General features: G+C 64.5%; 48 protein-coding genes, 4 tRNA genes and 3 pseudogenes (1 of these 55 cut by a window edge). 20 read left to right on the top strand and 35 right to left on the bottom strand.

All coding sequences use genetic code 11. The features are described 5' to 3' along the window. From XI04_RS22025 to XI04_RS21960, 14 genes are all read right to left on the bottom strand, one after another. Window positions 1-503: the 5' portion of an NADH-quinone oxidoreductase subunit J gene (locus tag XI04_RS22025; protein ID WP_018320150.1), read on the bottom strand. 136 nt of this gene lie to the left of the window's left edge; 503 of the gene's 639 nt are visible here — the first part of the coding sequence; it begins with the start codon at window positions 501-503; its stop codon lies beyond the left edge, outside the window. Between the two features lie 9 nt (window positions 504-512). Continuing rightward, entirely contained in the window at window positions 513-1,007 is a 495-nt protein-coding gene (gene nuoI, locus XI04_RS22020) for an NADH-quinone oxidoreductase subunit NuoI (protein ID WP_191093171.1), read from the bottom strand. Window positions 1,008-1,015: 8 nt separating this feature from the next. Beyond that, a complete protein-coding gene (gene nuoH / locus XI04_RS22015) occupies window positions 1,016-2,083 on the bottom strand; it encodes an NADH-quinone oxidoreductase subunit NuoH (RefSeq protein ID WP_038948735.1) in 1,068 nt (355 codons plus the stop codon). A 10-nt stretch (window positions 2,084-2,093) separates the two neighbouring features. Next, complete coding sequence (nuoG, locus tag XI04_RS22010; protein WP_271608991.1) at window positions 2,094-4,169, bottom strand: NADH-quinone oxidoreductase subunit NuoG; 2,076 nt, start codon at window positions 4,167-4,169, stop codon at window positions 2,094-2,096. Window positions 4,170-4,174: 5 nt separating this feature from the next. Continuing rightward, the gene (nuoF, locus tag XI04_RS22005; RefSeq protein WP_028141460.1) at window positions 4,175-5,500 is read right to left on the bottom strand and encodes an NADH-quinone oxidoreductase subunit NuoF; all 1,326 of its coding nucleotides are present in this window, start codon (window positions 5,498-5,500) and stop codon (window positions 4,175-4,177) included. Between the two features lie 15 nt (window positions 5,501-5,515). After that, the gene (locus XI04_RS22000) at window positions 5,516-5,722 is read right to left on the bottom strand and encodes a hypothetical protein (RefSeq protein ID WP_028141459.1); all 207 of its coding nucleotides are present in this window, start codon (window positions 5,720-5,722) and stop codon (window positions 5,516-5,518) included. Then, complete coding sequence (gene nuoE / locus XI04_RS21995) at window positions 5,722-6,333, bottom strand: NADH-quinone oxidoreductase subunit NuoE (protein ID WP_018320144.1); 612 nt, start codon at window positions 6,331-6,333, stop codon at window positions 5,722-5,724. Before nuoE ends, XI04_RS22000 begins: the two co-directional genes overlap by 1 nt. A gap of 12 nt (window positions 6,334-6,345) precedes the next feature. Then, entirely contained in the window at window positions 6,346-7,311 is a 966-nt protein-coding gene (locus XI04_RS21990; RefSeq protein ID WP_271623765.1) for an FkbM family methyltransferase, read from the bottom strand. Beyond that, window positions 7,311-8,507, bottom strand: a complete 1,197-nt coding sequence (locus XI04_RS21985) for an NADH-quinone oxidoreductase subunit D (protein ID WP_028141457.1) — start codon at window positions 8,505-8,507, stop codon at window positions 7,311-7,313. The genes XI04_RS21990 and XI04_RS21985 overlap by 1 nt, the downstream gene beginning before the upstream one ends. A gap of 2 nt (window positions 8,508-8,509) precedes the next feature. Beyond that, window positions 8,510-9,124, bottom strand: coding sequence for an NADH-quinone oxidoreductase subunit C (locus XI04_RS21980; protein WP_028141456.1), 615 nt, complete (start codon window positions 9,122-9,124; stop codon window positions 8,510-8,512). 11 nt (window positions 9,125-9,135) lie between these two features. Further along, on the bottom strand, window positions 9,136-9,723 hold the full coding sequence (locus XI04_RS21975; protein WP_026202310.1) for a NuoB/complex I 20 kDa subunit family protein: 588 nt from the start codon (window positions 9,721-9,723) through the stop codon (window positions 9,136-9,138). Beyond that, window positions 9,714-10,079, bottom strand: a complete 366-nt coding sequence (locus XI04_RS21970) for an NADH-quinone oxidoreductase subunit A (protein WP_018320139.1) — start codon at window positions 10,077-10,079, stop codon at window positions 9,714-9,716. Before XI04_RS21970 ends, XI04_RS21975 begins: the two co-directional genes overlap by 10 nt. A 635-nt stretch (window positions 10,080-10,714) precedes the next feature. Then, window positions 10,715-12,970: a TonB-dependent siderophore receptor gene (locus XI04_RS21965; protein WP_028141455.1), complete on the bottom strand. Its 2,256-nt coding sequence runs from the start codon at window positions 12,968-12,970 to the stop codon at window positions 10,715-10,717. A gap of 177 nt (window positions 12,971-13,147) precedes the next feature. Then, complete coding sequence (locus tag XI04_RS21960; protein ID WP_038948739.1) at window positions 13,148-13,660, bottom strand: MarR family winged helix-turn-helix transcriptional regulator; 513 nt, start codon at window positions 13,658-13,660, stop codon at window positions 13,148-13,150. 183 nt (window positions 13,661-13,843) lie between these two features. Between XI04_RS21960 and XI04_RS21955 the strand changes: the two genes are divergently transcribed. The 6 genes from XI04_RS21955 to pepT all read left to right on the top strand — a co-directional run bounded on the left by XI04_RS21955 (window position 13,844) and on the right by pepT (window position 18,859). Beyond that, window positions 13,844-15,034, top strand: a complete 1,191-nt coding sequence (locus XI04_RS21955) for an aromatic ring-hydroxylating dioxygenase subunit alpha (RefSeq protein ID WP_028141453.1) — start codon at window positions 13,844-13,846, stop codon at window positions 15,032-15,034. 60 nt (window positions 15,035-15,094) lie between these two features. Next, entirely contained in the window at window positions 15,095-16,390 is a 1,296-nt protein-coding gene (locus XI04_RS21950) for a spinster family MFS transporter (RefSeq protein ID WP_028141452.1), read from the top strand. A gap of 143 nt (window positions 16,391-16,533) precedes the next feature. Further along, window positions 16,534-16,737: a hypothetical protein gene (locus tag XI04_RS21945; protein WP_018320134.1), complete on the top strand. Its 204-nt coding sequence runs from the start codon at window positions 16,534-16,536 to the stop codon at window positions 16,735-16,737. 159 nt (window positions 16,738-16,896) lie between these two features. Next, a tRNA-Asp gene (locus XI04_RS21940) sits at window positions 16,897-16,973 on the top strand. Between the two features lie 203 nt (window positions 16,974-17,176). Beyond that, entirely contained in the window at window positions 17,177-17,506 is a 330-nt protein-coding gene (locus XI04_RS21935) for an HU family DNA-binding protein (RefSeq protein ID WP_038948742.1), read from the top strand. Between the two features lie 102 nt (window positions 17,507-17,608). Further along, entirely contained in the window at window positions 17,609-18,859 is a 1,251-nt protein-coding gene (gene pepT / locus XI04_RS21930) for a peptidase T (protein ID WP_028141449.1), read from the top strand. A gap of 57 nt (window positions 18,860-18,916) precedes the next feature. Here the strand turns inward: pepT and XI04_RS21925 are convergent, their stop codons facing one another. Continuing rightward, the gene (locus XI04_RS21925; RefSeq protein ID WP_271608992.1) at window positions 18,917-19,804 is read right to left on the bottom strand and encodes a hypothetical protein; all 888 of its coding nucleotides are present in this window, start codon (window positions 19,802-19,804) and stop codon (window positions 18,917-18,919) included. 350 nt (window positions 19,805-20,154) lie between these two features. On the opposite strand from XI04_RS21925, the gene XI04_RS21920 reads away from it, so the two are divergent. From XI04_RS21920 to XI04_RS21895, 6 genes are all read left to right on the top strand, one after another. Beyond that, on the top strand, window positions 20,155-20,373 hold the full coding sequence (locus XI04_RS21920; RefSeq protein WP_244429127.1) for a hypothetical protein: 219 nt from the start codon (window positions 20,155-20,157) through the stop codon (window positions 20,371-20,373). A gap of 137 nt (window positions 20,374-20,510) precedes the next feature. After that, window positions 20,511-20,873, top strand: coding sequence for a hypothetical protein (locus XI04_RS21915; protein ID WP_038948747.1), 363 nt, complete (start codon window positions 20,511-20,513; stop codon window positions 20,871-20,873). A gap of 54 nt (window positions 20,874-20,927) precedes the next feature. Next, entirely contained in the window at window positions 20,928-22,202 is a 1,275-nt protein-coding gene (gene ihpA / locus XI04_RS21910; protein WP_028141445.1) for a divalent metal ion exporter subunit IhpA, read from the top strand. Then, entirely contained in the window at window positions 22,199-23,173 is a 975-nt protein-coding gene (gene ihpB, locus XI04_RS21905; protein ID WP_028141444.1) for a divalent metal ion exporter adaptor subunit IhpB, read from the top strand. The genes ihpA and ihpB overlap by 4 nt, the downstream gene beginning before the upstream one ends. Then, a complete protein-coding gene (locus tag XI04_RS21900) occupies window positions 23,166-26,384 on the top strand; it encodes an efflux RND transporter permease subunit (RefSeq protein WP_271608993.1) in 3,219 nt (1,072 codons plus the stop codon). Before ihpB ends, XI04_RS21900 begins: the two co-directional genes overlap by 8 nt. A gap of 2 nt (window positions 26,385-26,386) precedes the next feature. Next, a complete protein-coding gene (locus XI04_RS21895) occupies window positions 26,387-27,355 on the top strand; it encodes a cation diffusion facilitator family transporter (RefSeq protein WP_271608994.1) in 969 nt (322 codons plus the stop codon). Window positions 27,356-27,361: 6 nt separating this feature from the next. On the opposite strand, the gene XI04_RS21890 is transcribed toward XI04_RS21895, so the two are convergent. Beyond that, a complete protein-coding gene (locus XI04_RS21890) occupies window positions 27,362-29,011 on the bottom strand; it encodes a hypothetical protein (protein WP_271608995.1) in 1,650 nt (549 codons plus the stop codon). A gap of 32 nt (window positions 29,012-29,043) precedes the next feature. Continuing rightward, a complete protein-coding gene (locus XI04_RS21885) occupies window positions 29,044-29,904 on the bottom strand; it encodes a class I SAM-dependent methyltransferase (protein ID WP_028141440.1) in 861 nt (286 codons plus the stop codon). A gap of 371 nt (window positions 29,905-30,275) precedes the next feature. Here XI04_RS21885 and XI04_RS21880 point away from each other — a divergent pair, with 371 nt between their 5' ends. Beyond that, entirely contained in the window at window positions 30,276-32,051 is a 1,776-nt protein-coding gene (locus tag XI04_RS21880) for a caspase family protein (RefSeq protein WP_271608996.1), read from the top strand. 8 nt (window positions 32,052-32,059) lie between these two features. On the opposite strand, the gene XI04_RS21875 is transcribed toward XI04_RS21880, so the two are convergent. Continuing rightward, window positions 32,060-32,133, bottom strand: a tRNA-Phe gene (locus tag XI04_RS21875). A gap of 121 nt (window positions 32,134-32,254) precedes the next feature. Between XI04_RS21875 and XI04_RS21870 the strand changes: the two genes are divergently transcribed. From XI04_RS21870 to XI04_RS21860, 3 genes are all read left to right on the top strand, one after another. Beyond that, window positions 32,255-34,096, top strand: coding sequence for a caspase family protein (locus XI04_RS21870; RefSeq protein WP_049806572.1), 1,842 nt, complete (start codon window positions 32,255-32,257; stop codon window positions 34,094-34,096). Between the two features lie 282 nt (window positions 34,097-34,378). Further along, a complete protein-coding gene (locus tag XI04_RS21865) occupies window positions 34,379-34,741 on the top strand; it encodes a hypothetical protein (RefSeq protein ID WP_018320121.1) in 363 nt (120 codons plus the stop codon). A gap of 118 nt (window positions 34,742-34,859) precedes the next feature. After that, window positions 34,860-34,936: transfer RNA gene (locus XI04_RS21860), tRNA-Val, on the top strand. Window positions 34,937-35,091: 155 nt separating this feature from the next. Here XI04_RS21860 and XI04_RS21855 read toward each other — a convergent pair. The 6 genes from XI04_RS21855 to XI04_RS21830 form a co-directional block, all read right to left on the bottom strand. Beyond that, the gene (locus tag XI04_RS21855) at window positions 35,092-35,496 is read right to left on the bottom strand and encodes a GFA family protein (protein ID WP_038948754.1); all 405 of its coding nucleotides are present in this window, start codon (window positions 35,494-35,496) and stop codon (window positions 35,092-35,094) included. A 72-nt stretch (window positions 35,497-35,568) separates the two neighbouring features. Beyond that, window positions 35,569-37,992: an endopeptidase La gene (lon, locus tag XI04_RS21850; RefSeq protein ID WP_152102871.1), complete on the bottom strand. Its 2,424-nt coding sequence runs from the start codon at window positions 37,990-37,992 to the stop codon at window positions 35,569-35,571. A gap of 326 nt (window positions 37,993-38,318) precedes the next feature. Further along, window positions 38,319-39,590 (bottom strand): ATP-dependent Clp protease ATP-binding subunit ClpX, encoded by a 1,272-nt coding sequence (gene clpX, locus XI04_RS21845; protein WP_018320118.1) that lies wholly within the window; start codon window positions 39,588-39,590, stop codon window positions 38,319-38,321. A 457-nt stretch (window positions 39,591-40,047) separates the two neighbouring features. Next, on the bottom strand, window positions 40,048-40,683 hold the full coding sequence (locus XI04_RS21840) for an ATP-dependent Clp protease proteolytic subunit (RefSeq protein WP_028141438.1): 636 nt from the start codon (window positions 40,681-40,683) through the stop codon (window positions 40,048-40,050). Between the two features lie 305 nt (window positions 40,684-40,988). Further along, window positions 40,989-42,350, bottom strand: a complete 1,362-nt coding sequence (tig, locus tag XI04_RS21835) for a trigger factor (RefSeq protein WP_028141437.1) — start codon at window positions 42,348-42,350, stop codon at window positions 40,989-40,991. 173 nt (window positions 42,351-42,523) lie between these two features. Further along, window positions 42,524-42,608 (bottom strand) — tRNA-Leu (locus tag XI04_RS21830). 154 nt (window positions 42,609-42,762) lie between these two features. Here XI04_RS21830 and XI04_RS21825 point away from each other — a divergent pair. Then, window positions 42,763-44,091, top strand: a complete 1,329-nt coding sequence (locus tag XI04_RS21825) for a multicopper oxidase family protein (RefSeq protein WP_271608997.1) — start codon at window positions 42,763-42,765, stop codon at window positions 44,089-44,091. Window positions 44,092-44,149: 58 nt separating this feature from the next. Here the strand turns inward: XI04_RS21825 and XI04_RS21820 are convergent. Both XI04_RS21820 and XI04_RS21815 read right to left on the bottom strand, forming a co-directional pair. After that, a pseudogene (locus XI04_RS21820) lies at window positions 44,150-44,506 on the bottom strand (ADP-dependent NAD(P)H-hydrate dehydratase); the annotation flags it as partial. A gap of 181 nt (window positions 44,507-44,687) precedes the next feature. Then, window positions 44,688-45,651 (bottom strand): annotated as a pseudogene (locus XI04_RS21815) (NAD(P)H-hydrate epimerase); the annotation flags it as partial. A gap of 381 nt (window positions 45,652-46,032) precedes the next feature. On the opposite strand from XI04_RS21815, the gene XI04_RS21810 reads away from it, so the two are divergent. Then, on the top strand, window positions 46,033-46,371 hold the full coding sequence (locus XI04_RS21810) for a P-II family nitrogen regulator (protein WP_007603495.1): 339 nt from the start codon (window positions 46,033-46,035) through the stop codon (window positions 46,369-46,371). A gap of 151 nt (window positions 46,372-46,522) precedes the next feature. Next, window positions 46,523-47,932, top strand: a complete 1,410-nt coding sequence (gene glnA, locus XI04_RS21805) for a type I glutamate--ammonia ligase (protein ID WP_018320110.1) — start codon at window positions 46,523-46,525, stop codon at window positions 47,930-47,932. 84 nt (window positions 47,933-48,016) lie between these two features. On the opposite strand, the gene XI04_RS21800 is transcribed toward glnA, so the two are convergent. The 4 genes from XI04_RS21800 to XI04_RS21785 form a co-directional block, all read right to left on the bottom strand. After that, entirely contained in the window at window positions 48,017-49,153 is a 1,137-nt protein-coding gene (locus tag XI04_RS21800) for an asparaginase (protein WP_152102869.1), read from the bottom strand. A gap of 81 nt (window positions 49,154-49,234) precedes the next feature. Beyond that, window positions 49,235-49,996 carry a slipin family protein gene (locus XI04_RS21795; protein WP_018320108.1) on the bottom strand — a complete coding sequence of 254 codons (762 nt, stop codon included), beginning with the start codon at window positions 49,994-49,996 and terminating at the stop codon, window positions 49,235-49,237. Then, on the bottom strand, window positions 49,993-51,411 hold the full coding sequence (locus tag XI04_RS21790; RefSeq protein ID WP_038948759.1) for an NfeD family protein: 1,419 nt from the start codon (window positions 51,409-51,411) through the stop codon (window positions 49,993-49,995). The genes XI04_RS21795 and XI04_RS21790 overlap by 4 nt, the downstream gene beginning before the upstream one ends. Window positions 51,412-51,592: 181 nt before the next feature. Beyond that, the gene (locus XI04_RS21785; RefSeq protein WP_271608998.1) at window positions 51,593-51,850 is read right to left on the bottom strand and encodes a tautomerase family protein; all 258 of its coding nucleotides are present in this window, start codon (window positions 51,848-51,850) and stop codon (window positions 51,593-51,595) included. 153 nt (window positions 51,851-52,003) lie between these two features. On the opposite strand from XI04_RS21785, the gene XI04_RS21780 reads away from it, so the two are divergent. After that, the gene (locus XI04_RS21780; RefSeq protein WP_271608999.1) at window positions 52,004-52,981 is read left to right on the top strand and encodes a GlxA family transcriptional regulator; all 978 of its coding nucleotides are present in this window, start codon (window positions 52,004-52,006) and stop codon (window positions 52,979-52,981) included. Between the two features lie 157 nt (window positions 52,982-53,138). Here the strand turns inward: XI04_RS21780 and XI04_RS21775 are convergent. From XI04_RS21775 to XI04_RS21755, 5 genes and pseudogenes are all read right to left on the bottom strand, one after another. Further along, a pseudogene (locus XI04_RS21775) lies at window positions 53,139-53,671 on the bottom strand (REP-associated tyrosine transposase). Window positions 53,672-53,804: 133 nt separating this feature from the next. Then, window positions 53,805-54,014, bottom strand: a complete 210-nt coding sequence (locus tag XI04_RS21770; protein ID WP_028141429.1) for a hypothetical protein — start codon at window positions 54,012-54,014, stop codon at window positions 53,805-53,807. Between the two features lie 188 nt (window positions 54,015-54,202). Next, the gene (locus tag XI04_RS21765; protein ID WP_038948762.1) at window positions 54,203-55,807 is read right to left on the bottom strand and encodes a TRAP transporter large permease; all 1,605 of its coding nucleotides are present in this window, start codon (window positions 55,805-55,807) and stop codon (window positions 54,203-54,205) included. Beyond that, window positions 55,804-56,343 carry a TRAP transporter small permease subunit gene (locus XI04_RS21760; RefSeq protein WP_028141427.1) on the bottom strand — a complete coding sequence of 180 codons (540 nt, stop codon included), beginning with the start codon at window positions 56,341-56,343 and terminating at the stop codon, window positions 55,804-55,806. The genes XI04_RS21765 and XI04_RS21760 overlap by 4 nt, the downstream gene beginning before the upstream one ends. A 300-nt stretch (window positions 56,344-56,643) precedes the next feature. Then, window positions 56,644-56,880, bottom strand: a complete 237-nt coding sequence (locus XI04_RS21755) for a hypothetical protein (RefSeq protein ID WP_028141426.1) — start codon at window positions 56,878-56,880, stop codon at window positions 56,644-56,646. Window positions 56,881-57,671 lie beyond the last annotated feature (791 nt).

Below are 57,671 nucleotides of genomic sequence, written 5' to 3'. Positions count from 1 at the left end.
AGCGTCAGCACGATGGCGCCGATCATGGCGACCAGCAGCACCATGCCCGAGAGCTGGAAGTAGTGGATGTACTTCGTATAGAGCACGAGCCCGAGCGCCTCGGTATTGGAGACGTTGGCCGGGATCGCCGCCGTGATCGTCTTGGCGACGCCGGGATTGATGACCCAGAAGCCGACGGTGAGCAGCAGCTCGAACAGGAAGATGCCGCCGATCACGAGGCCGACCGGCAGGTACTCGATGAAGCCCTCGCGCAGCTCGGTGAAGTCCACGTCGAGCATCATGATCACGAACAGGAACAGCACCGCGACCGCGCCGACATAGACGACGATCAGGATCATCGCCAGGAACTCGGCACCCATCAGCACGAACAGGCCGGAGGCGTTGACGAAGGCCAGGATCAGGTACAGCACGGAGTGCACGGGATTGCGCGAGACAATCACCATCACGGCCGAGGCGACACAGACGCCGGCAAAGAGATAGAAGAACAGCGCGGGAAGGATCATGCCCTCACCTCACCGGTACGGCGCGTCGAGCTCGATCGCTTTCGCGATCTCGCGTTCCCAGCGGTCGCCGTTGGCGAGCAGCTTGGCCTTGTCATAGAACAGTTCCTCGCGGGTCTCGGTCGCGAACTCGAAGTTCGGACCTTCGACGATGGCGTCGACCGGACAGGCCTCCTGGCAGAGGCCGCAGTAGATGCACTTCACCATGTCGATGTCGTAGCGCACGGTGCGGCGGGTGCCGTCGTTGCGACGCGGGCCGGCCTCGATGGTGATGGCCTGCGCCGGGCAAACCGCCTCGCAGAGCTTGCAGGCGATGCAACGCTCTTCGCCGTTCGGATAGCGGCGCAGCGCATGCTCGCCGCGGAAGCGCGGCGAGATCGGGCCCTTCTCGAACGGATAGTTCAGGGTCGGCTTCGGCTGGAAGAAATAGCGCATGGCGAGGAAGAACGCCGAGACGAATTCCGACAGCAGAAGCGAGCGTGCAGTGGCGTTGACGTTGATACCCATGACGGCCCTCACTTCGGCGCGATGCCGGCGAAATGCAGCACGCCGGCCACCACGACCACCATCGCCAGCGACAGCGGCAGGAACACCTTCCAGCCGAGGCGCATCAGTTGGTCGTAGCGGTAGCGCGGCACGATCGCCTTTGCCATCGCGAACAGGAAGAACATGAAGAAGACTTTGAGCGAGAACCAGATGATCCCCGGCACCCAGTTGAAGGGCGGCAGGTCGACCGGCGGCAGCCAGCCTCCGAGGAACAGGATCGTCGCCATCGCGCACATCGTGACGATCGCGACGTACTCGCCGAGCATGAACAGCAGATACGGGGTCGAGCCGTACTCGACCATGAAGCCGGCGACCAGCTCGGATTCGGCTTCCACGAGGTCGAACGGCGGGCGGTTGGTTTCCGCCAGCGCCGAAACGTAGAAGATCACGAACATCGGGAACAGCGGCCAGACGTACCAGTTCAGGATGGTGAGCTGCGGCAGCCCGATCAGGCTGGCAAGGCCGCGGACATGCTGGGCCTCGACAACGGCCGAAAGGTTCAGCGTGCCGGCGCAGAGCAGCACCGTGATGATGACGAAGCCGATCGAGACTTCATAAGACACCATCTGCGCCGCCGAGCGCAGCGCGGCCAGGAACGGGTACTTCGAGTTCGACGACCAGCCGGCCATGATGATGCCGTAGATCGACAGCGACGAGATCGCGAAGATGAAGAGGATGCCGACATTGATGTCGGAGATCACCCAGCCGAGATTGGTCGGGATCACCGCCCAGGCGGCGAGCGCGAGCACGCATGAGACCAGCGGCGCCAGCAGGAAGACGCCCTTGTTGGCGCCGGCCGGGATGATCGGCTCCTTCAGCACGAACTTCAGCAAGTCGGCGAAGGATTGCAGCAGGCCCCAGGGGCCGACCACGTTCGGGCCGCGCCGGATCTGCACCGCCGCCCAGATCTTGCGGTCGGCGAGCAGGATGTAGGCGATCGCGACCAGGAGGACGACGAGCACCAAGACGCTCTCCGCGACCATGATGATCAGCGGCCAGAGGAACCCGGTCCAGAATGCGCTTTCGAAGAATTCCATCAGATCACGCTCACTCCGCTGCGGTCAGCATGTGCCCGGAGGCGAGGCGCGAGCATTCCGCCATCACGGCGGACGCACGCGCGATTGGGTTGGTCAAATAGAAGTCCTCGACCAGCGGCTTGAACGGTGCCTTCTCGGGCGAACCGCCCTTCCCCGCCAGCTTCTTGATCTGGTCGGCCGAGCCGGCCTCGATCTGGTCAAGACGGATCAGGTGCGGCACGGCCTTGAAGATCGCCTGGCGCAGCGCCGAAAGCGAGTCATAGCCGAGCTTCTTGCCGAGCGCTTCCGACAGCGCCCGGACGATCGCCCAGTCCTCGCGGGCTTCACCCGGCGGGAACGCGGCGCGGCCCGTCATCTGAACGCGGCCTTCGGTGTTGACGTAGATCGCGGACTTCTCGGTGTAGGCGGCCGCCGGCAGGATCACGTCGGCGCGATGCGCGCCGCGGTCGCCATGGGTGCCGATATAAACGACGAAGGTACCGTCAGGCGCGTTGATCTCGTCGGCGCCGAGCAGGAACAGCAAGTCGAGCGTGCCGAACGTCGTCATCTGCGCGGCGTTCAGGCCGCCGCCGGTCGCGGAGAAGCCGATATCGAGCGCACCAACGCGCGAGGCGCTCTCGTGCAGCACGCCAAAGCCGTTCCAGCCGTCCTTGACCGCACCGACGTCGAGCGCGAGCTTGGCGGCGCTGGCGAGAATGGCGGCGCCGTCGTGACGCGAAGCCGCGCCCGCGCCGACCAGGATGATCGGGTGCTTGGCGTTCTTCAGCACGTCCATGAAGGAATGCTTGCCGGCCGCGAGATCACCGAGCGTCTCGGTGCCCGCGCCGAGGTGATCGTAGTCGTAGGTCAGATCGACCTTGGCCCCGATCAAGCCGACCTTGAAGCCGCCGGCACGCCAGCGCTTGCGGATGCGGGCGTTGAACACGGCCGCCTCTTTCCGCGGGTTCGCGCCGATGATGAGCAGCGCATCCGCCTGCTCCACCCCCACCAGCGTCGGGTTGAAGATGTAGGAGCTGCGGCCGAGCGCGGGGTCGAAGGCGTCGCCGCCCTGCACCGCCATATTGGTCGAGCCGAACTTGGCGAGCAGATCCTTCAGCGCGAACATCTCCTCGACGCCGGCGAGATCGCCCGCGATCGCGCCGATGCGCTTGCCGTCGGTGCGCGCCGCCTTGGCGGCGATCGCGGCGAAGGCTTCGGTCCAGCTCGCCGCGCGCAGCTTGCCGGCTTCACGGATATAGGGCCGGTCCAGGCGCTGGGTGCGCAGGCCGTCGACGACGTGGCGGGTCTTGTCGGAGATCCACTCCTCATTCACGGCCTCGTTGATGCGCGGCAGCACGCGCATCACCTCACGACCGCGGGTGTCGACGCGGATTGCCGAGCCGACGCCGTCCATCACGTCGATCGACTGGGTCTTGCCGAGCTCCCACGGGCGCGCCGCGAAGGCGTAGGGCTTCGAGGTCAGGGCGCCGACCGGGCAGATGTCGACGAGATTGCCCTGCAATTCGGAGGTCAGCGCGTGCTCAAGATAGGTCGTGATCTCCATGTCCTCGCCACGGCCCGTGGCGCCCATCTCGGGCGCGCCGGCGACTTCCGCCGAGAAGCGGACGCAGCGCGTGCACTGGATGCAGCGGTTCATCGAGGTCTTGACCAGCGCGCCGAGATATTTGTCCTCGACCGCGCGCTTGTTCTCGGCGAAGCGGCTGGTGTCGACACCATAGCCCATCGCCTGGTCCTGCAGGTCGCACTCGCCGCCCTGGTCGCAGATCGGGCAATCCAGCGGATGGTTGATCAGAAGGAATTCCATCACGCCTTCGCGCGCCTTCTTCACCATCGGCGAACGCGTCGAGATCTCCGGCGGCTCGCCCTTGGGGCCCGGACGGCAGTCGCGCACACCCCAGGCGCAGCTTGCGACCGGCTTGGGGCCGCCCTTCACTTCGACGAGGCACATCCGGCAATTGCCGGCGATCGACAGCCGCTCGTGATAGCAGAAGCGCGGAATCTCGGCGCCGGCCGCCTCGCACGCCTGAAGCAGCGTGTACTCGGCGGGCACATCGATCTCTTTGCCGTCGATGATGAGCTTGGTCATTCTTCTTACTCCGCCGCGACCATGTTCACGGGATCGCGGACGCCGATATCGTCGATGTCGGCCCTGTGCGAATATTGGTCGATGCGCGCTTCGATCTCGTGACGGAAATGCGCGATCAGCCCCTGGATCGGCCATGCCGCAGCATCGCCGAGCGCGCAGATGGTGTGGCCCTCGACCTGCTTGGTCACCTCGAGCAGCATGTCGATCTCGCGCTTGTGGGCGCGGCCCTCGGCCATGCGGGTGAGGACGCGCCACATCCAGCCCGTGCCCTCGCGGCACGGCGTGCACTGGCCACAGCTCTCGTGCTTGTAGAAATAGGAGATGCGGGCAATCGCGCGGATCAGGTCGGTGGACTTGTCCATCACGATCACAGCCGCGGTGCCGAGGCCCGAGCGCAGCTTGCTCAGACTGTCGAAATCCATCGGCGTGTCGATGATCTGCTCGGCCGGCACCATGCGCACCGACGAGCCGCCGGGGATCACGGCCTTGAGGTTGTCCCAGCCGCCGCGGATGCCGCCGCAATGCTTGTCGATCAGCTCACGGAACGGAATGCCCATGGCCTCTTCGACGTTGCAGGGCCGCTCGACATGGCCGGAGATGCAGAAGAGTTTCGTGCCGACATTGTTCGGACGGCCGATGCCGGCGAACCACGCCGCGCCGCGGCGCAGGATGTCCGGAGCAACGGCAATGGACTCGACGTTGTTGACGGTGGTCGGGCAGCCGAACAGGCCGACATTGGCCGGGAACGGCGGCTTCAGCCGCGGCTGGCCCTTCTTGCCCTCGAGGCTTTCGAGCAGCGCGGTCTCTTCGCCGCAAATGTAAGCGCCGGCGCCGTGCGCGACGTAGATGTCGAACGGCCAGCCGTTGACGTTGTCCTTGCCGACCAGCTTGGCCTCATAGGCCTGGTCGATCGCGGCCTGGAGATGCTCGCGCTCGCGGATGAATTCGCCGCGGACATAGATGTAGCAGGCATGCGCGTTCATCGCGCAGCTCGCGATCAGGCAGCCCTCGATCAGGAGATGCGGATCGTGCCGCATGATCTCGCGATCCTTGCAGGTGCCGGGCTCGGACTCGTCGGCGTTGACGACGAGATAGCTCGGCCGGCCGTCGGTCGATTCCTTCGGCATGAACGACCATTTCAGGCCGGTCGGGAAGCCGGCGCCGCCGCGGCCCCGCAGGCCCGACGCCTTCATCTCGTTGATGATCCAGTCGCGGCCCTTGTCGATGATGTTCTTGGTGCCATCCCAGGCGCCGCGGCGCCGCGCACCCTCGAGCCCCCAATCGTGGAGGCCGTAGAGGTTCTTGAAGATGCGGTCCTTGTCCTCGAGCATATCAGTGCTTTCCGATCAACGAATGGTCTGCTTGTAGGCAAGTCCGGCGGCGCAGACGGCGAAGGTCAGCGCCCAGAGCAGACTGGATTCCAGCGACGCGTTCAGGCTGAAACGCTGCAGCAGGAAAATGAAAGCGGCCGCCACGGCGGCGTGCAACGCGATGAAGCCCCACTTCTTCATGGCACCACTCCCCTGCACCGAAGGCTGCGAGAGACCACCCATCAGGTGCTCTCCTTCAGCGTGGTCGGCCCGGTGATCGGCGCCGAGAACTGGCGGCCGTTCTGCGGACCGGGCTTGGGCGGATTGCCCGAAGCGAAACCGTCGAGCACCTTGCCGAAGCTTTCCTTGGTGAGGTCCTCATAAGTGTCCTTGCCGATCAGCACCATCGGCGCATTCACGCAGGCACCGAGGCACTCGACCTCCTCCCAGCTGAAATTGCCGTCCTTGGACAGGTGGAAGGGCTCGTGATGGATGCGGTGTTCGCAGACGTGGATCAGATCCTCGGCGCCGCGCAGGCGGCACGGCGTGGTGCCGCAGACCTGGACGTGGGCCTTCTTGCCGACGGGGGCAAGCTGGAACATCGTGTAGAAGGTCGCGACTTCCAGCACGCGGATGTAGGGCATGTCGAGCATGTCGGCGATGACGCGGATCGCGGCTTCCGAGACCCAGCCGTCGTGCTGCTCCTGGGCACGCCAGAGGATGGCGATGACGGCGGAGGCCTGACGTCCCGCCGGATATTTCGCGATCTGCTGCTTGGCGAATGCGAGGTTCTCCTCCGTGAACGCAAAGCTCGCGGGCTGGACTTCCTTCGGTGCTAATCGGCGAACGGACATCTCTTCAATCTCTCACTGCATGCGGCGCGCTGTTTTCGCATTCAGGGCTTCGATCCTGTCCTGCCAAAATGCGCTTGCGGTGCCGAAAACGTTGTAGCCGACGTGGGTCGAGACCTTGATGCGGTCGAGGATCGACAGCTCGGTCACGGTCTCCATCCGGTTGCTGCGCGGATCGAACACGATCAGCTTCAGCGGGGTCTGCTCGAGGATGAAGCGCGACACCGCATGAGAGCGGTCGCTGCCGTGCTCCTCGCACATGATGACGCTGTCGGCCTGGAGCAGACGCGCGCCGCCCTTGATCGCCTCGATCTCGACGCCCTCGACGTCGAGCTTGATCAGGTACTTGCCGGTGCTTGCGACCTTGCCGTCCTGGATCAGATTGTCGAGTGCGATGACCGGCACCTCCTCACCGCCCGCGGAGGGATCGCCGGCGATGCTGAAGGCTTCGTGCTTGGTGCCTGACAGACGCGCGGTGCCGCGGCTGGCGCCGATCGCGCATTTCATGGTCTCGAAGCGATTACCGTTGACGCGGGCGTTGTTGGCGAGCTTCGGATAGTTCTGCCCCGACGGCTCGATCGCGATCGCCTTGTGCGAACCGAACGGCCTGCTCGACACCAGCACCGACCAATAACCGTAATTGGCGCCGCAATCGAGCAGCGTGTAGTCGACGTCGACGGAATCGGCGAACAAGAGCTCGAGCTCGTCCTCATAATTGTACGAGCGGTTGAGCAGCTTGCTCCAATAGCCGTCGCCGTAAGGGAATTCGAACACGGCGTCGGGATTGAGCCTGATCGCGATGTTGCGCTCGGGCAGCGTCTTCCGCAGCAAATTCGCGCAGGCGATGTAGCCCATATGCGAGAAGTGCGAGGAGATCTTCGATCCCGTCACCAGCGCCAAGGCAGCCGTCCGCTCCCACAGGTTGGCCCCTTCAAGGGCCCCCGAGGCGCGGTCAAACTGGATTGGCGCCTGCTGCCCCATCACCGATCGACCTCTCCGAACACGATGTCGAGCGAGCCGAGGATTGCCGAGACGTCGGCGAGCAGATGGCCGCGGCAGATGTGATCCATCGCCTGCAGATGCGCAAAGCCCGGCGCGCGGATCTTGCACTTATAGGGTTTGTTGGTGCCGTCGGAGATCAGATAGACGCCGAACTCGCCCTTCGGCGCCTCGACCGCGGCATAGACTTCGCCGGCCGGCACGTGGACGCCTTCGGTGTAGAGCTTGAAGTGATGGATCAGCGCTTCCATCGAGCGCTTCATCTCGCCACGGCGCGGCGGCGCGACCTTGTTGTCTTCGACGACGACCGGGCCCTTGCCTTCAGGCGCGTTCAGCTTCTGGATGCACTGCTTCATGATGCGGATGGACTGGCGCATCTCTTCCATGCGGATCAGATAGCGGTCGTAGCAGTCGCCGTTCTTGCCGATCGGAATGTCGAAATCCATCTCGGCGTAGCATTCATAGGGTTGCGACTTGCGCAGGTCCCAGGCCGCGCCCGAGCCGCGCACCATCACGCCGGAGAAGCCCCACTCCCAGGCTTCCTTCAGCGGGACCACGCCGATATCGACGTTGCGCTGCTTGAAGATGCGATTGGCGGTGAGCAACCGGTCGAGGTCGTCCACGACCTTCAGGAACGGATCGCACCAGGCCTCGATGTCGTCGACCAGCTTCTGCGGCAAATCCTGATGCACGCCGCCGACGCGGAAGAAGGCTGCGTGCATACGGCTGCCCGAGGCGCGCTCGTAGAACACCATCAGCTTTTCGCGCTCTTCGAAGCCCCACAGCGGCGGGGTCAGCGCGCCGACGTCCATCGCCTGCGTGGTGACGTTGAGCAGATGCGACAGGATGCGGCCGATCTCGCAATAGAGCACGCGGATGAGCTGACCGCGGCGCGGCACCTCGATGCCGAGCAGCTTTTCAGCCGCCATGCAGAAGGCGTGCTCCTGGTTCATCGGCGCGACGTAGTCGAGCCGATCGAAATACGGGATCGCCTGGAGGTAGGTCTTCTGCTCGATCAGCTTCTCGGTGCCGCGGTGAAGCAGGCCGATATGGGGATCGACGCGGGCGACGACTTCGCCGTCAAGTTCCAACACCAGACGCAGCACGCCGTGCGCCGCCGGATGCTGCGGACCGAAATTGATGGTGAAGTTGCGAAGCTGTTCGGGTTGCTCGTTCATGATCAGACCTTCGGTCCCGCTTTTTCATCCCCTGGAAGGACCGGATAATCGGCCCCCTCCCACGGAGACAAAAAGTCGAACTTGCGGAATTCCTGGTTGAGCCGGACGGGCTCGTACACAACCCGCTTCTCCTGGTCGTCGTAGCGGACCTCGACGAATCCCGTGGTCGGAAAGTCCTTGCGCAGCGGGTGGCCCTCGAACCCGTAATCGGTGAGGATGCGGCGCATGTCGGGATGGCCGACGAAGAACACGCCGTAGAGGTCGTAAGCCTCGCGCTCGAACCAGTCGGCGCCGGGGAACACCTCGATCAGCGACGGCACCTGCGTGGTCTCGTCGGCCTGGGCCTTGAGCCGGATCCGCGCGTTCAGGGTCGGGGACAGGAAGTGATAGATCACGTCGAAGCGCTTCTCGCGCGACGGATAGTCCGCGGCCGTGATGTCGGTGAAGTTGATGAAGCGGCAGTTCGGGTCGTCGCGGAGGTACTTGACCACCTCGACGATCTTGCTGGCTTCGACATCAACCGTCAGCTGGTTGAAGGCCACCGAATGACCGATGGCGGCGCCCGGAAGCGCGCTAACGATCGTCTGCCCCAGGGCGTCGAGCTTGGCGTCGTCCATGACGTAAAACCTTAGCGTTCGATGGTGCCGGTGCGCCGGATCTTCTTCTGCAGCAGCAGCACGCCGTAAAGCAGCGCTTCCGCCGTGGGCGGGCAGCCCGGCACATAGATGTCGATCGGCACGATGCGGTCGCAGCCGCGCACGACCGAGTAGGAATAGTGATAGTAGCCGCCGCCGTTGGCGCAGGAGCCCATCGAGATGACGTAGCGCGGCTCGGGCATCTGGTCGTAGACCTTGCGCAGCGCCGGCGCCATCTTGTTGGTCAGCGTGCCTGCGACGATCATCACGTCGGACTGGCGCGGCGAGGCACGCGGCGCGAAGCCGAAGCGCTCGACGTCGTAGCGCGGCATCGACACCTGCATCATCTCGACCGCACAGCAGGCGAGACCGAAGGTCATCCACATCAGGGAGCCGGTACGGGCCCAGGTGATGAGGTCGTCGGTCGCGGCCACGAAGAAGCCCTTGTCGGACAGCTCGGAGTTGACCTCGAGGAAGAACGGATCATTGGCCCCGACCGGCCGGCCGGTCGACGGATCCAGGATGCCCTTGGGGGCCGGCGCGATAGCCGGACCTGTGGACGACACGGGGTTCAATCCCATTCGAGTGCTCCCTTCTTCCATTCATAGGCGAACCCGACCGTCAGCACGGCGAGGAACACCACCATGGACCAGAAGCCGGTCGCGCCAAGCTTGCCGAACGCCACCGCCCAGGGAAACAGGAACGCCACCTCGAGATCGAAGATGATGAAGAGAATGGCGACCAGATAGAAGCGGACGTCGAACTTCATGCGCGCGTCGTCGAAGGCGTTGAAACCGCACTCATACGCCGACAGCTTTTCCGGGTCCGGCTGCTGGAACGCCACGACGAAGGGCGCAATCAGCAGCACGAGGCCAATGAGGCCCGCTACCCCTATAAAGACGACGAGTGGAAGATAGTTCTGCAGAATGCCGCTCATGGCGAGCCCTTTTTCCCGCAGCCTCGGGACAGCCACGGATTCGTCCGATTTGGAATTATTCTGAGCCTTAGCGCAGTGCACCAATGGGCGCAAGACACGCTCTTTTTAGGCCCTTTGCCGCCCCCAGAACGGTGAAAATCCCGGAATCACCCCGCGCTGGTATGGAGCAGATCGCCAAGGCCAGCAAGGGCGGCCACCGTTTTGCAGGGCAGCCGTTCTGAGATTGCGGCCGCGCGAGCCAAGGCAGCTTTTTGCCACGCATTGCACGAGAAAAGCACCTGGTTTTTTGGTGCGGCAGCGCACCCAAACCGAGCTGCGGCCGCCATTAGGCCCCGACTGACTGTCACCCCGGCGACATAATGCCGAGCGCCCCGGAGCAAAGACACCTATCCACAGGCGCAAGCGATCTGACGAGCCATGCATCGGGGCCGGACCGGGCCTGCCTGCTGCGAAGACAACTCGGGCTTGCGATATATTGCGGCCCGACCGGTCGCGAGCGCGGCGAGCGGCGACGTGGAGGGCCGTCGCGCGCGCCGCGCTCCGATGAGCTTCGGGCTGGGGGGCATAGCCCGGGTGCTCATCTATCTCGTGGTGGAGGACCGGCGGCACCAGATGTCAGCCGCCCTCACCTGTCCTCACCATTTGTAGGAAACGCTGGCGGTGACGCGCCTGCGGTCGCCGTAGAAGCAGGAGGTGGTCGACGCGCAACTCGCGACATACATCTTGTCGGTCACGTTGATCACGTTGAGCGCCGTCCGCCAGTTCTGCCATTCGTAATGGACCGCGAGATCGCCGAGCACCACCGCGGGAACCTCGAGGGTATTGGCAGTGTCGGCCCAGGACGCGCCGATGTAGCGAACGCCGCCGCCGAAACCAAATCCTTCCAGCGGTCCGTCCTTGAAGGTGTAGTCGGCCCAGCCCGAGACCAGGAGCTCAGGCGTGTTGGTCGGTGTCTTGCCGACGAGCGTCGGATCTAGATCCTTGCTGTTGAAGAGATGATAGGCCGTGAAGGAGCCGATGAACTTCAGCTCCTTCGTGGCATTGGCCACCGCTTCGAGCTCGATACCGCGCGAGGTCACCTCGCCCGTCTGGTTCTGCAGGACTGGAACGCTGCCCGGCAACGTCGTCGCGACGTTCTGACGGACCAGATCGAAAGCCGAGACCGTGAAATAACCGTCGAAGCCTTTTGGCGCGACCTTTACGCCGATTTCGGCCTGCTTGGCGGTCTCCGGCAGAAACAGCTGGTTCTGGGCGTTGAGCCCGATGATCGGATTGTAGCTCGTCGAATAGGAGACGTAGGGTGCGATGCCATTGTCGAAATTGTAGATCAGCCCGGCGCGGCCGCTGAACCTGCTGTCGTTGCGGCTCCCGACCGTGGCGCCGGTGTCACGCGTTTCCTGCGTCGTCTCGACCCAGTCATTGCGGCCACTCAGCACCAGCGTGAAGTTGCCGAGCTTCATCTGGTCCTGAAGATAAGTGCCGGCCTGCTTCTGAGTGATCAGGAAGTTCCGGAACGGAGCGGCCGGCAGTGCGACCTCGGCCGCCCCATAGGCGGGATTGAAGACGTTGATCGCGGGCACGCCACCCCCGAAGGCCTGGTAGTCGTCGATCTGGTATCCCTTCAGGTCGACGCCGAACAGCATCGTGTGCCTGACCGGGCCCGTATTGAAGCGATACTCGAGCTGGTTGTCGAGATTGGCCTGATTGGCAGTGTTCTTTGCATACCAATTGTACCGATTGAGCGTGGCCGTGTTGATATTGGCCCAATCGTTGCCGACATAGCCGCGGTAGGTAATGTCGACATGCGCAAAGCGGGCGTTCTGACGGAACGTCAGGTCCTCGGTGAGATTGCGCGCGAACTGATAGCCGAGCATCTCCTGCTCGCGCGTGAACTTGTCGACGCTGGGATCGCCGACGAAGAAGCTGGTCGGAATCTTGCCGAACGGTGCGTTGGTCACCGTGCCCTGGTAGGGCAGGAAGTTGATGCCGCGGGTGTCCTGCTTCGAGGCCGAGGCCAGCACCGTGAAGCTCGTGTCGGCGTCCGGCTTCCAGGTGAACGATGGCGCGATGAAGTAGTTGTTGTCGGGCGTGAAGTTGACCTGCGTGCCGCCGTTCTGGACCTGGCCGACCACGCGGGCGAACAGCTTGCCGTTCTCGGGGCTGGTCGCGACCGGCCCGCCGAAATCGAAGCTGACATAGGCGTTGCCGAAATTGTTGACGCCGGTCTCGACGTAGCGGATCGGCTCGGCGGGCGGCAACTTGCTGATGACGTTGACGATGCCGCTCGGGCTCGATCCACCGTAGAGCACCGCGGACGGACCGCGCAGCACCTCGACCCGCTCCATGTTCGGCGTCTGGAGCTTCCAGCTCGCATAGGAGGTGTAGAACAGCTGCATGCCGTCGAGGAACAGTCCGATGTCCTCGGACTTGAAGCCGCGGATCAGCCACCAATCGTTGCGGGTGTCCGTGCCAAACGTTCCCGCCCGCACACCGGCGGTGTAGCGCAGGACCTCATCGAGCTTGTTCGGCTTCTGGTCGCGGATCTGCTCGGCGCCGATGACGGACACCGACTGCGGCGTCTCGATGATCGGCGTGTTGGTCTTGGTGCCGGACGAGCTGCGACCCGCGACGTAGCCGTTCACCGGGCCGCGCGGCGTCTCGACGAAGCCGACGTTGCGCTGCAACTGCGGCCTGTTCCTGTTGGCAGTCTGCTCCGACGACCGCGGCGCTCGGCGCTGAGGGGTCGTGGCGGCGCGGCGGCGCGCTTCCGGCGCGGTGACGGTCACCGGCGGCAGGCTCGCTGCGCCACCCTGCGCGGACGATTGTGCAAGCGATGCCTGCGGCATCAAAACCCAAGCGGACGCGGTCGCCAACACGGCCGACCGCAGCATTCCCAGACTGTTCAACGCGCCACCCCGAAGCTGCATGTTCGATGCGTCATGCCGCCTGTCCCCGGACGGCATGCGCTCACCGGCGACGCTTATGGGAGGGCGCGAGAATTCCCTAATTGAAAGCTTCTTAGAAGGACTCTTAGAAGGGATCCAACATGTCGAGAGAACGCTGCGAGATCAGCGTGCGTTCTTCTCGCTCTCGAGCATCTCGGCGGCGATCGCCGTGAGCCGATCGACTTGACCCAGCAGCGTGTGGAACTCGGCTTCGCTAAGCTGTTCCAGCAGGCGCCGGTTGCGCTCCTGCGCGCCGTCGACGATCGCATCATGCGCGGCGAGGCCCGCCGCCGTCAGCGAGATCAGCACTTCGCGGCTATCTTTCGGATTAGCCGATTTCACGATCAGCTTGCGCGAGAGCAGATTTGCCAGCGCGCGGCTGATCTGTCCCTTGTCCTGGCCGACGGCCTCGGCAAGCCGCGCCACGCTCATCGGCGGCCGGCGGCCGAGCGAGGCGACGAGACCGAACTCGACCGAGGACAATCCGGTGAGGCGCTTGTAGCGCAGGATCGCACCGCGCTTGAGCAGATTGGCAAGCACCATCAGTCGCGACGACAGCATCACGGTGATCGGGGCCGACGGTTCGCTCTCGTCTGCGGGCGACGTCGCCCCGCCCCTGCTCTCGGTCTGGCTCATGATCCACCTCTGCCAAGAAAGCCCGAGCCTGCCAAGCCCGAGCCTGCCAAGCCCCGCCGCCCGCCTCATCAAATGCGACTAAGAGGCATTTGGAAGATCGTTGACATTGTCATCGAATTATCTTTCACTGGATCCAAGGCATCGAAAAGGCCCGGCCATCACGGCCAAAGCGGGAGGACCAGCATGACCATCACCCAGCGGGATCGTGATCTCGGCACGGCCTATGCGATGAAGCCGGCGCACACCCGCACCGAGCTGACCTCGGTCGTGCGCGGCACGCCGATGGGCGAACTGCTGCGCCGTTACTGGCACCCGGTCGGGCTCGTCGGTGACGCCACCGACACACCGAGGAAGGTCCGCGCACTGGGTGAGGATCTGGTGCTGTTCCGCGACAAGCATGGCCGCGCCGGCCTCTTGCACGCCCGCTGCTGCCACCGCGGCACTACGCTCTACTATGGCAAGGTCGAGGAGGACGGCATCCGTTGCTGCTATCACGGCTGGAAGTTCGACACCGAGGGCCACTGCCTGGAGCAGCCCTGCGAGCCCGACGGCGGCCAGTTCAAGGACAAGGTGCGCCAGCCCTGGTATCCGGTCGAGGAACGCTACGGACTGATCTTCGCCTATATGGGCCCGGCCGAGAAACGCCCGGTGCTGCCGGCTTACGAATGCCTGGAGACAATGGACGACGGCGAGCTGGTCGAGGCCGATGATTCCTCGATCGGCGGCGGTGGCCCCGCCATCATTCCGTGCAACTGGCTGCAGCATTTCGAGAACGTGGTCGATCCCTATCACGTGCCGGTGCTGCACGGCTCGTTCTCGGGCCCGCAATTCACCAACATGATGGCGTCGATCCCGGAGGTGACGTTCGAGAAATCGCCGCGCGGCGTCCTGGTCCGCTCCGAGCGCAAGCAGGACGACGGCAAGGTATTCTATCGCGTCAGCGAGGCTGCGCTGCCGACCTTACGCGTCGTGCCGAACCCGCGCGTCGCGCAGTTCGCGCGCGTCGAGTCGATCGGCTGGGTCCTTCCGATCGACGACGGCTCCTTCCGGATCTATGTCGCCGGCCGCGTCCAGGCTCCCGGCGACATCAGCCGCATGCGCTCGAAGTTCAACGGCAAGTTCTGGTGGGACATGACCGAGCAAGAGCACCAGCAATTTCCGGGCGATTACGAGGCCCAGGTCGGCCAGGGCGAGGTCACCGTTCATTCCGAGGAGCATTTCGGCCAGAGCGACCGCGGCATCCTGTTGATCCGGCGCATGCTGAGCGACCAGCTCGATGCGCTCGCCGCGGGCCGCGATCCGATCGGCGTCTCGTTCGATGCCGGCGCGCCTCCGGTCGCATTCGAAGCGGGGAATTACATCCGCGAAGGCTGATCTACCAGCTCCAAACGGAGCTGGACCGACAACGATAACAACGACAGATTGGGGGAAGCGATGGTCGATGTGACGTCACAGATGTCGGTGCAAACGGCTGCCGCGGCAAAGCCCCCGGCGCGGCGCTATTACGTGCTGGGGCTGCTCACCATCATCTACGCGCTGAACTTCCTCGACCGCACGATCTTCAACGTGCTGATCGAGCCGATCAAGAAGGAGTTCGCCCTCAGCGACACCATGATGGGCCTGCTCGCGGGCTTCGGCTTTGCGCTGTTCTATTCCCTGCTCGGCATTCCCATTGCGCGTGTTGCCGACCGGCTCAACCGCCGCAACATCGTGGCGTTGGCCTTTGCGTTCTGGAGCGCGATGACCGCGCTGTGCGGCGCGGCCACCAGCGTGACCTCGCTGGCGCTGGCGCGCATCGGCGTCGGCGTCGGCGAATCCGCGGGCTCGCCGGCCTCGCAATCGATCGTCGCCGACCTCTTCGCCAAGAATGAGCGCCCGCGCGCGCTCGGCATCTACGCCATCGGCACCTATCTCGGCGTCTTTCTCGGCTATTTCATCGGCGGCTACGTCAACCAGCACTATGGCTGGCGGATGGCCTTCTATGTCGCCGGCCTGCCCGGCATCCTGCTCGCACTGGTGCTGTGGCTGACGATCTCCGAGCCGAAGCGCGGCGCGATGCAGGAGAGTTTCGTGCCCGAGCCGCTCGGGCCGACGCTGCGCTTTCTCGCCTCGCAGCGCAGCTTCATCATCGTCCTGATCGGCTTCTGCCTCACCACCTACACGAACTACGCGACCGCGGCCTGGATCCCGCCGTTCCTGGCCCGCGTGCATCATCTGTCGAGCGCCGAGATCGGCACCTATGCCGGCACCTTCAAGGGCCTGGCCGGCATGGCCGGCACCCTGCTCGGCGGTTTCGTCGTGGCGCAGGTCAGCCGCCGCGACGACCGCTGGAAGTTGTGGGCGCCCGCGATCACCTCGGGACTCGCCGGGCCGGTGTTCGCGCTGTGCATGCTGACGCAGGATTTCGCGATGATGGTCGCCATGCTCGCGCTGACCTCGTTCCTGGTCGGCTTCCATCTCGGCCCGATCTTCGCGATCGCGCAGACGGTGGCCAAGCCCAGCATGCGCGCGCTCGCCTCCGCGCTGATTGCGCTCACCGCCACCTGCTTCGGCCAGGGTGTCGGCCCGCTCGCGGTCGGCATGGTCAATGACGCGCTGAAGGGCAGTTATGGCGCAGAGGCCGTGCGCTATTCCCTGCTCTCGGCGGCGGTCACGACCACGCTCGGCGCACTCCTGTTCATCTGGGCCGCCCGCGCGATCCGGGACGACATCGGCCGTGCCGCGGCCTGAGACCGGCCCGGTTGGGCCCGCCCGGCGAAACAGGCCGGGCGGCGAGATGAAACCATTTTGCGGAACCCGCGAAACCATCCGGAAACAGATGGTCCTTAAGACATGAGCCCATAGACGGCGGCAAAGCCCGTCGGGAGGCTCAGATGAACCACTCAATTCACTCTGCTGATCGTGCGACCCACCTGAAGATCGTGGTGGTGGCGCTGGTGGCTGGCATCACAGTGGCGGCCTTCGGGATCGCAGCCCGCACCAATGCCGATTACAGCCAGACCGCCCAGTCCACCCACGTGATCAAGGCCGGCAAGCCGGTGGTGGTGACGAGCGCCGGCACGTCCGAGATTCGCTGAAAGGTCCGCTTCCGGGCTGACCGATGGCCGCCTCCGGGCGGCCTTTTCGTTTTCCAGAGCAATGCTTAGCCGAGATACACCGTGCCAGCGCAACGTCCTTGACTTCACTCAGCCCCGCCTTTAATTCCCCCCTCGTTCCGCGCGCATCGAGCGAACCACGCGGGAGTAGCTCAGTTGGTTAGAGCGCCGGCCTGTCACGCCGGAGGTCGCGGGTTCGAGCCCCGTCTCTCGCGCCATTTTGGCAACCCCTTCATAGTCTTAGCTTGAACTTCTCGACTTCTGCCGCATCTGCGCCGGCGATTCCCTGCCGCTGGCGGGAACTCTCGGCATAGTCAGCCCGCGCCCGAATCGTCTACGTCTCAAAGGACTTAGAGGGATCCCCACGCATTCTCGGCTTTTCCAGGGATTCCCTGTCATTGGACAACCGGGGAGGCCAGTCATGGCTAAGAAGGATTCGGCCAAGAAGGATTCGGCGAAGAAGGTAGCCGCTCCCGCCACCATCACGCTCAAGCAGCTCGCCGCCGATATCGCCGAGAGCCAGGATCTGTCGAAAAAGCACGCCGAGGCGGTCCTGACCGACATGGTCGATTTGATCGCCAAGCACCTCAGGAAGGGCGACCGGGTCCGCATCGTCGGGCTCGGCATCCTCCAGGTCCGCAAGCGCGCCGCCCGGACCGGCCGTAATCCCGCCACCGGCGAGCCGATCCACATCAAGGCCAGCAAGAAGGTCACCTTCCGCCCGGTCAAGGAACTGAAAGAGGCGATCTGAGGCTACTCTTCGTTAAGCCTGATCCCACCTCCTTCCTGCCGCAACGCGGCCCGCTTTTCTGGTATACCGGCTGCTTCCCTGACCCCGGCGGTTTGACCAGAAATGTCCTCCCTCACCTTTTCGCATACCGTGACCGAGCGCTTCCTGCGCTACGTCACCATCGACACCCAGTCCGATCCGGAATCCCCTCACTCGCCCTCGACCGAGAAGCAGAAGGATCTCGGCCGCGTGCTCGCCGCCGAGCTGAAGGCCATGGGCGTCGCGGACGCCCATCTCGACGATTACGGCTACGTCTACGGAACGATCCCGGCCAACACCGACAAGAAGGTGCCGGTGATCTGCTTCTGCTCGCACATGGACACTTCGCCCGACGTCACCGGCAAGGACGTGAAGCCGCAAGTTCTGAGGAACTATCGCGGCGGCGACATCACCCTGCCGGGCGATGCCAGCCAAGTGATCCGCTTCAATGAGCATCCCGCGCTGAAGAACCAGATCGGCAACGACATCATCACCACCGACGGCACCACGCTGCTGGGCGCCGACAACAAGGCGGGGGTTGCCGAGATCATGGATGCAGCGCACTTCTTCATCAACAATCCCGATGTGAAGCACGGCACCATCAAGATCCTGTTCACGCCGGACGAGGAGATCGGCCGCGGCGTCGACAATGTCGACATCAACAAGCTGGGTGCCGATTTCGGCTACACCATGGACGGCGAAAGCGCCGGCTGCGTCGAGGACGAGACCTTCTCGGCCGACGGCGCCACCATCACCATCAACGGCGTCAGCGCCCATCCCGGCTACGCCAAGGGCAAGATGGAGCACGCGATCAAGATCGCGGCCGCCATCGTCGAGCGGCTGCCGAAGGAAGGCTGCTCGCCGGAGACGACCTCGGGCAAGCAGGGCTTTCTGCATCCGATCGGCATCGAGGGTGCGCTGGAACAGGCGAGGCTCTCGTTCATCGTCCGCGACTTCACCGAGGAAGGGCTGAAGGAGAAGGAGGTCCTGCTCGAGACCATCGTCAAGGACGTGATGAAGGACTATCCGCGCTCGACCTACACGTTCGAGGTGCGGGAGCAGTACCGCAACATGAAGCAGGTGATCGACCGTCACCCGCACGTGCTCGAATACGCTATCGAGGCGATCCGCCGCGCCGGCCTGCGCCCGATGCGCACCGCGATCCGCGGTGGCACCGACGGCTCGCGCCTGTCTTTCATGGGCCTGCCCTGCCCCAACATCTTTGCCGGCGAGCACGCGTTTCATTCGCGGCTCGAATGGGTCAGCCGGCAGGACATGGAAAAAGCCGTGCAGACCATCGTGCATCTCGCGATGATCTGGGAGGAGAAAGCCTGAAACTTCCTGCAGGCGTCCGTTATGGCCGGGCTTGCGCCCGGCCATTTGTTTTGGAACCTACGGCACCGGCATTGCGCGCGGGCTGCGGTGGAAGCGATTTGAGCTCGCCATCCAGTTCGGCAACGGCTCTCCGTCACGATGCCGTCCGCCAGCGACAGCCGCAGCCCAAGCCACCGCGGCGCCGATCAGGGTCGCGGCTGCGACCGAGAAGGCCACGATGATCGCGTTGCGCCGCGCGCGGTTGATGGCCGTCTTCGAGTCTGCGATCAGCACATCGACGCGCCGTTCGGCGTCAGGGGCCGCCAGTCCCGTTACTGCGGCAACCTGCTGCACGAGGTAGGTCCGGTCATCGGCGCTGACGCCGCTGTGGCTGGATGACGTCATGAGGACACGCCCCGCTTCGGCGCGGGCTTCCCTCAGATCCGTGTTTGGCGCGCGGCGGGGCGCGCGGAACAGCTTGTCGAGCTCATAGCTCAGCAGCGGCTCGGCTGCGGAGGTATTCCTCGCCGAGCTGCGCATCGGCGAACGGTCGATCGCAGCAGCGCCAAGAAGCGCCAGCAGAGCTGCGCCAGCCAGCACGGCCAATGCCCAGGCGGTCAGGCCATGCAGCCCGTCGCGCCGCTCGCCATCATCCTCGATCGTTGCAAGCGCAGGCGCCGGTCGCGTCGTCCGGCCAGCGATGTAGCCGCCGAAGCCGAAGCTGATGATCGCCTGGACGATCAGATAGAGCCCGGAGAGCAGCGCCAGCGCCGCCGAGGCATCGCGCCAAGTCGGCGAGGCCGAACTGACACCCAAGCCGACCGCGACACCGAAGCCGACCAGAATGAACGACATTGCGCCGGCGGCGAGAGCGCCTGCGAGCACCGAGCTCCACTGGATGGTCCGGCGGTCGTCGGCAGCCGTGGCACCGCGCTCCATCATGTTGTCGCGTACGAGGGTTTCCATTGCCGTTCTCTCAGCGCAGGCCGAAGAACGACAGGATCGCCATGACCACGACGATCAAGCCGATGAGATAAATCAGTCCGTCCATAGTCCCGTCCTCCTCAGTTTCTCCTGCTCGCTAAATCGCGAGATATGAGGAACGTTCCTAATTCGGCATCAATTGCGGAACGAACCGGCGAGACGGGCGTTGCCTGTTCGAGTCCCAAGGATGAAGATTGTGAGCACGAAGGCCTCAGCCGGTCAGCCCCGGGCTGGGGCCTTCCTTTTGCGCTTCCTGTCCTATGTTAGCGACGCCGGCTCTGCGATCATAAAGGATGCCACCGGGGCGGAACCTCCGGATCGGGGAGAGCCGCGTGGACCGCAGAACGGCGTGCCTTCATCAGGCAGATGCATTTCGGGAAAAGGCGATCGCCGATCCCGAGCAGCACGACAGATGGGTCAATGAAGCCATCAAATGGCTGGAGCGGCGATGGAAGCCGGCCGTTGCGCAATCGTCTCGGCCGAAGCCGGCGACACCGGCGATCTTCCAGAGGTGGCATGCGAAGCAGCAGCCGACGCTCAACTGGGCCTGATCACGCGCCAATGAGACGCGTGTTGGCGTTTGCGGCCAGCACTGCGGCAATTCTTCAAGGGACGTAACAATGTTGCAGGTCGACACTGTTCCCACCCCCATGCTAGGCCGGGCATAGACCGCAACCAGAGTGACGTCGTGCCCGCGAACCGCCAGCCCTCAGCAACTTGCCGCCGGCGCAACTGGCGCGGGCTGCTGTCTGTGCTGATCGCGGTTGCCTACCTGCTCGCGAGCGCGCTGCATGGCTCGCACGACATCGACGTCACCACGCCGGGCGGCGGCTCGGAGATCGCAGCGGTCCTTGATGGCCCCACGGGCCACAGCGACCACAAGGCCATCGGCGGACATCATTGCCATGGCTGCTTCTCGCTGACGGTGACACAGCCGCCGCCGGCGGCCGTTTCGGTCGCGCCTGCAGCCGCATCGAGCCCGCAGCCTGTACCCCGGCTCGCTGGAATTACCCCCGATACCGATTCCCCGCCTCCCAAACATATTGCCTGAACGGATTGGTCGGGCGTCCGCGCCCATTAGGTTCATCCTTCACAGGTCGGTTTTATGTTGCGCAGGAGAATGGCCGCGCGCCTGGCGTGCGCGGTGGCGTGTCTGATTGCTGGATCGGCGATTGCGCCGTCGCACGCCCAGACTTTGACGATGCGGAGCGCGCTGTCGCGCGCGCTGGCCGCGAGCCCACGGCTGACGGCGGCGGAGCGCGACGTCGGCATCGCCACGGGCCAGCGCATCCAGGCGGGCGCCCTGCTCAATCCGGAACTGTCCTACGAGCAGGACGATTCATTCGGCTCCGGCAAATATCGCGGGACCCGATCGGCCGAGACCACGCTCCAGATCAGCCAGGCCTTTGAGCTGTTCGGCAAGCGCGACGCGCGGATCGCGGCCGGCGCGGCCGGGATCGAGGTCGCCGCGATCCAGCGCAAGGCGGTCAGGCTGGAGGTGCTGTCGGAGACCGCGATCGCCTTCCTCAGCGTGCTCGGCGCGCAGCGACGCATCCAGATCCTCGACGAGCAGATTGCGGCGATCGACCGCTTGACGCCGCTCCTGCGCCGCCGCGTCGAGGCCGGCGCCTCCTCGCCGGCCGAGACTGGCCGCGCCGAAGTGGCCTCCGCCCTGGTGAAGGCCGACCGCGAACGCTTCAAGGCAACGCTGGCCAGCGCCCGGCGCGAGCTTGCCGTGCTGATGGGCGACGCATCCGCGAAATTCGGCGAGGTCTCCGGCCGTCTCGACACCATGGGCAAGCCGCCGACGTTCCAGTCGGTGGTCGCCGCCATCGATGCCAATCCGCAGTTGGTGCGCTGGACCGCCGTCTTCGCCCAGCGCAATGCCGAGCTGCTGCTGGCCCGGCTCAAGCCCTATCCGGACGTGCGGATCGCCGCCGGCTGGCGCCACTTCAACGAGACCAATGACGATGCGGTGCGGCTCTCCCTCTCGGTGCCGATCCCCGTGTTCGACCAGAACCAGGGCAATATCCTCTCGGCGCAGGAAAGCCTCGCCAAGACCAAGGCCGAGCGCGAGGCCAACCGCAACACCTTGATCGTGATTGCCGGCCGCGCCTACGACTCGTTGCAGGGCTCGCTGCGCGAGCTCGCCGTGCTGCGTGAGACCGCCATTCCCAAGGCCGTCGAGGCGTCCGAGGCGATTTCGCAAGGCTACGGCCAGGGCCGCTTCACCCTGCTCGAGGTACTCGACGCCGAGGCGAGCGTCACCCAGGCGCGGCTGCGCGAGCAGGAGGCGCTTCAGAATTTCCACGCAGGCGTTGCGACCATCGAAGGTCTCGTCGGCAATCCCTTCACGCTGGCGCGGGAGAGCGCACGATGAAGACGTCCTCCACCATTCTCGTCGCCATCGTTGCCGCCGCGCTCGGCGCTTACGGCTATTCCCTGCTCGCGCCGGCCACGCCCGCGCATACCGAGCACACTGAGCATTCCGAAAAGAAGCCGAACGACCATGTCGAGCAGGATGAGCACGGTGCCGACCGCATCCGCATCTCCGACGTCAAGCTGGCGGCCGCGGGCGTCACGCTCGCCGAGGCCGCGAGCGCGACCCTGACCGACACGCTCGCCTTCAATGGCATTCTGCGTGCCAACCAGGAAGCCGTGGTGCAGGTGACGCCGCGCTTTCCGGGCCTCGCCAAATCGATCCAGAAGCGCATCGGCGACAAGGTCGGCAAGGACGATCTGCTCGCCGCGATCGAGAGCAACCAGAGCCTCACCGTCTACGAGCTGAAAGCTCCCATTGCCGGAACCATCATCGAGCGACAAATCTCGCTCGGCGAATATGCCTCCGAACAGAAGCCGGCCTTCGTCGTCGCCGACCTCTCGACCATCTGGGTCGACCTGTCGATCTATCGGCAGGATCTCCGGCGCGTCCACCTCAACGACGAGGTGCTGATCGATCCCGACGATGGCCGCGGCGAGATCAAGGGCACGATCTCCTACATGGCGCCGATCGGCTCCAGCGAGACCCAGACAGCGCTTGCACGCGTGGTGCTGCAAAATCCGGATGGCCGCCTGCGGCCCGGCCTGTTCGTCACGGCGAGGCTGATCCTCGCCGCGCGCAACGTCGCGGTCGCCGTACGCCGCAGCGCGATCCAGACGCTGGAGAACCGGACCATCGTGTTCGTCCGCGAGGACGGCGACAAGATCGAGGCACGCCCGGTTGAAACAGGGGATTCCGATCCGCGCCATGTCGAGATCAAGGCCGGCCTGTCGGCCGGCGAGCACTACGTCGCCGAGAACAGCTTCGTCGTGAAGGCGGAGATGGGCAAGGGCGAGGCCGAACATGATTGAGCGCCTCATCGCCGTCTCGCTGCATCAGCGCTGGCTGGTCCTCCTGTTTGCGCTCGGCGCCATTGCTTTCGGGGCCTGGAATTTCCAGCGCCTTCCGATCGACGCGGTGCCTGACATCACCAACATCCAGGTTCAGATCAACACCCGCGCGCCCGGCTATTCGCCGCTCGAGACCGAGCAGCGCATCACCTTCCCCGTCGAGACCGCGATGGGCGGCCTGCCCAAGCTCGACTATACCCGCTCGCTGTCGCGCTACGGCCTCAGCCAGGTGACGGTCGTCTTCAAGGACGGCACCGACATCTTTTTCGCCCGCCAGCTCGTCGGCGAACGCATCCAGCAGGTGAAAGACCAGCTTCCGGCTGGCGTCGAGGTCGCGATGGGCCCGGTCTCGACCGGGCTCGGCGAGATCTTCATGTACACCGTGGAAGCCAAGACGGGCGCGAAGACGCAGGGCGGTCACGACTATTCGTTGACCGATTTGCGCACCGTGCAGGACTGGATCATCAAGCCGCAGCTTCGCAACGTGCCAGGGGTGATCGAGGTCAACACCATCGGCGGCTTCGAGCGGCAATTCCACGTGCTGCCGGACCCGGGCAAACTGATGGCCTACCGGCTCGGCTTTCGCGACGTCATGACGGCGCTCGCCGCCAACAACGCCAATGTCGGCGCCGGCTATATCGAGCGCAACGGCGAGCAATATCTGGTTCGCTCCCCCGGCCAGGTCGGCAATATCAGCGAGATCCAGGACATCGTCATCGGCTCGCGCGGCGGAAATCCCGTCAGGATCAGGGATGTCGCGACCGTCACGGAAGGCCGCGATCTGCGCACGGGCGCCGCGACGCGCGATGGCGAGGAGACCGTGCTCGGCACCGCCATGCTGCTGATCGGCGAGAACAGCCGCACGGTGGCCCGCCGCGTCGCGGCCCGGCTCGAGGACATCGCCAAATCGCTGCCCGATGGCGTCGTGACGCGAACCGTCTACGACCGCACCGATCTGGTCGAAGCCACCATCCGTACCGTCAGGAACAACCTCCTCGAAGGCGCCGCCCTGGTGGTGGCGGTGCTGTTCCTGATCCTCGGCAACATCCGCGCCGCCCTCGTGGTGGCCTGCGCCATTCCGCTGTCCATGTCGATGACGATCACCGGCATGGTCGAGACGAAAGTCAGCGCGAACCTGATGAGCCTCGGCGCGATCGACTTTGGCATCATCGTCGACGGTGCCGTGATCATCGTCGAGAATTGCCTGCGCATGCTGGCCGCGGCCCAGCGCGAGAAAGGCGGCCTGCTCACGACCTCTGAGCGGCTCCGTGCGATCCTGCGCGGGTCCAGCGAGGTGATCAAGCCGAGCCTGTTCGGAACGCTGATCATCGCCGTGGTCTATCTGCCCGTGCTGACGCTGACGGGCGTCGAGGGCAAGATGTTCACGCCGATGGCGCTGACCGTGCTGATGGCGCTGGGCGCCGCGGTGCTGTTCTCCATCACCTTCGTGCCGGCGGCCGTCGCCATCTTCGTCACCGGCAAGGTGTCCGAGCACGAAAACCTGTTCATGCGCATGGCCAAGCGCGCCTACCTCCCCCTGCTCCGCTTTGCCATCGACAACCGGCTCGCGGTCGCCGTCATGGCCGCATTCATCGTGGTCGCAAGCGGCATCGCCGCTTCGCGAATGGGCGGCGAGTTCATTCCGAGCCTGGACGAAGGCGACGTCGCGCTGGCCTCGATCCGGATTCCCGGCACCAGTCTGACGCAATCGCTGGACCTGCAGAAGGCGCTGGAAAAGCGCATCACGCAGATTCCGGAGGTGAAGGAGTTCTTCACCCGCATCGGCACCGCCGAGATCGCGACCGATCCGATGTCGCCGGCGCAGACGGATGGCTACATCATGCTGAAGCCGCGCGCCGAATGGCCCGACCCGGGCAAATCGAAATCGGAGGTGATCGAAGCGATCGACAAGGCCGCCGACGACATTCCCGGCAGCGCCTATGAGATCTCCCAGCCGATCCAGTTCCGCGTCAACGAGCTGATCTCGGGGGTGCGCAGCGACGTCGGCGTCAAGATCTTCGGCGATGACCTCGACATCCTGCAAGGCGCCGCCAAGCAGGTCGAGGCCGCGATCCGCGGCGTCCGCGGCGCCAGCGACGTCAAGATCGAGCAGGTCGCAGGGCTTCCGATCCTCACCGTCCGCCTCGATCGCCAGGCGCTCGCCCGCTACGGCCTGAGCGTCGGTGAGGTGCAGGGCATCGTCGAGATCGCGGTCGGCGGCAAGTCGGCCGGCAAGCTGTTCGAGGGCGACCGCCGCTTCGATATCGTGGTTCGCCTGCCGGAGCATCTACGCGGCAATCTCGAGGCGATCCGGGCGATCCCGATCCCTCTGCCGCCCGGCGAGGACGCCGCAACCGCCACGGCCGTTCGCACCGCGCTGTCCGCCTCCCCGCTCACCCAGATGCGCTACGTGCCGCTGTCGTCGGTTGCAACCGTGGATGCCACGCCCGGCCCGAACCAGATCAGCCGCGAGAACGGCAAGCGGCGCATCGTCGTCACGGCCAATGTCCGCGCGCGCGACCTCGGCTCCTTCGTGGCCGAAGCCGAGACGGCGGTCGCGGAGAAGGTCAAGCTGCCACCCGGCTACTGGATCGGCTGGGGCGGCCAGTTCGAGCAGTTGGTCTCCGCGACAAAACGGCTGATGATCGTGGTGCCGGTGGCGCTGCTGCTGGTGTTCCTGCTGCTGTTCATGGGCATGGGGTCGGCGGCGGACGCAGCGCTGGTGTTTTCCGGCGTGCCGCTGGCGCTGACCGGCGGCGTCGCCGCGCTCTTGCTGCGCGGTATTCCGCTTTCCATCAGCGCCGGCGTCGGCTTCATCGCGCTGTCGGGCGTCGCTGTCCTCAACGGCCTCGTCATCATCGCCTTCATCGAGCGCCTGCGCAGCGAGGGGCGGCCCATCGCGGACGCCGTGCGCGAGGGGGCGCTGACGCGGCTGCGCCCGGTGCTGATGACCGCGCTGGTCGCCTCGCTCGGCTTCGTGCCGATGGCGCTCGCGACCGGTGCCGGCGCCGAGGTGCAGCGGCCGCTGGCGACCGTGGTGATCGGCGGCATCATCTCCTCGACCGTGCTGACATTGCTGGTGCTGCCCGCGCTCTACGTGCTGTTCCGCCGTGACGTCGCAAACGAAACGCCTACAATGGCAGCTGATTTGGCGACGTCCGGGGAGCGCTAGAATTGGGCAGCCACGACCATCACGGTCATCATCACCATGATCACGCCGACCATGGTCCTGGTCATGGTCACGACCACGGTCACGGCCATGTCCATGCGCCCGCCAATTTCGGCAAGGCGTTCGCGATCGGCATTTCGCTCAACGCCGCCCTCGTCGTGGCCGAGGCGGTCTACGGCTATCTCGGCAATTCCACCGCCCTGCTCGCGGACGCCGGCCATAATTTGTCCGACGTGCTCGGACTGGTCGTGGCCTGGGGCGCCTCGATCGCGGCACGGCGCGCGCCGAGCGGACGCTTCACCTACGGTTTTCGCGCCTCCACCATTCTGGCGGCACTGGCCAATGCGGTGTTCCTGCTGGTCGCAACCGGCGCAATCGGCTGGGAGGCGATCCTGCGCCTGCGCGAGCCGGAGCCGGTCGCGGGCGTCACGGTGATGGTGGTCGCCGGCATCGGCATCCTCATCAACGGCTTCACGGCCATGCTGTTTGCGAGCGGCCGCAAGGACGACATCAACGTCGAAGGCGCCTATCTGCACATGGCCGCCGACGCAGCGGTCTCGCTTGGCGTCGTGGTCTCGGCGGCGCTGATCATCTGGACCGGCTGGCTCTGGCTCGACCCCCTCACCAGCCTCGTCATCTGCGCCACCATCCTGTGGAGCACGACCAGCCTGTTGCGCGGCTCCATCGACATGTCGATGGCGGCAGCGCCCAAGGGCACCGACCTCGCCGCGATCAGGTCGTTCTTGCTCGCGCGTCCCGGCGTGTCCGCGATCCACGATCTCCATGTCTGGCCGATCTCGACCACCGAGACGGCGCTGACCTGCCACCTCGTCATGCCCACTGGGGCTGGCGATACCTTCCTGATGGAGACGGCGCAGCTCCTGAAGACGACCCATCGCATCGGCCACACCACGCTTCAGGTCGAGACCCATCCGGACAATGGCTGCGCGCTGGCGCCGGATGATGTGGTGTGACCGCGTCTATGCCTCGCCGCGCTCGGCCCGCTCGGACTTGGCCCCGGCCCTGAGCCAATCGAACAGCACACTCCCCAGGATCGCGCTCGAGCCGGCGAGGAAGGGAATGACGTAGTACGCGTAGCGATTGAGCCCATAAACGAGGAAGGTCGGAAATGCGGCGCTGGCCAACGCCAGCAGGATCATCAAGCTACCGCCGGCAACAAGGCGGCCGGTCGGCCACCGCACCAAACCCGCATGGCTCGCAGGGACGCCAATCAGAAGCACGAGAGCGAGGCCGAGTGTCGCCGCGGACAGCCACCAGATCGGACCCGGGAAATCGTCGTATTCAGTCGAAACCTCCACCCCGCAGCACAGCGCGACCAGCTCCGAGTTGGGCGCGTAGCCACGCGCAAAAAGGCGGTTCAGGGTGAGCTGAAGCCGATCCGCGGAGAGCAGCCGCGACAGTGGCCACCAGGGTTTGTAGTAGTCGTGAACCAACTGTCCGGACTTCAACCCGGTCGGGCTGCCAAAGAACGGGAACCTGTCGCGGTCCATGAAATATTCGTAGCCCTGCGGATTGGGCGTCCGCCGCGCAACCGAATTTGCGTCGAACAGCAGGAAGTACATTTCCCGGAGAAAGTGCTTCGTGAGGTGTCGATAGAGCGTCGACGGCGTCGTCAGCGTTTCGATGAAGATGTCACGCACGACCCGCTCGATATCCACTTCGCTGTCGCCGGGCTTCGCCAGCCGGTGTATCGCGCCGAACGGCCACTGATAGACACCGGTGTCCGGCCATCCCTGAGGAGTGTCCGCAGCCCGCATCTGCTCGACGTATCCCCGCGCCTGCGCCTTCCGGTCGAGATGAACGCCGTGCTCGAAATCGCCGGAATAGCCGACCACGAAGGCCATCGCGGCCACGATCTCGTTGCCGGCGGGGCGTTTGCCGATCGCCAAGTTGATCGCCGCCGGCGTCAGGTAGACGGCCGAAGCGAAAACGCCTGCCAGTGCAAGCACGCCAAGCCGGCGCAGGAGCCCTGCGTCCAGCACCACCACCAGCCACAACAGAATGACCCCGGCCTGACCTATCGCCGCCGACCGGCATGTCATCACGGCGCCGAGCGTCAAGCCCACGGCCGCTGCGGCCGGCAACGCCGGCCATTTCCTCAATGCGACGCCCGCGGCGATGAAGGCCGCAAGACTGACCAGGAAGTTGGAGATCGTCTCCGCACCAATCGTGTTGTCGTAGTGGACGATGCGGCCGTGCAACGTCGCAAGACAAAAGGCCAACAGCGCGAAGAAACGCGGCGCGCCGGCAAAACGCACGATCCCTGCAACGAAAAGCGCAGTGCCGATGCTCATCAGGTGCTGCGCGATGACGAAGACGAGGATGTGCGGGCCGAACAGTTTTGACAGCAGCACAAGGAAGGCGGCCACGCCGTACGGCCGCTTCATCATATCCTCGAGATATTGTCCTCTCAGGATGGATTCGGCCTGTATGATATAGGCCGCGCTGTCCTCATGGATGAAGTGATCCGGCCAGTTCATCAGGAAAGCAAGATGAACCATCAAGGCCAGGCCGATTGCGCAAACCCAGACCCAGAACCACGCAATAGAGACTGCCCACCGGGGCAAGGCGGACCAAAGACCAGTGCGCTGGCTCAGTGCTGGATTCATCTTCAATGCTCGCAACCGGGAGTTGGGGGCGACTACGTCGCCTTCGCGGTCACGATCCAGATCGCGCCCTGCAACGCGACGCTCTGCTCCTTCTGGAACGGCGCGAGCATCTCGCGGATCGAGGCTTTTGCGGCCGCATACGTCTCCGGCGGGTGTCCCTGCAGCGCGCGGCTGGCGGGACCGATCTGCAGGGCACCGTCAACCGCGGCATCGAGGCCGCCACCGATCGCGACATCCATCTCCAGATTATGCGGCTCCATCGCCATGTCGACGAAACCCGCTCCCTTCAGGATGCGCATCACACGCTCCTCCGAGGCGAACGCGAACGGGCCCGGCTCCTCCGGCCCGACCGGCGGCATCTTCGGCACGTGCTTGTAGACCGCCATCAGCGGCGCCATCATCCACGGGTTTTCCTTTGGCTCGCGCCAGCAGGCGAAGGCGAGCCGCCCGGTCGGCTTCAACGCGCGCCGCAAGTTGCTGAAGGACGCAATGGGATCGGCAAAGAACATCACGCCGAAGCGCGAGGCCAAAAGATCGAAGCTCGCCGGCTCGAACGGATGCACCGTTGCATCCGCCAGCACGAAATCGAGCGGCAGGCCTTTTGGCGCGAACGCGCGCGCCTGGGACAGCATCGGCTCTGACACATCGAGGCCGAGCGCAAACCCATCGGGCGCCACCGCCTTGGCGAACGCGAACGTCGTCGCACCGGAGCCGCAGCCGACATCGAGGACGCGCTCCCCGGGCCTCGGCTTGGCGCGGTCGATCAGCGCCGCGGCAATCGGTCCGAGCAGGCTCTCCTGCGCCGCATGGCGATCGGCCCAGCGCTGGCCGCTCGGGCCGTTCCAATAGGCGATCTGGTCGGCGTTTTGCTCGTGTCCGCTCGGCTGCTGCATGGTGTTCCCGGTCATTCCCATTCGCGATGCCCATCCCGTCGGTTTTGCAACCGCACAGGGGCGATACCACGTCGGGATGGCGGGCGCACCCCTTCAAGGAGTCAAGGCGGGTCGCGCGCCGGGCCCGGAATTACGAGATTGCGATGGTCGAACGGCCTCGGCTCATGCGACGCGCTTCGCGCAGGCACGCCCGGCAGACATGTCGGTAGATGAGATCCAGCAGAGCACACATTGGCCAACCCTCCGTTGTGACTTGCGGGCGGACATTGGCCTATTGCCCGTACGGGCGCCTGTGATGTTCGTCACATTAGGTGTCTTTGCCTCCAGGGCATACTCCGACTACTCTGATCACATTGCGATTTGGGGCTGCAATGGGCACGATTCGGATTCTATTTTTTCTGACGATATTCTGCCTGGGCTGCGGATCGGCGCACGCTGAAAAGCGCGTGGCTCTCGTCATCGGCAATTCCGCCTACAAGAGCGTGCCCCGGCTGACCAATCCGGTGAACGACGCCTCGCTGGTCGGAGGCATGTTCAGGAAGGCCGGCTTCGACACCGTGGACGTCAAGCTCGACCTGAGCGTCGTCGACATGCGCAAGGCCCTGCGCGAGTTCGGCAGCAAGGCGCGCGAGGCCGACGTCGCCGTCATCTATTATGCCGGCCACGGGATCGAGCTGGACGGCAACAATTATCTCGTTCCGACCGACGCCGCGCTGGAAACCGATACCGATGTCTTCGACGAGGCTTTCCCGCTCGATCGGCTGCTGTTCGCCATCGAGCCGGCCAAGCAGCTTCGCCTCGTCATTCTCGATGCCTGCCGCGACAATCCGTTCGCCAAGACGATGAAACGGACGGTGGCCGCGCGCGCCATCGGCCGCGGCCTCGCCAAGGTCGAGCCGACCAGCCCGAACACGATGATCGCCTTCGCCGCCAAGGCCGGCTCGACGGCCTCGGACGGCGACTCCAAGAACAGCCCGTTTGCCGCAGCCCTGGTCGAACGGCTGCCGACACCCGGCCTTGACCTTCGCAAGGCGTTCGGCTTCGTCCGTGACGACGTCCTCAAGAACACCGGTTACAAGCAGGAGCCCTATGTCTACGGCTCGCTCGGCGGCGACGACGTCCCGCTGATTGCGGCGAAACCTGTCGTCGCCGGACCCCAGGCAAATCCCGATAGCGAGATCCGGCGCGACTACGAATTGGCGCTTCAGCTTGGGACACGCGACGGATGGACCGCCTTCCTCAACCGCTTTCCGAGCGGCTTCTATACCGATCTCGCCAAAGGCCAGTTGAACAAGATCGCCGCCGAGGAAACCCGTGCGACCACGGCAGACAAGGCCCGGCAGGCGGAAGAGGAGAAGGCCCGCCTCGCCGCCGAGCGCGCCAACAAGGCCGAGCAGGAGAAGGCGGCAGCCGCGGCCAAGGCGGCCGAGGACAAGCGTCTCGCCGCCGAGAAGGCCAAGCAGATCGAGGAAGCCAAGGCGGCCGCAGCCGAGCAGCGGCGGAAGGACGCCGAGGCGGCAGCAGCAAAGGCCCTGGCCGACAAGCAGGCCGCCGAGAAACAGGCCTCAGGCAATGCGGAGCAGAAGATCGCGGCCGTTGCGCCCTCTTCGACTCCGCCGGAGATGTCGCCGCAGGAAATGACCAAGCTTGTCCAATCGGAGCTGCGCCGCGTCGGCTGTCTGACCGCCGCTGCGGATGGCGAATGGAATGCCTCTTCACAGCGATCGCTCACGCTGTTCAACAAATACGCCGGCACCAGATTCGACGCCAAGCTCGCGAGCTTCGATGCGCTCGACGCGATCAAGGCCAAGCCGGGGCGCGTCTGCCCGCTGATCTGCGACCACGGCTTCAAGGCCGACGGCGACACATGCACCAAGATCGCCTGCCGCGCCGGCTACCGCGTCAATGACGACAACGAATGCGAGAAGGTGCAGGAGAAGAAGCCGGTCGCCACGCGCGATGAACCCAAGAAGCGGGATGAGCAGCGCAGGCAGGTCGAAACCGCACCGGCGAAGCCGCAAGCATCAGGTCAAATCCTCTGCAACGACGCCGGCTGCCGGGCAGTGAAGCCCGGGTGTCGAATCGAGCGTTTGAGGGTCGGAGGCCAGTACGGGTCTGCAGCGCATCAGGTTGAAGTGTGCAACTGATCGGCTGGTGGTGGGCGGTCACGGATTCGAACCGCGGACCCTCCCGGTTTCAACGAGATGCTCTAACCCGCTGAGCCAACCCCATCGCCACCTATTAACCCCACGCGGGCTGGCCCGGACGCCTGTGACTTTGGTCACATAGGGGGCTTTGCCTTGATGGCATGCTCTGGACTATTCTGGTCACATTGCGATTTGGGGCTGCAATGGGCGTGTTTCGGTTTTTTCTATTTTTATTGACGGTCTTGTGCCTGGGCTGCGGCCCGGCGCACGCGGAAAAGCGCGTCGCCCTGGTGATGGGCAATTCCGCCTACAAGAGCGCGCCGAGGCTCGCCAATCCGGTGAACGACGCCTCCGCGGTCGGCGGCATGTTGAAGAAGGCCGGATTCGACCTCGTCGACATCAAGCTCGATCTCAATGCCGCCGAGATGCGGCGTGCGCTGCGCGACTTCGGTGGCAAAGCACGTGAGGCCGACGTCGCCGTCGTCTATTATGCCGGCCACGGCATCGAGCTCGACGGCACCAACTATCTGATTCCCACCGACGCAACGCTCGAGACCGACAGCGACGTCCTCGACGAGACGCTGCCGCTGGACCGCGCTTTGTTCGCGGTCGAACCGGCCAAGCAGCTCCGCCTCGTCATCCTCGATGCCTGCCGCGACAATCCCTTTGCCAAGACCATGAAGCGCACGATCGCCGCGCGCGCCATCGGCCGCGGCCTCGCCAAGGTCGAGCCGACCAGCCCGAACACCATGGTCGCCTTCGCGGCGAAGGCGGGCTCGACCGCTTCGGACGGCGACGCCAAAAACAGCCCGTTTGCCGCAGCGCTGGTCGAACGCCTGCCGACGCCGGGGCTCGACCTGCGCAAGGCCTTCGGCTTCGTGCGCGACGATGTCCTCAAGAACACCGGCTACAAGCAGGAGCCCTATGTCTATGGCTCGCTGGGCGGCGACGACGTGCCGCTGGTTGCGACGAAACCGGTCGTCGCCGGCCCCCAGGCCAACCCCGACAGTGAGATCCGGCGCGACTACGAACTGGCGCTTCAGCTCGGTACGCGTGACGGCTGGACAGCCTTCCTCAACCGCTTTCCGAGTAGCTTCTATACCGATCTTGCCAAAGGCCAGTTGAACAAGATCGCTGCCGAAGAAACCCGCGCGACCACGGCGGACAAGGCTCGGCAGGCGGAAGAGGAGAAGGCCCGGCTCGCAGCCGAGCGCGCCACCAAGGCCGAGCAGGAGAAGGCGGCGGCCGCGGCCAAGGCGGCCGAGGAGAAGCGTCTTGCGGCCGAGAAGGCCAAGCAGGTCGAGGAAGCCAAGGCCGCCGCAGCGGAGCAGCGCCGGAAGGACGCCGAGGCGGCAGCGGCGAAGGCCCTCGCCGAGAAGCTGGCCGCGGAGAAGGCGCTCGCCGAGAAGCTGGCGAACGACAAGGCCACCGCCGAGACGGCCGCCAAGCTGGCCGCGGAGAAACAAGCCTCTGCCAGCGCGGAGCAGAAGGTCGCAGCGATAGCGCCCTCTTCGACCCCGCCGACAATGTCGCCGCAGGAAACGACGAAGCTGGTTCAGTCGGAGCTCCGCCGTGTCGGCTGTCTGACAGCTTCCGCAGACGGCGATTGGAATGCCTCATCACAGCGTTCGCTGGCGCTGTTCAACAAATATGCTGGCACCAAATTCGACGCCAAGCTTGCAAGCTTCGATGCGCTGGACGCGATCAAGGCGAAGCCCGGCCGCGTCTGTCCGCTGATCTGCGACCGCGGCTTCAGGGCAGACGGCGACACCTGCACCAAGATCGCCTGCCGCGCCGGCTACCGCGTCAATGACGACAATGAATGCGAGAAGGTGCAGGACAAGAAGCCGGTCGCGACGCGCGAGGACGCCAAGAAGCGGGATACTGAGCGCAAGCAAACGGAAGCCAAACCATCCAAGCCTCAGGCAAGCGGGCAGCTTATATGCGGCAACGCAGGCTGTCGTCCGGTCAAATCGGGATGCCGGGTCGAGAGTGGGAGCTCGTCGGGTGCGGGATCGGTCGGATACAGGGAAGTGTGTCCCTAACTCTTCGGCAGCTTCAGGAGTTTAGCCGGGTCGAATTTTTCGGCCCCAGAGTTGGCTGTTCTTCACTTTCGGTCACGGAATCGAACCGCGGACCCTCTCGGTGTAAACGAGATGCTCTAACCAGCTGAGCTAACCCCTTGCCGTAGACATCACCAGACCCGGCGCAGCCGGTCTCATCCGTGCGCATTACGGCCGCATTGGTTTCACCGAACGGCCACATCGGAATCAGATGCCAACCAGATTTCGTCGATAGGTTTCGCCGTTCCTCAAACTGGAAAAGGCATGACCATGCGCAGCTTCACGGCATCCGTCATCGTTGCAGCTCTCTGTCTCGGAACACCGGCTCTGGTGCAGGCACAGGGCGCATCGTCGCAACCCGGCGCGGAACAGCCGTCCACGCAGTCCAGCACCGAGATCCGGAGCATACAGGTTGTGGACGTCAAGGAATTGCAGCCGGCCGTGCGCGCGAAGGTCGATGAACTCGTGGCGCACACAAGCGACAAGGACATCCAGTCGCTCCGGCAGTCCATCGACGCCACACCGCAAGCAGCCTCCGTGCTCAAGGCCAAGGGCTTGAGCTCGTCACAAGTCGTCGCGATCAACATCGCCGATGGTGTCCTGACGATGTTCACCAAGACAGCCTGACAATCAGGCGGGGTTCCGGGCCGAGGCGTTGCGCAGCGGCGGCGAGCACGATCGCCGCCTCTTCGGGCGCGCTCGGCCCTTGCTCCGACACCCGCCGAGGCGCTAAAGAGGCGCCGTGGGGCGGTTAGCTCAGCTGGTTAGAGCATCTCGTTTACACCGAGAGGGTCCGCGGTTCGAATCCGTGACCGCCCACCAGCCTTCGCTCGCTTCGCGAGCTTCGGCTGGGCAAGCCGGCAACTCGGCAGGCCAGCATTCGTGCTCGTGGCGCGAAGTGAGCGAAGGCTGCCGCGCCGAAGCCCAACGGGCGAAGGCGGGCTTTGAGCCGCGAGCTTCGGCTCGGCAAGCCAACCTCAATCCTGCGGCCTCCCCGGCAGCAGCGGCACCGCGTCGATCCATACCGCCGCCGACTGGCACCAGATCTGCCTGACGGGGCGCAATTTGTCGCGCTGGCGGATAGAGCCCCAGCGGATGCCCCAATCGTCGGCCTCATCGCCCTCGCCGCTGGTGAACAGCGGGGAACCGCAATCGGCGCAGAAGTGCTGGAAGCGCATCCGGCCGTTGTCGCCGCGCTTGCCGTAGACCTTGGGCGTGCCGCCGGTCAGGCGGACATCAACGCCGGAGCAGACGGCCGTCACCCGGAACGGCGAGCCGGTCAGCGTCTGGCAATCGGTGCAGTGACAGACCGAGACCTCCTCCGGATCGACCTCGGCCTCGAAGGTGATTGTCCCGCAATGGCATTGCCCGTCGACGTGCATCGCCCTCCTCCCCTTGCCCCCAAAACAAAAACGGCGCCCGAAGGCGCCGTTCTATCATCTTTTCGCTGAACCTCAGTGAGCGGTCAGGCCGCCGGCGGCTTCATCGCCGTCCGGCTTCACCGTCACCTTGGTGTCCTCTTCCCAGACGATCGGCACAGGCTTCTTCACCAGCGCCTTGGCGACGACGTCGTCGAGGCGCGAGACCGGGATGATCTCCATGCCGCCCTTGATCGCATCGGAAATCTCCGTGAGATCCTTGGCGTTGTCCTCGGGGATCAGCACCGTCTTGATGCCGCCGCGGGCCGCAGCCAGCAGCTTCTCCTTCAGGCCGCCGATCGGCAGCACGCGGCCGCGCAGCGTGATCTCGCCGGTCATCGCGACATCGTGGCGCACCGGGATGCCGGTCATGACCGAGATGATCGCGGTGGCCATGGCGACGCCCGCGGACGGGCCGTCCTTCGGCGTCGCGCCCTCAGGCACGTGCACGTGGATGTCACGGCGGTCGAACATCGGCGGCTCGATGCCGTAGTTGATCGCACGCGAGCGGACGTAGGACGCCGCCGCCGAAATCGACTCCTTCATCACGTCGCGCAGATTGCCCGTGACCGTCATCTTGCCCTTGCCGGGCATCATGACGCCTTCGATGGTGAGCAGCTCACCGCCGACATCGGTCCAGGCAAGGCCGGTAACGATGCCGACCTGCGGCTCGCTCTCGATCTCGCCGAAGCGGTACTTCGGCACGCCGAGCAGCTCTTCCAGAGTCTTCTCGGTGACCTTGACCGACTTCTTCTTGGAGATCATCAGCTCCTTCACCGCCTTGCGGGCGAGTGTGGAGAGCTCACGCTCCAGATTACGCACGCCCGCTTCGCGGGTGTAGCGGCGGATCAAAAGCAGCAGCGCGTCGTCGTCGATCGAGAACTCCTTGGAGTCCAGGCCATGCTTGGACACCGCGTTCGGGATCAGATGCTTGCGCGCGATCTCGACCTTCTCGTTCTCGGTGTAGCCCGCGATCCGGATGATCTCCATGCGGTCCATCAGCGGCCCGGGAATATTGAGCGTATTCGCGGTCGTGATGAACATCACGTTGGATAGATCGTAGTCGACCTCGAGATAGTGGTCGTTGAAGGTGCCGTTCTGCTCGGGGTCGAGGACCTCGAGCAGAGCCGAGGACGGATCGCCGCGGAAATCGGCGCCCATCTTGTCGATCTCGTCCAGCAGGAACAGCGGATTGGACGACTTCGCCTTGCGCATCGACTGGATGATCTTGCCGGGCATCGAGCCGATATAGGTGCGGCGGTGACCGCGGATCTCGGCCTCGTCGCGCACGCCGCCGAGCGAGACGCGCACGAATTCGCGCCCCGTCGCCTTCGCGATCGACTTGCCGAGCGAGGTCTTGCCGACGCCGGGAGGCCCGACCAGGCACAGGATCGGGCCCGTGAGCTTGTTGGCGCGCGACTGCACGGCGAGATACTCGACGATGCGCTCCTTGACCTTCTCCAGCCCGTAGTGATCGGAGTCCAGGATGGCCTGCGCCGATTCCAGGTCCTTCTTCACCTTGGACTTCTTGTTCCACGGGATCGACAGCAGCCAATCCAGATAGTTGCGCACGACGGTCGCTTCCGCGGACATCGGCGACATCTGGCGCAGCTTCTTCAATTCATGCTGCGCCTTCTCGCGGGCTTCCTTGGAGAGCTTGGTCTTGGCGATCTTCTCTTCGAGATCGGCGAGCTCGTCGCGACCGTCGTCGTCGCCGAGCTCCTTCTGGATCGCCTTCATCTGCTCGTTGAGATAGTACTCGCGCTGGGTCTTCTCCATTTGTCGTTTGACACGAGAACGAATCCGCTTCTCGACCTGCAGCACCGAGATCTCGCTCTCCATCAGGCCCAGCACCTTCTCCAGGCGCGTGGTGACGGACAGCGTCTCCAGGATACCCTGGCGATCCGCGATCTTGACGGCGAGATGCGAGGCAACGGTGTCGGCGAGCTTGGCGAAATCGGTGATCGCCTGCACGACGCCGACGACCTCGGCCGAGATCTTCTTGTTGAGCTTCACATAGCTCTCGAAGTCGGACACGACCGAGCGCGACAGCGCTTCCGCCTCGACCGACTTCGCATCGGTGTCGGCCAGCGCAACGGCGGTCGCTTCGTAATAGTCGGCGCGATCGGTGTATTTCTGCACGCGCGCACGCTCGAGCCCTTCGACCAGCACCTTCACGGTGCCGTCGGGAAGCTTCAAGAGCTGCAGCACGCTGGCAAGCGTACCGGTCTCGTAAATGGAGTCGGGCGCCGGATCATCGTCGGACGCGTTCTTCTGCGTCGCGAGCATGATCAGCGCGTCGTTCTTCATCACCTCTTCGAGCGCGCGGATCGACTTCTCGCGACCGACGAAGAGCGGAACGATCATGTGCGGGAAGACGACGATGTCGCGCAGCGGCAGCACGGGATAGGCGTGCGTTTCGCCATGAACGATGGTTGGCCTGGGTTTTGGATTAGTCATGGCCTTTTCCTTTTGCTTTGCCCCCTTGCACGCAGCCCGCCATGCTCATGCGCAACCGCCACAAGGTGCCGAGGTGATCCGCAAAACCGATCGGTCCGTTTTTCGCGTTGGACCGGCTCGCCGGATCGGAACTGAGGCGAATCTGGAAGAGAATTTTCGCTCGCCGCCGACATTAGGTGGCTATCGACCCGGGGGGTGTCAAGTCATTGAAAAACGCGCGCCATCAGGCGCTTACGCAACGCGGTAAGCGACGCAACATCGGCTGCGGAGATACACTTCCGCAGCCCACTTTGAGGATACAATTGGGGCGTTCCAGCGCCGAAAGATCAGGCGCTGGCGTTCTCGACGGCGCGATCGGACCGATCGGCGTAGATGTAGAGCGGACGCGCCGTTCCTTCCACGACTTCGCGCGAAATCACGACCTCTTCCACACCTTCCAGGCCCGGCAGATCGAACATGGTCTCGAGCAGGATCGCCTCGAGGATCGAACGCAATCCGCGCGCACCGGTCTTGCGCTCGATCGCCTTGCGGGCAACCGCGCCAAGCGCCTCGTCGGCGAAGGTCAGCTCGATGTTCTCCATCTCGAACAGCCGCTGGTACTGTTTCACCAGCGCGTTCTTCGGCTCGGTGAGGATCTTCTTCAGCGAGGTCTCATCGAGGTCCTCGAGCGTCGCCACGACCGGCAGACGGCCGACGAACTCGGGGATGAGGCCGTACTTCAGGAGGTCCTCAGGCTCGACGTGACGGAAGATCTCGCCGGTCCGGCGGTCTTCGGGCGCCATCACCTGGGCTGCGAAGCCGATCGAGGTCGATCGTCCGCGCGCCGAGATGATCTTCTCGAGGCCGGCGAAGGCACCGCCGCAGATGAACAGGATGTTGGTGGTATCCACCTGCAGGAACTCCTGCTGCGGATGCTTGCGGCCGCCCTGCGGCGGGACCGAAGCCACCGTGCCTTCCATGATCTTGAGCAGCGCCTGCTGCACGCCCTCACCCGACACGTCGCGCGTGATCGAGGGATTGTCGGACTTGCGGCTGATCTTGTCGATTTCGTCGATGTAGACGATGCCGCGCTGGGCGCGCTCGACGTTGTAGTCGGCGGCCTGGAGCAGCTTCAGGATGATGTTCTCGACGTCCTCACCGACATAGCCGGCCTCGGTCAGCGTCGTCGCATCGGCCATGGTGAACGGCACGTCCAGGATGCGGGCGAGCGTCTGCGCGAGCAGCGTCTTGCCCGAGCCGGTCGGACCGATCAGCAGGATGTTCGACTTCGCGAGCTCGACGTCGTTGTGCTTGGTCTGGTGGTTGAGGCGCTTGTAGTGGTTGTGCACCGCGACCGACAGGACCTTCTTCGCATGGCTCTGGCCGATCACGTAGTCGTCCAGGACCTTGCAGATTTCCTTCGGCGTCGGAATGCCGTCGCGCGACTTGACCAGCGAGGATTTGTTCTCCTCGCGGATGATGTCCATGCAGAGCTCGACGCACTCGTCGCAGATGAAGACCGTGGGACCCGCGATCAGTTTGCGGACTTCGTGCTGGCTCTTGCCGCAGAACGAGCAATATAGCGTGTTCTTGGAGTCGCTCGTGCCGACCTTACTCATTCATGTCTCCGTCCGCGGTTCGATCCCGTTCCGCTCGATCGCTCCATTCCGACACGATGGTCGGCATGAAGCTTAAGTAGAGCAAATTCCGTACCAAAAAAGACCCTACGCGTTACATCCCGTGCGAATCACGGTCACTCGATTCTCCGCGATCTTAGCCGATCATTCGTAGCCAACCATGCTGTCACCCGACTATCAAGAATTCGCTAATCGGGGGTCGCCGGCTACCCGTGACAATACCGTGATTTCCGGTCTTGGCACGGGCGAAGTGATCGAAATCACCCCGGCGTTGCTGGATTGCCACGAAAAACAAGCACGAAAGCGGAACCTTCTGCTTGCCGCAGGGCGCAAAATACCGTTTTGCGACGCGCACACGCGTCCTAAACGTGAACGCCGCCCTGATGGTGCCCGGCGATGCCCGAGGGTCTAACAAGGGATCGCCGCAGCCCCAGTAGTGCTACGGGGTCTTCGCCGCCGCCGGTTCCTCGGCACGCTTGTCGATGACCCTGTCGACCAGGCCGAACTCCTTGGCGTCGTTCGCGGTCAGGAACTTGTCGCGTTCCAGCGCGTCCTCGATCGCCTTGTAGGTCTGGCCGGTGTGCTTCACGTAGATCTCGTTGAGCCGCTTCTTCAGGTTCAGGATTTCCTGCGCATGCAGCATGATGTCGGTGGCCTGGCCCTGGAAGCCGCCGGAGGGTTGATGCACCATGATGCGCGCGTTCGGCAGCGAGAAGCGCATGTCCTTCTCGCCGGCGGCGAGCAGCAGCGAGCCCATCGAGGCCGCCTGCCCCGTGCACAGCGTCGAGACCGGCGGGCGGATGAACTGCATGGTGTCGTAGATCGCAAGGCCCGACGTCACCACGCCGCCCGGCGAGTTGATGTACATCGAGATTTCCTTCTTCGGATTTTCCGCCTCGAGGAACAACAACTGTGCGACGACCAGCGTCGACATGCCGTCCTCGACCGGACCGGTCAGGAAGATGATGCGCTCCTTCAAGAGGCGCGAGAAGATGTCGTAGGCGCGCTCGCCACGGTTGGTCTGCTCGACCACCATGGGCACGAGGTTCATGTAGGTTTCAACCGGATCGCGCATGAGTCACCTAGGGTTTTTAAGAGGCGGACATCGCCAGTCTTGACTGCCAGTTTGGGCTGGATCTGCTGAAGGCCGATGGACGTCCCGTGATGCAGGAACTTGGTAGAGGTAGAAGGCGTACCGACAGATATAGCCCAATTCGCACCTGACAAGTGCGGAGCGCATTAAGGCTTAATCCGCGGGGCAGTTGAAGCTGATTCGTACGAAGAGGCCCAGCCGGCCATCTGGCTAGCTGGGCCTCTTTGCCGATCATCCTTAATGGATGGCTGCCTCAGAGCCCCATTCCGATGGTATCGGAACGGGCCTCAGGCTGCGGTCTTTTCCGCCTCGTCGTCCTTGTAGAGGTCCTCGCGCGAGACCTTCTTCTCGGTCACGTTGGCGAGCTCGAGGATGAAGTCGACGACCTTGTCCTCATAGATCGGTGCACGGAGCTGGGCCAACGCCTGGGCGTTGCTGCGGTAATAGTCCCAGACTTCCTTCTCGCGGCCGGGCATCGAGCGGGCGCGCTCGATCACGGCGCGGCCGACCTCGTCGTCGGTCACGGTGATCTTGTTCTTCTCGCCGATCTCGGAGAGCACGAGACCGAGCCGCACGCGGCGGTCGGCGATCTTGCGGTACTCTTCCTTGGCGGCGTCCTCAGTGGTGTCCTCGTCGGCAAAGGTCTTGCCCGCGGAGTCCATCTCGGCCTTGACCGAGTTCCACATGAGATTGAACTCCTCGTCGACCAGCGAGGGCGGCGCCTCGAAGCGATGGGCTTCGTCGAGGCGGTCGAGCAGCGCGCGCTTGACGCGCTGGCGCGTCGCGCCGGCGAACTCGACGTTCAGACGCTCGCGCGCGGCTTCCTTGAGCTTGTCCAGCGATTCGAGGCCAAGCGTCTTGGCGAACTCGTCGTCGATCGCGATGTCCTGCGGCGCCTCGATCGAGGTCGCGGTGGTCTCGAACTCGGCGGGCTGGCCGGCGAGCTTGTCGTTCATGTAGTTCTTCGGGAACGACACCTTCAGCGTGCGGGTCTCGCCCGCGCCGATGCCGGTCAGCTGCTCCTCGAAGCCGGGAATGAAGGTGTTGGAGCCGATCACGACCTGGATGCCTTCGCCGGTGCCGCCCTCGAAGACTTCGCCGTTGATGGAGCCCTTGAAGTTGATGGTGACGCGGTCACCCGACTCGGCCTTGGCGCCCTCGGCCTTCGCGGCATAGCCGCGGTTGGTATCAGCGATGCGCTTGATCGCCTCGTCGACGTCGGCGTCGGTGACGTCGGCCACGGGCTTCTCGACCTGGAAGGTCTTGAAGTCGGCGAGCGCGATCGCCGGCACCACCTCGATCGCGACCGTGTAGGTCAGATCGGTCTTGCCGCTCAGCAGCTCCTCGACCTCGGCCTGCTCGCTCGGCATGGTGATCTTCGGCTCGGTCGCAAGGCGGAAGCCGCGCTCGGAGAACAGCTGCGTATTGGTGTCGCGGATGGTCTGGTCGATGGTCTCGGCCATCACCGAGCGGCCGTAGACCTTCTTCAGGTGAGTGACCGGCACCTTGCCGGGGCGGAAGCCGTTGATGCGGACCTTGTCCTTGAGGTCGACGAGCTTGGCGCCGGCCTTGGCGTCGAGATCAGACGCGGGAACGCTGATCTTGAACTCGTGCTTCAAACCTTCCGAGAGGGTTTCTGTGACCTGCATGGCGTCCAATCTTCTTCCCGTTCGGTCCCGGCGCGCATGCGTCGGGACGCTGTCATTAATCGATCCGGCGCGGGGCAAACGCCTCAACGCCGGTGCTTCATCGAACCGGCTCCCGGCGGACAAACATCCGCGCGAAAGCAGGTCTCGTAATCCGTGCAAACGCGATAAGCGCTTGGTGCGGGCGGAGGGACTCGAACCCCCACAACTTTCGTCACTGGAACCTAAATCCAGCGCGTCTACCAGTTCCGCCACGCCCGCGTAAATTTGCATCAAGACCGGCCGCGATGCCGCGGGCGGCCGGGCTTATAACATGTGCCTGACTGTTCGCAGCAAAAAAATGGCCCGATGGAGGCAGGCTTTACGTAGGCACGACGGCTGGACTTATCCAGCGTAGCGTGGTCCGGATCGGCCCATGAAAACGCGGTTCTTCGACCCGACCCGACGTGAGCTTTTGGCCGGCCTTGCCGCCGGGCTTGGCACCGGGCTTGGCGCCTCGGCGGCCGGGTTGGTCGCCAGCAGTGCCGCCCCGGCCCTGACCGCCCAGCTTTCCCTTCAGGCAAGGCCGCAAACCCTGGCTCTGAGGCCGGGTCAGCCAGCTACACCAATCTGGGAGCTGGCCGCCGTAAGCCACCTCGGGAGCGTCCGTCTCAAGCGCGGCGACCGCTGCGAGGTGGTGTTTCGCAACGACCTGCCTGTCCCACTTGCCCCAGCCTGGTACGGCCTCAATGGCCCGGCCGCGGCCGACCCGCTGCGCGGGCGCGCGCCCGCTCCGCCGGGCGCGACCGAAACCTCAATTATTTCAGTACCAAGCGCGGGAACCCTGCTGGCGGACTTCCGCCTCTTCGAGGACGTCCTGACGCGGCCTGCGCGCCCGCTTCCGGTCATCGCGCAGGAGGCAAACGCTGGCGCGGTCGATCGCGACGAGGTCCTGCTGATCGAGGAGTGGCGGTTGCGGCCGGACGGCACCGCACTCCCCCCGGGACGGGCACCAAAAGACGCGACGCCGCTCTATACGCTTAACGGACAGACTTCATTTGAACTCTCAGCTGCAGCTGGCGAGCGTTTGCGGCTGCGCTTCATCAACGGCTCCCAACGCGCTGTTCTGGCGATCAAATTGGAAAACCACGACGTCCGGGTGATGGCCCTGGACGGACAACCAGCCGAACCGTTCCCGGCGCGCAACGGTGCTCTGGTCCTGGCCCCGGGCGGGCGTGCCGATGCCATTGTGGATGCGGCCAGCTCGGCCCCGATTCTGCTCCATGACGGCAAGGAGGCGCACCGGATCGGCTCGCTTGCGGTCTCCGGCAGACTGGAGCGCCGCGCGCCGCTGTTGCCGCCGCAGCCGCTCCCTTCCAACGACCTGCCCGACAAGCTGGATCTCCGAGGCGCCCTGCGGTTCGATGTCGCGCTCGGCGCAGCCGACGCTGGATGGGCACGGTGTGCCGACTTCTCCAGATCCTCCGCCCCGGCCCTCCGCGCCAAGGCGGGCCGCACCGTCGTGCTGGCCCTCAAGAACACAGGCCCGGTGACGACCGTCTTCCACCTCCATGGCCACCACTTCCGCCTGCTCGACAAGCTCGACGACGGCTGGAAGCCGTACTGGCTCGACACGCTCGCCATCGAGCCCGGCCAGACCCAGCGCATCGCCTTCGCGGCCACCTCCCCCGGTCAATGGCTGATCGAATCCGTCGCAACCGACTGGGCCGCGCCACGGCTGGTGCGGTGGTATGGGGTGGAGTGATCTCTTGTAAGATCGGTTTCGCTGCACCCTACCCGTCCTACCCGCCGTAGCGAACAGCTCAGTACTCCACCCCCAACGCATCATAGATCCGCCGGTGCACAGCCGGCAGCGTCTCGGTGAGATCCTCCGCGATCAGGCCCGGCCCGGCTTCTCGTCCCGCCTCGCCATGCATCCAGACGCCGATGCTGGCGGCTTCGAAGGCCGGCACGCCTTGCGCCAGCAGGCCGGCGATGATGCCGGCGAGCACGTCGCCGGCGCCGGCGGTCGCGAGCCAGGGCGGCGCGTTGGCGGCGATGGTGGCGCGGCCGTCGGGGGCGGCAATGGTGGTGTCCGGGCCCTTCAGGAGCACCACCGCGCCGGAGCGCTCGGCGGCGTCGCGCACGCGCTCCAGCTTGGAGCGGCCCGGATGCTTGTTGCCCCCCCCCCCCCCCCCCCCCCCCCCCCCCCCCCCCCCCCCCCCCCCCCCCCCCCCCCCCCCCCCCCCCCCCCCCCCCCCCCCCCCCCCCCCCCCCCCCCCCCCCCCCCCCCCCCCCCCCCCCCCCCCCCCCCCCCCCCCCCCCCCCCCCCCCCCCCCCCCCCCCCCCCCCCCCCCCCCCCCCCCCGCTCACCGATGCCCGCGCCGGGGCCGATGATGCAGGTGTTGTAGCGCTTGTCGCCGAGCAGCTCGCCGAACTCGACGACGGTATCGACGGGGCGAACCATGACGGCCGTGAGCGCAGCCGCGTTGATCGCGAGCGCATCGCGCGGGCTCGCCAATGTCACAAGGCCCGCCCCTGCCCGCAGCGCGCCGCGCGCGGCGAGCCGCGCAGCGCCGGTCGCCGCCGCATCGCCGGAGACTGCCAGCACATGCCCCCGCGCGTATTTGTGGCCATCGAGGCGCGGCACCGGAAAAGCGGCGCCCCAGACATCCGGATCGTCCTCGAACGTCTGCGGCGCGATCTCGTCCAGCACCTGCGCGTCGATGCCAATGTCGGCGACGCGCACGCGGCCGCAATGCATCCGGCCGGGCAGCAAGAGATGCGCCGGTTTCTTGCGGAAGAAGGTGACGGTTTCGGTGGCGTTCACCGCCGCGCCCATCACCGCCGCGCTGGTGCCGTTGATGCCGCTCGGCAGGTCGACCGCGAGCACCGGGGCGCCGTTGGCGTTGATCGCCTCGATCATCGCGCGCGCCTCGCCGTCGACGGGACGGCTGAGGCCTGCGCCGAACAGCGCATCGATGATCAGCGCTGGGCGTCCGATCGCCTGTGGATTGAACGGCAGCACCGGATGCTTCCAGCCGCGCGCCGCGGAGGCCGCGTCGCCCTGGAGCTGGTCGCGCTCGCACATCAGGATGACCGAGACCTCCCGCCCCTGCGCGGCGAGCTCGGCGGCTGCGACAAAACCGTCACCGCCATTGTTGCCGGGGCCGGCCACGATCAGGATCGGCCCCTCCTCCACCAGCGCCTGGGCGGCCTCGGCGACGGCCTGGCCCGCGCTCAGCATCAGCTTGAAACCGGGCGTGCCGGCCGCGATGGTGAGCTGGTCGGCGCGCTGCATTTCAGCGGTGGTCAGAACTTCCATGCCACTTCCCTGGTCCAAACGCCTTTTCAACAGGCACATGCCGCGCCGCCCCACCCTGGGGAACATCGATCTGCACACTTATTGAACCGTTTGCCTATTTCGTAGTCTTCGGTATTTTGTGCAGGTCGGCACCACTACTCAGAGATGCTCGTTAAAAGGCTGATAACGCTCCAACAATCAGGACATGTGCAACTTGGCATAGACCCTGCTTTCGAGGAAGCCGCTTCGGTTCGTCGTGCTCACTGGCATCTATCAGGGTGTGGCCGGCCGTTGTTGCCGGACTGGTCAGGGTTTCAGGCATAGCGAAGACAAGATCGTGCGTTAAGAAAAGCGCATCCTGACGAAGACGTTGCTATTTGATCGAAAGGCCGGAGGCGCGCAGTGAAGAAAATCGAAGCCATCATCAAGCCATTCAAGCTCGACGAGGTGAAGGAAGCGCTTCAGGAAGTCGGCCTTCAGGGCATCACCGTCACCGAAGCCAAGGGTTTTGGCCGGCAGAAGGGGCACGCCGAGCTCTACCGCGGCGCAGAATACATCGTCGACTTCCTGCCCAAGGTGAAGATCGAGATCGTGATCGGCGACGATCTGGTCGAGCGCGCCATCGACGCGATCCGCCGCGCCGCGCAAACCGGACGCATTGGCGATGGTAAGATCTTCGTCTCCAACATCGAAGAGGCGATCCGCATCCGAACCGGCGAATCCGGGCTGGACGCTATCTGAGCCGGGTGCTATCCCGAATTTTGCGACACTCCGACTAGAAAGAAGGCTGCTTCGGCGGCCTGATTTCGTTTGTGCGGTCGCGCAAAACTCGCCCGAGCGAGAATAATTTTGCTCATCTGGAAACCGACCCGCAGAGCCAAAAGGGGTATGCATGAAGACCGCCAAAGACGTCCTGAAATCGATCAAGGACAACGACGTCAAGTACGTCGACCTGCGCTTCACCGATCCGCGCGGCAAGTGGCAGCATGTGACGTTCGACGTCAGCATGATCGACGATGACATCTTCGCCGAAGGAACGATGTTCGACGGCTCCTCGATCGCCGGCTGGAAGGCGATCAACGAGTCCGACATGTGCCTGATGCCCGATCCGGTCACCGCGACGATCGACCCGTTCTTCGCCGAGACCACCATGGTCATCACCTGCGACGTGCTCGAGCCGACCACCGGCGAGCCCTACAACCGCGACCCCCGCGGCATCGCCAAGAAGGCCGAGGCCATGGTGAAGTCGATGGGCGTGGGCGACAGCGTGTTCGTCGGCCCAGAGGCCGAGTTCTTCGTGTTCGACGACGTGCGCTATTCGGCCGAGCCCTACAAGACCGGTTTCCGCCTCGACTCCTCGGAGCTGCCGACCAACTCCGACACCGAATATGAAGGCGGCAATCTCGGCCACCGCATCCGCACCAAGGGCGGCTACTTCCCCGTCCCGCCGCAGGACTCGGTGCAGGACATGCGCTCGGAGATGCTGGGCGCCATGGCCAAGATGGGCGTCAAGGTCGAGAAGCATCACCACGAAGTCGCTTCCGCCCAGCACGAACTCGGCATGAAGTTCGACACGCTGACGCTGATGGCCGACCACATGCAGATCTACAAGTACTGCATCCACCAGGTCGCGCACATCTACGGCAAGACCGCCACCTTCATGCCGAAGCCGATCTTCGGCGACAACGGCTCGGGCATGCACGTGCACCAGTCGATCTGGAAGGACGGCAAGCCGGTGTTCGCCGGCAACAAATACGCCGACCTCTCGGAGACCTGCCTGCACTACATCGGCGGCATCATCAAGCACGCCAAGGCGATCAACGCCTTCACCAACCCGTCGACCAACTCCTACAAGCGCCTGGTCCCGGGCTATGAAGCCCCCGTGCTGCTCGCCTACTCCGCGCGCAACCGCTCGGCCTCCTGCCGCATCCCCTACACCGCTTCGCCGAAGGCCAAGCGCGTCGAGGTGCGCTTCCCCGATCCGATGGCCAACCCGTATCTCGGCTTCGCCGCGATGCTGATGGCCGGCCTCGACGGCATCAAGAACAAGATCGATCCGGGTCCGGCGATGGACAAGGACCTCTACGACCTGCCGAAGGAAGAGCTGAAGCAGATCCCGACCGTCTGCGGTAGCTTGCGCGAGGCGCTCGAAAACCTCGACAAGGACCGCGGCTTCCTCAAGGCCGGCGGCGTGTTCGACGACGACTTCATCGACGCCTATATCGAGCTGAAGATGACCGAAGTCGCCCGCTTCGAAATGACCCCGCATCCGGTCGAGTTCGAGATGTACTATTCGGGCTAAACGGCCCGGAAGGTATCCGACAAGCAAAAGGCGCTCCGCAAGGAGCGCCTTTTCGTTTGAATCGTAGGGTGTACGACCTGCCCGCTACCACGTCGCCGTAAAGGCCTTCTGCAGCTCTGCCGGCGCGGTCACGCCGCCCGCGATCAGCAATTGCGTGAGCACCCGCGCCTTCTGCGGATTGAGGTCTTCGGACACGACGAACCCGTTCTTGTCGTCGTCGACCTCGACGTTCCTCGTCACGAAGCCCGACCGAACCCGCGTCGAGCGAACCACGATGACGCCCTTCTTCGCCGCAGCTTCGAGCGCATCGAGCGCCGGCTTCGAGGTGTTGCCGTCGCCGACGCCGGCCAGCACGATGCCCTTTGCGCCGTGCGAGATGGCGTCCTCGATCGGAACGGCGTCCATGTTGGCGTGCGAGTACACGATCGCGACGCGCGGCAATTGCTCGCCGGCTGGAAGCTGATAGGTCGCGCGCTTGAGACCTTGAGCCTGCGCCATGAAGCGAATGCCGCCGGCGCTGTCGACATAGCCGACCGGCCCGTCATTGGCCGAGCTGAACGTCTCGATGCTGGTGGTGTTGGTCTTGGTGACCGAGCGTGCGCCCTGAATCTTGTCGTTCAGCACCGCCAGCACTCCGCGCCCGCGCGACCGTGGGTCGGCCGCCACCTGCACGGCCTCGTAGAGATTGCCGGGGCCGTCCGCGCTGACGGCCGTCGCCGGCCGCATCGAGCCGACGATCACCACCGGCTTGTCGCCGCGCACCACGTTGTCGAGGAAGAACGCGGTCTCCTCGAGCGTATCGGTGCCATGGGTGATGACGACCGCATCGGCCTCGTTCTTGTCGAAGGCCTCCTGGATGCGACGGGCCAGCGCAAACCAGACCTTGTCGTTCATGTCCTGGGACCCGATCGACGAGATCTGCTCGGCGTTCAGCTTTGCGAGCTTGTCCAGGCCCGGCACCGATTGCATCAGCTGCTCGCCCGTGATCTGGCCGGATTTGTAGGCGCCGGTCGCACGCGCGTCGGCCTGGCCTGCGATGGTGCCGCCGGTCGCAAGCACGAGAATGCGCGGCAGGCCGGCAGCCATCGCGTCCTTGCCCGATTCGGCGGCCTGCGCCGCGGCGATCCCCCACGACCAAAGTGCGAGGGCGATCAGCGGAGCGGCGAGGATCGACGGCCGATTTCGGCGGTGGATTGCGGGTCTGGCGGCATGCTGCGTCATCGAATTCTCCTCCCGTTCAAGTTGGGATCGACATTCGATACGCCCAATGGGGCCGAAGATGGGTCAGCCTGTTGCCTGTCGCTAAGGATTGTCCCGCCGCGGCATAAAATGGTCGAGCAGGCCCGTCGGCAGCGGAAAGACCACGGTCGACGACCGTTCGCCCGCGATATCGTGCAGGGCCGCGAAGTAACGCAGCTGCATCGCCTGAGGCTCCTGCGCGAGAATCCGGCCGGCCTCGACGAGCTTTTCGGCAGCCTGCTGCTCGCCCATCGCATTGATCACCTTGGCGCGCCGCAACCGTTCCGCCTCGGCCTGTTTGGCAATCGCGCGCACCATGGTTTCGTTGATATCGACGTCCTTGATCTCTATGCCGGTCACCTTGATGCCCCAGACGTCGGTCTGCTTGTCGAGGATCTCCTGGATGTCGGCGTTCAACCTGTCGCGCTCGGCCAGCATCTCGTCGAGCTCGTGCTTGCCGAGCACCGAGCGCAACGTGGTCTGCGCGAGCTGGCTGGTGGCGGCCATGTAATCACCGACCTTGATGATGGCACGTTCGGGGTCGACGATGCGGAAGTACAGAACGGCGTTGACCTTGACGGACACGTTATCCCGCGAAATCACGTCCTGCGGCGGCACGACCTGCACCATCACGCGGAGGTCGACCTTGACGAGTTGCTGCACGACCGGAATGAGGATGATGAGGCCCGGGCCCTTCACGCCGGTAAAACGGCCGAGCGTGAAGATGACGCCACGCTCGTATTCGCGCAGGATCCGAATGGCCTGGGATAGAAACATGATGACGAGCAGCAGAAGCGCCGCATAGGTCAGATATTCCAGCATCATGATGTACCTCCCTCACCGGTCCTGGCCGGTGCGCGCCGTATCAGCAGCGTCAGGTCGACGACGTTCGCGACTTCGACCGTCTCTCCGGGCTTGAACGTTTCGGCGCCACGCGCCTGCCAGCGCTCGCCATGGGCGAAGACGTGACCTTCGCTCCCAGTCCAGTCGAGAACCTCGGCGGGCAAGCCTCGCATCGCCTGCGCGCCGACCCGTTCCGGAGCCCGGGCGGCACGCCGAAGCGAACCAAGCACGACCAGAGCAAAGCCGGTGAACACGGCGGCCGTGATGCCGATCACCCACCACGACAGGTGGTAGCCGGGCGCCTCGACCCTGAAGAGCATCAGCGCTCCCAGCACGAAGGCGATGATGCCCCCGAGACCGATCACCACCGTCGGATTGAAGGCTTCGACGGTGAGAAGCACGATGCCGACCAGCATCAGGGCAAGGCCGGCATAGTTGATCGGCAGCAAATTGAGCGCATAGAGACCGATCAGCAGGCAGATCGCGCCGACCACGCCGGGAGCGACGGCTCCGGGAGACATGAACTCGAAGATCAGGCCGTAGATGCCGACCATCAGGAGAATGAACGCCACATTCGGATCGGTGATGACCGCCAGGAAGCGGGATATCCATCCGGGGTCGATGGCTTCGACGACCGCATCCTTGGTCGCGAGGCGTTGCGTCTTGCCGCCTGCAACCTCCACCACACGGCCATCGAGCTGCCTCAGCAATTCAGCCTGATCGCGCGCGACCAGCTCGATGGCGTGGGCCTGCAGCGCGCCGTTGGCAGAGAGAGTGGCGGCCTCACGGACCGCTTTCTCCGCCCAGTCCACATTGCGGCCACGCAGCTCCGCAAGGCTGCGGATGAAAGCAACCGCGTCATTGGTCACCTTTGCCGTCATCGCATCCTTGGGCTGATCTCTGGGCTGATCCTTCTCGCTCTGCTGGTCGCCGTCCTTCTTGTCCTTGCCGCCCTTGTCCGGTGTGCCGCCCGGCAGCCCCGGCAGCGGTCCGCCAATCTGCACCGGCGTTGCCGCACCGATATTGGTGCCCGGCGCCATCGCCGCGATGTGGGTCGCATAAAGGATATAGGTCCCCGCGCTCGCCGCGTGGGCGCCGGAGGGAGCGACGTAACCGACGACGGGCACGGGCGAGGCCAGCACATCCGCAATGATCTCGCGCATGCTGGTATTGAGGCCGCCGGGCGTGTTGATTCTCAGAAGCACGACCTCGGCGCGCCGTTCGCTTGCCTTGGCCAAGGCCTCCTTCACGTAACTGGCCGACGCAGGGCCGATGGCTCCGTCGATCGACACAATCAGTGCAAGACGGCCGTTCTCCTCCGCTGAACTGGGAAGGAGGCAGCAGATCAAAGCCACGACGCCAATCGCCGCAACGAGGGCCGCCTTCATGGTCTGCACGGCAGGGCTCCCTTGCAGAGCATATGGTGTTCGCCTCTCGAACCTCAATGCAGCCGTGTGCTGGTGCAGGCCCTTGTCCTGATTGTGCGATGCAATGGAAACCGCCCCGTAGATCGGTTGAGCACGGGGCGGTGGCGGGCGGACCATGCCTTGAGCTGATCCGCCCACGCATTCCGTGCTGCTAGCGCCGGGCGATCCGCACCCCGTCCGTCCCGATCGGGCCGAACGTGCTCGCGATGATCTCAGCTGTCAGCTGCATGCCGCCGAGCGACCAGTGCGAGGGCTCCTGCTCCTCGATCCTGACCCAGACGTTGCGGCGGAAATCCGGGCTGCCCTGCCCTTCGACCTCGACGAGGAGGTCGGTGACGCGTTCGAGCAGCGTCTTCTTCTGCGCGGCATCCAGAATGCCGCGGACGGTGGAAATGGTGACGTAAGGCATGTCTCTCTCCAATCATGTCGGGTGACGACGGCGGCAGATTGGACCGGGCGCTCTCCGCAAGGCAGTGGCGGATAAGACAGAGATCAGGCAATTTCCGCCACGCGCCCGCGGACCCGATCGGATAGGATCGCGGCATCAACCCCGGGGGGTCTCATGAAGCTCGCAATTCTGGCACTGGAAGGCTGCATGCATTCGGCGATCGCCGGCGTCGCCGACATCCTGTCGCTCGCCAATCACGTCATGCAGCAGAGCGGCGCAAAATCCCGCTTCAGCTGGCAGACGCTTTCGCTCGACGGCAAATCCGTGCGCGCCGGCGGCGGCCGGATGGTCGTGGTCGATGGCGGGATCGGGCAACGCACTCGCTTCGACGCGATCCTCGTCCCCGGTAACCTCGTCGATCACGTCACGGCCGAGCGCCTGCAACCGCAATATGCCCGGGCCGGCGCCTGGCTCCGGCAGCAACACGCGAACGGCCGGCTGATCGGCGCGTTCTGCAGCGGCGTGTTCCTGCTGGCCGGCGCCGGCCTGCTCGACAACCGCCGCGCCACCATCACCTGGTGGCTGCAGGGCGAACTGCGGCAGCGTCATCCCACCATCGACCTCGCCGCCGACGCCGTCATCACGGTTGCGGACCGCATCGTCTGCGCAGCTGGCCCGATGTCGTGGGTCGACCTGCTGCTCAGGCTGATCGAGCTGGTCGAGGGCAAGGAGACCGCAAAACTATGCGCGGACTACGTCGTCATCGATACCGCGCAGCGCACCCAATCGATCTTCATGCCCGTCGGCTATCTGCTCTCGCAGGACCCGCTGCTGACCAGGGCCGACCTCCTGGTTCGCCGCACCGGCAAGGCTCCCATGACGGTCAAACGGCTTGCCGGCGCGCTCGGCCTCAGCGAGCGGACGCTGAACCGGAAGTTTCAGGAGCTCACGCACGAGCCGCCGCAGGCCTTCATCATGCGCCGCCGCGTCGAGCACGCGCGCACGTTGCTGGAGACGACGACACAGCCGATCAAGGCGATCGCACGCACGACCGGCTATGAAGACGAGAGCAGCTTTCGCAAGGCGTTCCGCAAGCTCACTTTGATGTCACCGCAGGCCTATCGCGCGCGACGGATGGAGCGGACGATGTGAGACGCCTTCGAGCCGTCCGCTTTCGTTCCGCATCCGACTCCACTTCGTTCTCAAGGAACAAATCAGAGCCGCAAAAATCAGGGCGGAGCAATTCCTACTGATTGGTTTACGTAGGGCGGATTAGCCGAAGGCGTAATCCGCCGACTGCTGGTGACGCTCATGCGCGTTCGCCAAAGTCACCGTCCGTGCTGCTCTCCTGCCCAATCCTCAGGAAACAGGCCCGCCTCGACCATCTCGGTGGAACGACGAATGCGGCCAGTCCAACACGCGGGTCACATAACCATGCTTCACGGGATTGATGTAACAATACTCGACATGGCGTGCGTAGTCGGTTTCGTCGCGGATGAGGTGCTCCCAGAATCGGTTCTGCCATATGCCACGCTCCCGTCCTGCGATCTGTACCGCGGTCAAAGGCTCCGTCTTCGGCAAGGTCTTCGCGAAGCGCGTCTTGATCAATCTCCACCGCATGGAAAAATCGGCATCGCCGTCCGGAAGCGTCCAGACTGCATGAAGGTGGTCCGGAAGAACGACAAACGCATCGATCGCGAAAGCATAGTCCCGACGCGTCGCTGCAACAGCCGCGCGCAGCGCTGCGATGTGCTCGACGAGCAGCCTCTGCTTGCGGTCGAGAAGATTGACCGTGAAGAACCAGCAACCACCCGCAACAAATGCACGGCGATAGTTTGGCATTGAAGCTGCCCAATCAAGACAAGATGGCGGATTACGCCTTCGGCTAATCCGCCCTACGGCCCGCTCTGGGCGAATGCGGAGGATGCGAGCAGGAGAAGGACCGTGACGGTGGCGCTGCGCTTCATCGCTGCCCTTAGCGAACAACGCCAGCCGCGTCGTCCGTGCTCGGGATCAGCCAATCGAGCCCGATCAGGCACACTTCGAGGACAACGAACGCGACAATGCCGCCGACCCAGCCGAAGAAGACGATGGAAAAGGTCCCGAGCAAGATTGCGCAAAACAGGTCGGCAAGCACCTTGCAGACGCGGAAGTCTCGGTCGTGTCCAGACGGGAAATACGGCATCGGGCGCCCCTTTCGCTGCTCTGGGCCCGGACTTAGCCACAGCGCGAGGCGACCGTCTACTCCGCCAGCCTGCTGATCAGTTGCGACGTCGCAATCGAGATCCGCCGCTCCCCGTGCAAGGGCAGCGTTCGCAGGTCACCGGCAGCCCTCCAATATCTTTGGATCAATCCCCGGGCGGAGATACTTCCTCAATTCTTCGGCTGGCCGAAATCAAGCGGCGGCGGCAGCTCGATGTCCGGAATTTCGATCTTGATCTTGTCCAGATCCACCTTCCTGGGAGCATCCAGCAGCCCCGTGACCGTGATCGGGAATGCGATGACGACCGCAACCATGATCGCCTGCAGGCCGATCCAGGGCATAGCGCCCCAATAGATGTCCGAGCTCTTGACCTCCTTCGGCGCAACACCCCGCAGGTAGAACAAGGCGAAGCCGAACGGCGGATGCAGGAAGGAGGTCTGCATGTTGACGCAGAGCATGACACCGAACCAGATCAAGGCAGCATCCGCCCCGACGACGGGAGTGAGCAGCTTCTGCGCGATCGGCGCGATCATCGGGATGATGATGAAGGCGATCTCGAAGAAGTCGAGGAAGAAGGCGATGAAGAAGATGAACAGGTTCATGAAGATCAGGAATCCCCAGACCCCGCCCGGCAGCGATGTCAGCATGTGCTCCAGCCAGACACCACCGTTGCAACCGAGAAAGACGATCGAGAAGCAGGTCGATCCGATCAGGATGAACGTCACCATGCAGGTGATGCGCATCGTGGTCTCGTAGCCCTGCTTGACCAGGGTGCGCAGGTCCGGAATCCTGACCGCCTCGATGCAGACCCAGGCAACGGCGAGATAGGCAATCGCGAAGGCGATCTTGAACGCCAGATTCTGCGTGAAGTAGATCCCGATGATGGTGCCGACACCCGCCGCCGCAACGCCGACGAGCAATATCTTGCGGCCAGCCAGGCTGAAATCCTTGTGATGGATGACGGCAAGGACGATCGCGCCGACGGCGCCCATCGCGCCTGCTTCGGTCGGGGTGGCGAGCCCCAGCATCATCGTGCCGAGCACCACGAAGATCAGAACAGCGGACGGAATGATGCCCAAAAGGCATTTGCGCCAGAGCGCCCAGCCAGTGAGCGTCCTTGCTTCCTTGGGCACGGCCGGAACGTGGCCCGGCTTGATCACGCTCAGCGCAAACGTGTAGCCGGCGAACAGTGCGATCTGGAGGATCGAGGGGCCCCAGGCGCCCAGATACATATCGCCGACCGACTTCCCGAGCTGGTCCGCGAGCACGATCAGAACCAGCGACGGAGGCACCAGCTGGGTAATGGTGCCGGAGGCTGCGAGCACGCCGGTGATGTAGCGCATGTTGTAGCCGTACCGGATCATCACCGGCATCGAGATCAGCGCCATCGCGATGACCTGCGCCGCCACGGTGCCCGTGATGGCGCCGAGGATGAAGCCGACGATGATCACGGAATAGCCGAGGCCGCCGCGAATGGGGCCGAACAATTGCCCCATTGAATCCAGCATATCCTCGGCGAGGCCGCATCGTTCGAGGATCGAGCCCATGAACGTGAAGAAAGGAATTGCCAGCAGCAGCTCGTTGGCCAGAACGCTGCCGTAGATGCGCTCCGGGATGGCCTGGAGGAAGCTGAACCCGAAAAATCCCTCGTGAATCGCGAGAAATCCGAACGAAAGCCCGAGAGCGGCCAGCGTGAAGGCGACCGGAAATCCGATCAGCATGGCCAGGACCAGCCCGCCGAACATCATCGGCGGCATCATTTCAATCGTGATCATTGGGTCGGCCGCTCGTATTTCGCATCGATCGTGACTTCACCACGCAAGGCCGCAATGCGTTTGATGGCCTCCGAGACGCCTTGCAAAGCCAGCATGAAGAATCCCGCAGGCAGGACAAATTTGATCGGCCACCGGAGGAGGCCGCCGGCATTGTTGGACATTTCGCCGATGATGAACGAGTTGTGGAACATCGCCCATGAGAGGTAGCTGAGGAGCAGGCACGCCGGGACGAGGAATACCAATGTCCCGATCAGGTCGAGCCACAGCTGGCCGCGCTCGGAAAGCATGAGGTACATGATTTCGACGCGCACATGCTCGTTACGCTTGAAAGTATAGGACGAGCCGAACATCACGACGACGGCGAACATATACCACTGCGTCTCGAGCCAGCTGTTGGAGCTGTAACTGAAGGCATAACGGATCATCGCATTTGCAGCGCTGACCACGCAGGCCGCGAGCACCAAAACGTTGCAGACGTTGCCGACTTTTTCATTCAGCCAGTCGATAGCCGTACTTACCGCCAACAATGGGCGCATCGATGCCTTTTCCCCGCTCGCTGAGTGCTACCCCCCAGGCGAGCAGGACCATGGCGCTGCAGCAGCAGCCTTCCATTTCTGCGCGGGAGCTAGTTCCCCTCCTGATGCTTCCGCCCGTTCTTGTTTTGGGCAAGACAAGACACGTTCAGGTCTCGCCCGCCGCGTGAAGCGAGGCCACCATTACCGTCGCCCAATTCCGGGTCAACAGGAAAATTGGACAGTTTGCCGCAGCGGGGTCTAAAACATCGTCGCAGTGCTTAACGGGTTGACCTGCGGGGCATGGTCGAAGCGCGGGCGCGCCTACCCTTCCACGTCGTACTGCTTGCAGAGGTGATCACCGATCTGGACCAGCATGGCAACGCATTCAGGGTAGCCGGGCCGGTCCGAGGTGGCCTGGTCCGCGCTGGCTCGAAACTCCCAGGAAGTACCATCTCGGAGGATCGAGATTGTCATTCCATCGGGACAATCGGCGTGGACCTTCAACTCGGCCTTCGCCATGGCGATCAGTTCGCTTTCCGTCTTCACAGGTCTGCTCATGAAGGTCATCCTCCGTCTTGGGGCAGAACTTTAGTTGTATCTGCCAAATCCACCAAACAAGTCTTCCCGATAAAGCAGCTACCGGCATTGGGATAGCGCAATCCCTTCCGGTCCGCTCGGTCAGCGATGGGGATCACTCCCCGAGACGCGTCGGGCAAAACACCCGGTCAAGCCCTTGGCGCAAAAATATTCCGCTTTCCCGAATTTCGGATTTGTGGCATACCCTCGCCCATCCCGGCCCCTGCCAAAGGGGCGCTTCGCGATCGTCACGAGATGCGGGCCGGGTGGCGGTGGACGCGGTAGCGCCGGCGCGGCTCGGCATGATGACAGGGCGGGCAACCGTGAGTCCTCAGGCCACGCGATACGACACGGCGCGGTCACAGCAGTTTCGTCGATGCCAGAGGGCGAGCACACGCAAGCCTTCCGGGATTTCGGCGGGATCGTCCGCGGACGGAGAAGTCGTGTGGTCCTGACGCCCGGGGTCTGTGCGTCAAGGCTTGCGGTGATGCGGCGGCCCGACCGGGCACGCGCATCGATCATCCCGCAAGGCGACGGGGGCAATAGTGCATCGCTCCCCGAGGAGAGCACGAAGGACACCGTTAAAACCATCCGCGCAGGGAAGGCCGGGCGACCGGCATCACCTGTAGTCCACCCCGTGTGCATTTCTGTCGCGCACGGACTTGCGGGTGCCGCCGGCGCCCGGCCTTCCCTGCGCCCTTTGGTCTTCAAGGAGCGCGAACGACAGCAAGCCTCGGGCGAAACGCGCCGCGAGAGCGCGAAGGCGTGTCTGC

The sequence above is a fragment of the Bradyrhizobium sp. CCBAU 11430 genome, assembly GCF_028128855.1.
GTDB lineage: Bacteria > Pseudomonadota > Alphaproteobacteria > Rhizobiales > Xanthobacteraceae > Bradyrhizobium > Bradyrhizobium ottawaense.
The sequence above is the reverse complement of the archived record's forward strand: the minus strand, read 5'-3'. Positions and strand labels throughout refer to the sequence as shown.

Bases quoted from the DNA above. Each gene is read 5' to 3' on its own strand.
- nuoE (WP_018320144.1), bottom strand. From the start codon at position 6,333: ATGTCCGTTCGCCGATTAGCACCGAAGGAAGTCCAGCCCGCGAGCTTT.
- XI04_RS21935 (WP_038948742.1), top strand. From the start codon at position 17,177: ATGGCTAAGAAGGATTCGGCCAAGAAGGATTCGGCGAAGAAGGTAGCC.
- XI04_RS21870 (WP_049806572.1), top strand. From the start codon at position 32,255: ATGGGCGTGTTTCGGTTTTTTCTATTTTTATTGACGGTCTTGTGCCTG.
- lon (WP_152102871.1), bottom strand. From the start codon at position 37,992: ATGACTAATCCAAAACCCAGGCCAACCATCGTTCATGGCGAAACGCAC.
- XI04_RS21960 (WP_038948739.1), bottom strand. From the start codon at position 13,660: ATGAGCCAGACCGAGAGCAGGGGCGGGGCGACGTCGCCCGCAGACGAG.
- XI04_RS21980 (WP_028141456.1), bottom strand. From the start codon at position 9,124: ATGGACGACGCCAAGCTCGACGCCCTGGGGCAGACGATCGTTAGCGCG.
- XI04_RS21755 (WP_028141426.1), bottom strand. From the start codon at position 56,880: ATGAGCAGACCTGTGAAGACGGAAAGCGAACTGATCGCCATGGCGAAG.
- XI04_RS21880 (WP_271608996.1), top strand. From the start codon at position 30,276: ATGGGCACGATTCGGATTCTATTTTTTCTGACGATATTCTGCCTGGGC.
- XI04_RS21885 (WP_028141440.1), bottom strand. From the start codon at position 29,904: ATGCAGCAGCCGAGCGGACACGAGCAAAACGCCGACCAGATCGCCTAT.
- XI04_RS22000 (WP_028141459.1), bottom strand. From the start codon at position 5,722: ATGGGTGGTCTCTCGCAGCCTTCGGTGCAGGGGAGTGGTGCCATGAAG.
- XI04_RS21800 (WP_152102869.1), bottom strand. From the start codon at position 49,153: ATGACGCAGCATGCCGCCAGACCCGCAATCCACCGCCGAAATCGGCCG.
- XI04_RS21955 (WP_028141453.1), top strand. From the start codon at position 13,844: ATGACCATCACCCAGCGGGATCGTGATCTCGGCACGGCCTATGCGATG.
- XI04_RS21760 (WP_028141427.1), bottom strand. From the start codon at position 56,343: ATGCGCCCATTGTTGGCGGTAAGTACGGCTATCGACTGGCTGAATGAA.
- XI04_RS21925 (WP_271608992.1), bottom strand. From the start codon at position 19,804: ATGGAAACCCTCGTACGCGACAACATGATGGAGCGCGGTGCCACGGCT.
- XI04_RS21840 (WP_028141438.1), bottom strand. From the start codon at position 40,683: ATGCGCGATCCGGTTGAAACCTACATGAACCTCGTGCCCATGGTGGTC.
- ihpA (WP_028141445.1), top strand. From the start codon at position 20,928: ATGTTGCGCAGGAGAATGGCCGCGCGCCTGGCGTGCGCGGTGGCGTGT.
- XI04_RS21900 (WP_271608993.1), top strand. From the start codon at position 23,166: ATGATTGAGCGCCTCATCGCCGTCTCGCTGCATCAGCGCTGGCTGGTC.
- XI04_RS21865 (WP_018320121.1), top strand. From the start codon at position 34,379: ATGACCATGCGCAGCTTCACGGCATCCGTCATCGTTGCAGCTCTCTGT.
- ihpB (WP_028141444.1), top strand. From the start codon at position 22,199: ATGAAGACGTCCTCCACCATTCTCGTCGCCATCGTTGCCGCCGCGCTC.
- XI04_RS21765 (WP_038948762.1), bottom strand. From the start codon at position 55,807: ATGATCACGATTGAAATGATGCCGCCGATGATGTTCGGCGGGCTGGTC.
- XI04_RS21780 (WP_271608999.1), top strand. From the start codon at position 52,004: ATGAAGCTCGCAATTCTGGCACTGGAAGGCTGCATGCATTCGGCGATC.
- nuoG (WP_271608991.1), bottom strand. From the start codon at position 4,169: ATGACCAAGCTCATCATCGACGGCAAAGAGATCGATGTGCCCGCCGAG.
- pepT (WP_028141449.1), top strand. From the start codon at position 17,609: ATGTCCTCCCTCACCTTTTCGCATACCGTGACCGAGCGCTTCCTGCGC.
- XI04_RS21795 (WP_018320108.1), bottom strand. From the start codon at position 49,996: ATGATGCTGGAATATCTGACCTATGCGGCGCTTCTGCTGCTCGTCATC.
- XI04_RS21970 (WP_018320139.1), bottom strand. From the start codon at position 10,079: ATGAGCGGCATTCTGCAGAACTATCTTCCACTCGTCGTCTTTATAGGG.
- XI04_RS21950 (WP_028141452.1), top strand. From the start codon at position 15,095: ATGGTCGATGTGACGTCACAGATGTCGGTGCAAACGGCTGCCGCGGCA.
- XI04_RS21770 (WP_028141429.1), bottom strand. From the start codon at position 54,014: ATGCCGTATTTCCCGTCTGGACACGACCGAGACTTCCGCGTCTGCAAG.
- XI04_RS21975 (WP_026202310.1), bottom strand. From the start codon at position 9,723: ATGGGATTGAACCCCGTGTCGTCCACAGGTCCGGCTATCGCGCCGGCC.
- XI04_RS21785 (WP_271608998.1), bottom strand. From the start codon at position 51,850: ATGCCTTACGTCACCATTTCCACCGTCCGCGGCATTCTGGATGCCGCG.
- XI04_RS21825 (WP_271608997.1), top strand. From the start codon at position 42,763: ATGAAAACGCGGTTCTTCGACCCGACCCGACGTGAGCTTTTGGCCGGC.
- clpX (WP_018320118.1), bottom strand. From the start codon at position 39,590: ATGAGTAAGGTCGGCACGAGCGACTCCAAGAACACGCTATATTGCTCG.
- glnA (WP_018320110.1), top strand. From the start codon at position 46,523: ATGAAGACCGCCAAAGACGTCCTGAAATCGATCAAGGACAACGACGTC.
- nuoH (WP_038948735.1), bottom strand. From the start codon at position 2,083: ATGGAATTCTTCGAAAGCGCATTCTGGACCGGGTTCCTCTGGCCGCTG.
- tig (WP_028141437.1), bottom strand. From the start codon at position 42,350: ATGCAGGTCACAGAAACCCTCTCGGAAGGTTTGAAGCACGAGTTCAAG.
- XI04_RS21965 (WP_028141455.1), bottom strand. From the start codon at position 12,970: ATGCTGCGGTCGGCCGTGTTGGCGACCGCGTCCGCTTGGGTTTTGATG.
- XI04_RS21990 (WP_271623765.1), bottom strand. From the start codon at position 7,311: ATGGGGCAGCAGGCGCCAATCCAGTTTGACCGCGCCTCGGGGGCCCTT.
- XI04_RS21855 (WP_038948754.1), bottom strand. From the start codon at position 35,496: ATGCACGTCGACGGGCAATGCCATTGCGGGACAATCACCTTCGAGGCC.
- XI04_RS21945 (WP_018320134.1), top strand. From the start codon at position 16,534: ATGAACCACTCAATTCACTCTGCTGATCGTGCGACCCACCTGAAGATC.
- XI04_RS21985 (WP_028141457.1), bottom strand. From the start codon at position 8,507: ATGAACGAGCAACCCGAACAGCTTCGCAACTTCACCATCAATTTCGGT.
- nuoF (WP_028141460.1), bottom strand. From the start codon at position 5,500: ATGCTCGAGGACAAGGACCGCATCTTCAAGAACCTCTACGGCCTCCAC.
- XI04_RS21890 (WP_271608995.1), bottom strand. From the start codon at position 29,011: ATGAATCCAGCACTGAGCCAGCGCACTGGTCTTTGGTCCGCCTTGCCC.
- nuoI (WP_191093171.1), bottom strand. From the start codon at position 1,007: ATGGGTATCAACGTCAACGCCACTGCACGCTCGCTTCTGCTGTCGGAA.